We start from the raw sequence: 46,844 nt of genomic DNA on the forward strand, positions 1-46,844 counted from the left end.
CACCGGGCCAGCAAGGAGCGCAAGACGCTCAAGGAGCTCGGTGTCAAGGACGGCCTCATCTTCGGTTTCTGCCAGGCCATGGCCCTGATCCCGGGCGTCTCCCGCTCCGGTGCCACCATCAGCGGCGGTCTGCTGATGGGGTACACCCGCGAGGCGGCGGCCCGTTACTCCTTCCTGCTGGCGGTCCCGGCGGTGCTGGCCTCGGGTGTCTTCGAGCTGAAGGACGCGGGTGAGGGACATGTGTCGTGGGGGCCGACGATCTTCGCGACGTTCATCGCCTTCGGCGTGGGATACGTCGTCATCGCCTGGTTCATGAAGTTCATTTCCAGCAAGAGCTTCATGCCGTTCGTCATCTACCGGGTACTGCTCGGCGTGCTGCTGTTCGCCCTGGTCACAGCCGGTGTGCTGAGCCCGCACGCGGGTGAGTCTGCGGGTTGATCGAGGTTCTCCGAGCGGCAGATACCCACCTCCGAACTAGAGATTTCTAGAGGCGATTCGAGCTCTTCCGACATGATCAACTCCCATCTGCCTCCCATTTGATCTCCCAAATGACCGAGCAGGGCGAGGCCGCCACCTGGAGGGGTGGACCGCGGCCTCGCCCTGCTCGGTCCACGGAATGAGTGGCCAGGGCTCGCCCTGACCGCGCTGGCCACGCCTCACCGTTCTGCGGTCGAGCGATTCCACGCGGTGGCAGTCGTATTCGCAGCGCTGCCGTTCCGCGGTCGCCCTGTCAGCCGCGATGTCCTGGTTGCCATCGCACAGTTCGTGCTCCTCGAACTGGCATTCTGGCGCCGAGCAGATCCAGGTCGACTCGGTCATGATGCGGCGTCGAGCCTTATGGGCGCGAAGCCGTGCGCCCGTTCTTTTGCTGGTCTGTCATGCGTGCGAGGTATTCGCAACGTGATCACGGAGAGTTATCGCGTCGGGGACCTTCGGGTGCGCTGCGGCGAGGCGGGTCAGTTCGCGGACATGATGTGCCACGCGCCGGGAGTGGAGTGTCCAGTCCTTCGGCAGTATGTGACATTGATGACGGCTGAGCCTGTCCGAGCACGTCTTTCCATTTCCACCCTCCTAGCGGCGCACAAGGCCGCCTGGGCAGGCACTCCGAGGTCGCCAGCTCTGAGGCAATCACCTGGCTCTACTGCAGCTTCAGGCCCCTCAAGGCGTGGAAGCGTGCGCTTGGCTCGGGCTGGTCGCTCGGAAAGGGCGCAGGGTCAGTCCTCATCGAAGGGCAGCGTCGGCGCATCGTCGCCGGGGTCTCCGTTGTCGTAGACGGCTTCGGTGGCGACTCTGTCATATGCGTCGGCGAGGTCTGCGCCACTCGCCCCGAGGATGCGCTCCCAGTCTGTTCCCATGGCTGCGATTCTATCCGTGCTCCTGGAGGAGCTTGGCGATGTGGACGTTGATCTCGTCGTCCCGAGCCGAGATCGCAGCTTCGTCTTCAGGGACGATGCGCCGCGTGGGCGATGTCGGCAGGGCCCTCACTACGGGAGGCGTGGCGAGCATGCTCTCGACTATGGCCGTCATCGTCTGTACGAGGACCAACAGGAACAAAACCTGTGTCGAGGTGTACTGGTCGATGTAGCCCCGGGTGGTCCCGCCAGTCGAGCCAGTCCGGGCGGAGGCCTTCGCGTTCGTGCCGGTGGGCCGGCCCAGCAGGATCGTTGGGCCGGTGTCTCAGCGCCTCGACAGCACGGTGTGATCAGCCACTGCTCGTGCCGAGCACGTCAAGCTACGACCATGCGGCGCACGCCGAGTACGAGACTTCGTCGTCGGTACGGCGGATTCGCGGGCGGAGTTGCTGAAGCTCTTCCGGCGTGAGGCCGAGCGCCGGGCTCCGGGTAAGTCGCAGTCCACCGTAACCGGTTGCCGCGATGTTGACCGCGGCGAGATACCGCTGACCTGCGCGCCGTGCGTGGACTACAGGCGGGTCGCGCTGGCAGCGGCTTCGATGACGGCTGACGCCCGTGAGCGCCAGCGGTGATCATGTAGCGGCCGTATAGATACCAACTCGGAACGAACGGCGCTAGATCACGCGGGTCGGCCGACTGCAGGGGACTGAAACGGTGAACGTCTACGGATCAGGAGTCCAACCCTGCCGCCCGCAACAGCGTCATGTGTCTGAGTCTGTGACTTCGTCGGCCAACTTGTCGCGAACGGAGCGCACCCGGGCGTCAACGGCCGCTTTGGTCTCAGGGTCGAGCTCGTAGTCGCCGGCGTTGTCCGGGTCGACGTCCAGCGCGTGGGAGCGGAAGGCCTCCCGCTCGGCAGAGAGCTGCTGGATGGTCTGGGTGATCTGGAGGATCTTCTGCCGCTGCTTTTCCCATTCCTGCTCGGCCAGGGCGAGCTCGGCGAGCTGATTCTGGATCTCCGCTTCGTTCTCGCGGGCGTAGTTGTCGCTCACCAGCGTGATCAGAGGGACCCCGAGAGCCTCGGCCGCGGTGACCGCTTCGTCGAGTCTGACCGCTCGGGTCTGCTGCTCGATGCGCGTAATGGCGGTGGAGTCGACATTCGAACCGAGCAGCGCGGCCATACGGCGCGCGAGCTCTGCCTGGCTGATGCCGAGGCGTTCGCGTTCTTGACGAAGTCGGCGGGCGAAAAGGTCTCCGGGCAGTGGGTTCATGACGGTTCGGCACTTCCTGGTCAAGATCGCGATCGACGGGGTGCGCGGGGGTGGCCTGCCTCGAAATCGAGCAGGCCGGCGTCGTAAGTAGTGCTGGAGCAGCACATTACACATCTCGCACTGCGGATTCCACAGGCCGCCATCGCATTCCTGCGGCCGTACGCCGCGGCGTCGATTCGCCTCGTTTTCGAGTCTCTTTCAACCCCTTACCGATAGACCTTTCACATGACTCTTTGATTGACTAGTCGAATGGGGTAGATTACCCATTGCAGATGTGCACGTATACGAGCCAGCGGGGGAGTCGACAGCGTGCCACCGATCACTCCAGCTTCCATCACTGCCTGCACGGGTGGGCGGGCTGCGCTTGTTGCCTTGTGACTCACTGTCATGTCATCGAATGATTCGAAAGGCGAGAGGAAAGAACCATGACGAAGATCTACGAGGCAGCCGCCCTCGGGCAGGCATCGCTGCCGAGCGCGGCCTGGGACCTGACGAGCTTCCTGACGAATGCCAAGTCCCAGATCCAGCTCTGGGGCGGTCTCATCCTGATGCTGCTCGGCGCTGTCGGCCTGGTCTGGGGCGGCGTGCTCCTGATCAAGAAGCTGATGGCCAACCCGCAGTCCGCCGGCCATCAGTCGGGCTGGGGAACGATCGCCCTCCTCATCCTCGTCGGCGGTGCCCTGGGCACCGGCGGATGGCAGCTGATCTCGACGATCGGCTCCGGCGGCCAGCAGACCATCACGGACCTCGGCGGCGGCACGGTGATCGTCCAGACCGTCGATCAGGCCGGCGGGTTCCTGACCGGCCCCTCCAAGTAAGAGGCCGTCACAAACCGCGCACACGACCGGGGACAGAGGCGTCGAGCGAACCGGGTCGGTTGGGGTGCAAGGCCTCCACCGGCCCGGTTCGCCGTATCCGGGCCCGCGCAGCACAGCCCAGGGACGAAAGAGAGCAGACATGGGGATCAAGGACAAGGCACTGGCCATCAGCAGGCGCTTCAAGCTCGACTCACACCACGCGATCGAGCGCTTCGGGGTGTTCTTCGGCATCTTCGCGGTCACGGGCGCGATCGTGATCAGCGCGTCGGGGGCCTCCGCGTACCAGGCGGGGCGCGACTCGCTGTCGCAGACGGCGCTGTACACCAAGGACTTCAAGACGTCGAAGACGAACCTCGACGGCACCGTCGACGGGGTCTTCACCAACAAGAGCGGCAACAGGGCGCTCGTGATGATGCACTTCGGACCGACCTCCCAGATCTCGTACAACGCCGCGGACTACAGGGCGTTCCTGCTCGGGTCGGACACTTCGCTGAACAGCGAGCCGGTCAGCACCAGCGGGATCAAGGGCTCCTTCCACGCGTTCGGCTCGACCGGCTACGTCGGGGTCCTCCTGACCGCCGACCGGCCCTTCGACCGCCAGGTGCTGAACCTGACGGTCCGGGCGAACGTCGAGCTCGCCGCGCCCGGAGCGGAGCAGGCGCAGGGCACCGGCAAGCTGGCCGGCGACGAGACGTTCACCAAGTACGACCAGTGGCGCGTCTTCTTCAACCCCGGGGCGTCCGGGGTCCAGAAGATCGCGGCGCTCGACGCCCTGACCTTCGACCCGGCTCAGGCCTACTACGAGGTCGCGCTCAAGGGGAAGGAGGCCGAGGCCCGGGCCGCCCTGGACCAGAAGCTCGTCGAGATGCGCGCGAACCTGACGCAGATTCAGTCGTACACCTCCGACCTGCAGACGACGAAGATCGACGGCCTGTTCCTGCGCCCGCCCACCGTCCCGGCCTCGATCGCCACCGACAAGATCACGGGCGTCACCGCGGCCGAGGCCAAGGACGGCGTCTCGACGCTGGCGCTGCAGACCAAGCACGTCGTCCCGGGCGGCTTCGACCTCAACTGGCGCGCAGGCAACGTCTACAGCGGCTACCTCGACGCGCTCGTGCCGGCCGGTCAGAGCTATGCCCAGTTCTTCACCAAGAAGCGCGCCGAGGGCTCGGACCCGACGACCCAGCAGATCTCGGACATGCAGTGGATCCTCTCGGACGGCACCAGCCTCACCAAGGACTACCAGTCCTCCGACGTGACGATGCGCCCGCTCATGAACATCATGAACAACCTTTCACAGGCGTATCAGAACTACTCCCGAAACAAGTCGCAGTACGAGTCGGACCTGTCGCTCGACCTACTCCGACTGGACGTGAGCCTGCGGGACGTGCAGTCCAACAGCACCATCCGCGACGACAAGGACTTCCTCACCGCTCTCCACTGAGTGCGGCGAGGAATGACGCATCCCGCTACCTGGCATTGGGCCGGAAAGGAAAACGACATGGCCACCGACAAGCCGAATCGGAGTCCCGGGAAGGGGAAGCCGGGTGACCAGCGGAGCACGTCGGTGAGCCAGGGGGTTCCCCGGCAGGGCCGCGGGACCAAGAGCCTCGGGCCCGAGGAGCAGGGCACCGAGAAGCCGGCCGAGGGCAGGACCGGCGTGCCCAAGCAGCTCCCGGGGACGGGAGCTGATCCTTCGGGCGCGGCCGATGCTGCGCCGAAGGGGCCGGACGCGGCGGGCGCTGCAGGGACCGCAGGCAAGGCAGCCGGTGCCGCGGACGCCGGATCGAAGCTCCAGCAGGGGATGAACGGCGTCGCTGGGAGCATGGCCGGAGGCGCGGCCCAGAAGGCGGTCGAGGGAGACGGCAGCAGCGCGGGCCGACGCGTCGCCGGGCGCTACGCGGGAGCCGCCGCCGCCGGTGCCGTCGCCGGAGCGCAGACCGGCGGTCTCCACGGAGCCGCGATCGGAGCAGCGAAGAACGTCGGCATCGAGGGGGCCAAGGACACGATCGAGGGCGCGTCCAAGGCCACCGGCGGCAGCCCCGTCGCCGAGCCCGCGGACAAGCGCCTGGGCGCTGGCGGCACGGGCTACGAGCGGGGCGCGGGCAAGGACGGCGAGGGCCTGGCCTCGAAGGCGGCCAAGGGCGTCGCCGTCGGAGGCGGCGCGGCTGCGGCTCCCCCGGCCATGGGCGTGATCATGGCCATGGCCTTTCTGAACTGGCTGAAGTCCATGTTCTTCGCGGCCATGGCGATGGCCCTCAACGCCGGGAAGCTGATGTGGACGCTCTTCGTCCAGGTCATCAAGGCGATCGGCCACGCGATCGCCGCGCCGTTCATGGCGGTCGGCAGCTTCATAGCCAATGCCGCCGGCGCGGCCCTGGGCATCACCGTCGCGGCCACGGTGGCCCCGGTCGCGGCTGCGATGTCGGGCGCGGTCGCGATGGTGAGCGCCGTGGCCCTGCTGGGCACGGTCTTCACCGGCGTCCTCAACTCGACGGCGCAGACCGAGGGCAACCTCAACAGGAACGGGGCGGCGTGCGTCGTCAACGCGGGCCTCACCGGCAACGGCTCGGGGGCCGCCGTCCCGGCGGACGTGGAGAAGAACGCCAAGGAGATCTACTCGGTGCTCAGCAGCTGGGGGATGCCGAAGGAGAACATCGCGGGCATCCTCGGCAACTGGTCCCAGGAATCCGGGATCGACCCGACGAGCGTGCAGAACTTCCCGACGGGGACCTATGCCATGACCCCCGAGAAGGCCAGCGCCGCGCAGAACACGGACAACGGCATCGGCCTCGGCCAGTGGACGTTCGGCCGCAATACGCAGCTGCGCCAGTACGCGAAGGGCAAGGGCGTCGACTGGTTCACGATCAAGGCCCAGCTGGCCTTCATGGCCGACGGCGACAACCCGGGCGACGTCTCGGTCTTCAAGGACATGCTCAAGACCTCGCAGGGCTCCCCGCGCGCGGCGGCGCTGCACTTCCACGAGAAGTGGGAGCGCTCCGCCGACGGCGCGGCCGGGCTCAGCACCCGCGGCGACAACGCCGAGATGTGGTTCGGCAAGATGAGCGGCTGGTCGGTCGACGGCTCGATCGTGGGCGACGTCGAGGACATCGTCGGCGGGATCATCGAGAACATCGGCAACGGGATCAAGACGATCCTGGGCAACTGCACCACCAAGGGCGGCACTTCCGTCTCGCTGAAGGACGGCGGGATGACCCAGGAGGAGGCCCAGGCCCTGGTCGACCTCTTCAACAAGGAGGGCGACAAGTTCCTCGACGACCGCTACGGCGACCAGGGCGGGCCTGGTTCGTGCGGAAGTAACCACGCCGAGAACTGCGTGTCGTTCTCGACCTACTTCGTGAACAAGTACACGACGTTCCAGACTTACCCGTCCGGCGACGGCAAGGAGACGGCGTACACGATCGCGAGGGAGACCGGCAAGCAGATGTCCTCGACACCGAGGGCGTACTCGGTGGGCTCCGGCCCGGGCTCCGGCGCGGTCGGTCACACGCTGGTCGTGCTCGGCGTCCAGGGCGACAAGGTCATCCTCGGCGAGGCGGGCTACTGCGCCTTCATGGGCCGGGTCCGCGTCGACAGCGCCGCGCGGATGGCGGCGGCGGGCTGGAAGTTCGTGGACATGTCGGACGCGATGCTCCCCTCCGACAAGGTCAAGACGGTCTGATGCGCGGCATCTGATCTGGGAGAGAAGCCGGTGCCCGGTGATCCGGGCACCGGCTTCCGCATGTCCGGCTCGGACCAGCACCTTATCGAATTGATTTCGACTCGGTCGCGAATGCCTTTGGGGATAGACTTGAGTCGTTTATGAGAGCAAAGCGGAGTGAGGAGTGAGTTCCGTGACGACAGCCCATGAGGAGTCCGAGAGCACGGGCCCGGAGCAGGAAACGGCGCAGACGCCCGAGGCACCGAAGACGCGCACGAAGCTCACCGGGGCCGAGCTCGAAGAGCGCTTCGAGGGCTGGACGATGCGCCAGCGCGAGAAGGTCCGGGCCCGCACCCCGGAGGACCGCGCGCGGCTGGTCCGACGCGGCGTCACCGCGGCGATGGGGGCCGGGATCCTCGCCCTGGTCGTGGCCACGGGCGTGGCCGGCGAGGGCTTCAAGGCGAGCACGGCGGACAACGAGGCCCGGATCCTCCAGCTCAAGGGGCAGCTGGACGACGCCCGGTCCACGCCGGTGAAGGCGGACGCCGGCGCGCAGCTGTCCAAGCTCACCGAGGCGGCAGCCGCCGACGCGAAGAAGGTCGTGGCCGGCGAGCAGGCCTTCGCCGCGCTGTACCACCAGGCGAGCGTCCAGCCCGGCCCGAACAACGGCTCTCCGAGCCAGGCCGAGCTGGAGATCATCAAGCGTCGGCGGGAGATGGCCTCTCTGTTCAGCAAGGACTCCTTCCTAGTCAGCGACGAGCAGGCGTACAGCACCTCGTCGCTGACGCCGTTCGACGCGACCACAGAGATAGACCCGCGCCACGCCTGGTACATCCGCTACGACGGCCTGGACGCAGCCGCGCCGAGCACGTACGCCTGGAAGGCCGAGACGGTGATGCCCGATCTGAGCGCGAAGGACGCCTCGGGCACGACGAACCAGGCGAAGGCCGTCTGGCTGTGCCGGGACACGAAGAGCGGCGAGGTCCTCGCCTGGGCGAGCGCGCGCTACGTGCGCAGCGGCACGACAGGGGGCTTTGATCACCTGGCTCTGGTGGTGACCGCCGCCGGGGCCCAGTACGAGAACCCCGCGATCAAGGCATCGGACGGATCCAAGGTTCCCGAGCTCAGCGGCTCGGGCGCGCAGAAGAAGGGCGGGAAGCGATGACGGAGCTGACGGCAGCACCTGCGCGGCAGGGGTTCTTCCGGCGCAACGCCCGGGTCCTGGCGACGGCGGCGGTCCTCGCGGTCGTCGCGACGGTCGCCGGGGCGACCTGGAGCGGCCAGCAGGCGGCCCTGGCCGAGCAGCAGGCCAAGATCCAGGACGCCGAGGGACGACTGACAGGCATCCAGAAGAAGAACGCCGAGCAGGTGAACGCGGACCTCATGGCGGCCCTGGGCGTCAGCCAGAACCGGCTCAGCACCGACGGCGAACGCATCAAGTCGCTGCTCTCGACGGCCTTCACGTGGGATTCGGGGCAGGGCTACGAGGCGGCGCGCGAGGGCTTGAAGAGCCGGTTCGGCCTCACCGAGGACGACGCGTTCCTGAAGTCGTTCATGCCCCCGTCGCGGTTCAACGAGGACTCCCAGGGGCGGCGCTACTACTACATCGACACGGTCGGCCTGAACTCGTCCCTCGGCGCGGATCCGGACATCGAGGCCGTCGACGCCAAGGCGGGCGTCTACACCTACGCCGTCCTGGCCGACGTCGAGGCCACTTCCGACGCGGTGTCCCAGAACAAGGCGAGCAAGGCCAGCGTCACGGCGCATCGCCGCGCGCTGCTCTTCATCACGGTTGACGCCCAGGGCAAGGTCTCGGATCTCTCCGGCGTCCCGGCGAGCGGCGAGACTCGCCATTCCGGATGACTCCAACTCCCTTTCGACTTGTCTTATTGATAGAGTTGTCCTGGTATTCGAGTGGAACAGCGAGTTGAGGGCGAATGACATCGACACAGACCGATGAGTCAGGGGCAGGCGCGGCGCGCAAGACGCGATTCGTCGCGACGCCCGCGTCCTCGCAGGAGGGCGCAGAGGCCCCAGAGCAGGCGGAGCCCACGGGCGGCTTGCGCAAGCGCACCCTCGTGGCCGGCGTGAGCATGGGTGCGGGCGCACTGCTGTGCTTCGTCCTCTCCGCGGGGTTCTCCGGCGGCCAGGGCGCGGTGAGCGACACGGCAGCGCCGGAGATCTCCGCCCTGCGGGAGCAGATCCGGACCGCCGAGGCGAAGACGGCGTCGCTGCCGAAGGCCGACGACGCCGAACGCGGCCTGACCGCGGCCCTGACGGCGGCCGGCCAGGTGGCGAAGCTGCAAAACAACTACCGCTTCCTGACGCCAGGCGTAGCGGCGGCCGGCGGCCGGCTCGACGCCGCGACGTCCCAGTCGACGCTGCGCAACCTCATCCCCTACTTCGCGCCGTCGGTGCCCCAGGCGGAGCTGGAGTCGTGGTACCTGCTCGCCAGCGACAAGGCCGTGCCGGCAGGCGTCGGGATCCCGATGGGCTTCGACTCCGGCTTCGAGTGGGTCGCCCAGGTGCCCTACCTGGTCAACGACGACAGCACCATCACGGTGACCTGGCTGGCCGTGGAGACCAGGACGGGCGCGGGTCAGAAGCCGGCGGTGCTGGCCTGGGCCCGTGCCGACTACGACCTGGTCCGCAAGGCGTTCATGAACATCCAGACCGGCACGACGGCCACGGGCGAGGCCCTGAAGCAGGAGGTGAAGGCACCGTGAACGAGGAGATCAAGGACAAGCTGCGCCACCACGCCGGGAAGATCCTGCTCGGCGGCACCGGGGCGCTGCTCGCGCTCTCGGCGGTCACGCTCGGAGCGAGCCTGCTCGGCGACGGCCCGGCCGCGTCGGACGCCCAGGCCGAAGCCGTCGTCCAGAAGCTCGAAGGCAGGCTCGGCGACGCTCAGGGCAAGCTGGCGACGCAGCACGCGGCGCTGCTGGCCCGGCTGCCGGGCATGGACATCGAGCGGGTGAACCGCGACAGGGCGACGGGCCGGTCCCTCCTGCTCAGCCTCACCGACAGCTCGGCGTCGACCCGGACGGTCAAGGAGCAGCAGGCGCTGCTCGACGCCCGCTACAGCTTCCTGGACCACGCGTCCCGGGCGCTCACCGAGTTCGTGCCGGAATGGATGACGGCGACCGGAGCCACGAAGGACGCGGGGACGACGTACACGCTCGGCGACCTGGACATCGACGTGAGCCGGGTGCAGGGCCTGAACTACTCCTACACGGGGGTGGCCCGGCTCGATCCGGTCCGCATCGGACCGGAGCAGAGCGGCACCACCAAGAGCGAGTTCGTGGTCTTCACCTACTCCACCTCCCAGGACGGTGCGGCGACGTCGCTGGACGCCTACCGGGCCTCCAGCAAGACCCGCGACGCCCTCGCCGCGGCCGACGAGGACCGCCCCTCCCCCGAGCCGACCGGATGAGCCGAGCGCCCGCCGCTCCAGCACGCACCCCAGCAGACACCGACGAGACGAAGGACAAGCCCATGTCGACCCAAACCCTGGAGAAGACCGAGACGACCGCCCCGACGAGCACGGCCGCGACGGCGAAGCCCGCGGCGGAGAAGAAGGACTCGAAGCTGCGCGCTATCTGGCGGGCCCTGGCCCCGAAGGAGGAGGCCGGCCGGCTCTCCGTCGTGGTGTGGGCGGGGTTCTTCCGGGCGATCGTCCTCCTCGCCGACTACCTGCTGGCGTTCATCACGGCCATGGTCGTCATCCCGCTGCTGGGCGCATGGCTGCACCAGCAGTCCGGCGCGGCCAAGGGCATGCTCAGCACGGACGGGACCATCGCCATGTGGCTGATGCCGCTCCTCTTCCTGGTCGCGCTGCTCGCCGCGGGCGAGATCGTCGTGATGCGCGCCATGTGGCGCTGGGCGACGCGGACGATCGCGAAGATCCGCCACGCCCGCGACGCCGCGCCGGAGCCCACCGCCAGGATCACCAACCAGAGCAGGAACAACCGCAAGAGGAGCAAGTGATGCGCACCGCAGGACTGACGATGAACGACGTATGGGCCCACCGTGTCCTGCGTGAACGAGGAGTGGAGACGCACCGGCTGGAGGGGGTGACCGCCGAGCTGGGCGTCCTGGTCGAATCGCTCGACCTCAATCACCGGGGCAAGGAGGAGAACTACCGCCCCTACCTGCACATGACGGGCGAGCTCCGCCGGGTCACCCCGGCCCAGGCGCTGCCGTTCGGCATCTCCCAGGTGACCTACTCCCCCGGCCAGGGCGAGAAGGTCGACGCCTTCTACGAGTTCGACGACCAGCAGCTGGTCGTGCTCGCCAGCAAGGGCTACTTCACGAGCGGCTTCTCCGTGCCCGAGCAGGTCACCGGGATCGAGTGGGAGCTGCCGGCCACGGCGGACATGCTGGTGCTGGCCCCGTCCGGGACGCAGGCCGAAGGCGACGCGCCCGTGGTCTTCACCCAGATCCACGACATCGGGAGCCTGGAGATCGACCTCGATTCCAGCGGCTACGACCTCTCCGCCTACTTCGCCGACCACTCCAAGAACGGCGTCCCGCGGGCCGAGGCCGTGGTCGACGCGCGCGGGCTGAGGGCTCGCTCGGACGCGATCAACTCGCTGTTCACCGAGGACGAGCTGGGCCTGGGCACCGAAGCCGAGACGGCCATCGGAGCGCCCGCGGCCGAGGCGGCACCGGCCGCCGACGGCATGAGCGCGCGCCTGCAGCAGGTCGAGGCGGAGATCGCCGCCGAGCGCGAGCAGTACCGCACCGAGCGCGCGAGCACCGAGGGCACCACGGAGAACCTCTACCGGGAGCGCGTGGCCGCGCCCCTGCACCGGGCCGAGGAGCATGAGGAGCCGTTCGCTCCCCTGGTCCCGGCCCGCGAGGCGCGGCGCGACCTGGACCACGGTCTCGACCTGGAGCTGGAGGAGCAGGAGGCCCGGCGGCGCGAGGCGGCCAGGCCCGCCCCCAGCCTGGATGAGCGCAAGCGCCAGGTGGCCCAGCGCGCGGCCGACCTGGACTTCGGCGAAGCCGGCGGGCAGAGCCTGGGGTCCTGAGGACGGAGCAGGCACGACGAGCGCGGCCCCGGTTGCTGGCGAACAGCAGCCGGGGCCGCAGCGCATCGGCCACCTAGGCAGGAAGGAGAGCGACGATGGGGCTCAAGCAGGACATCATCGTGGTCAACGAGTTCAGCGTGCCGCTGCCCGGCGGCAAGGGGTCGCGCGGCGCGACGCCGGGCGACTACGTCACCCGGTACATGGCCCGGGAGCAGGCAACCGAGTCTCTGGCCCCGATCCAGCGCCTGCGCACCGACGACTTCATCATGCGCTACATGGCGCGGGAGTCCGCCGTCGAGCGCGCGGGCATCACGCGGGGCGCGGCGAAGCACGAGATGCGCCAGGCCCAGGGCGACGGCGGCGTGGCCTTCGGCTACGGCTCCGTCTCGCTCTCGGACGAGCAGCTCAAGGCGGCGTCCAAGGACATCCAGCGCCACTTCGAGAACGGCAAGACGGTGCTGAAGACCGTGCTGTCGTTCGACCAGGAGTACCTGCGCGGGCACGGGATCATCCCTGAGGACTTCGTGTGCGAGAAGCGCGGGGACTACCGCGGCCACATCGACCAGATGAAGCTGCGCATGGCGGTCATGCACGGCCTGGAGCGGATGAGCTCGGGCAGCAGCGGCTTCGACGACCTCCGCTACGTCGGGGTCATCCAGGTCGACACCGAGCACGTGCACTGCCACCTGGCCATGGTCGACGGCGGGGTGGGCCAGGTGACGAGGAGCGGCACACAGCGCGGCAAGCTCCTGGACCGGCACAAGTCCAGGCTCCGCCGCGGCGTCGACGCCTGGCTCGACGAGAAGCAGGCCGTGGCCCACCTCTCCAGCGCCGTCGGCTACGAGCGGCGCAATGTCACCACGTTCATCAAGAGGTGGGCGCACGAGCGGATCAGGGCCGAGTCCCTGCCGCAGTTCCTGCTCGCCTGTCTGCCGGCGGACCGGACGCTGTGGCGCGCCGGCTCGAACGACGCGCGCATGCGCAAGGCGAACCAGCTGGTGGCCGAGCTCGTGAAGGAGCAGCTCGAACGCGCCGGCTCACCGATGCCGGAGGCCATGGAGCGCATCGTGGACTACGCCAACGAGCGCCGTGCGAAGGAGTCCTTGACCACGGAGGAATGGCAGAGGCTCGTCGAGCAGGGACGCGCGCAGATCCTGGAGCGCGCCGTCAACGGCGTCTACCAGATGCTGCGGGCGATGCCTGAGTCGGAGCTGCGCGTGCGCACGCCGATGCTCGAGGTCATGGGGATGGACTACCGGCAGATGGCGGTGCTGGCCGCGGACCGGCGGAGCGAGGACGAGAGCGCCGAGGCCGACCTGGTCTCCTTCGGCTTCCGGCTGCGCAGCTACGTCTCGCGCCTGCAGCACCACCGGGAGAAGGCCGGGGCCTACCGAGACCTCGCGCACCAGTGGGAGCGGGCCGAGAAGGCCGGCGTCGCCGCCGAGGACTCGCGCCCGCTCTACGACTTCTACCGCTTCGAGGGGGACTACCACCGCCGGCTCACGAGCAAGTACCGGCACTTCCTCCCCTTCCTCGGGGACGCCAGCCAGTGGTACGAGCAGCAGCAGGACGTGGCGGCCTACGGCCAGCGCCTGCTCTCCCTCATGGCCCTGCGCGCCGACGCCTCCCTTCAGCGGATGAAGGACCCCGAGGAGGCCGAGGACCTGGGCCGGACGATCTACCACCAGCCCGGCGGCCGGCTCCTGACCGACGGCAAGCGCGGCCGGGCGGTGCTGGACGCGCGCATCCGGACGATGAAGCAGGCCTACGGCCAGAAGCTGGAGGGCCTGCGGGCCGATCTCGCGTCCTCCGGCCTGGTGCTGCGCGCGGGACCGAGCGCCGAGGACCAGACGAGCGCAGAGCCGGACGCGGTCGGCACCGACTTCGAGATCGTCGCCGGTCCCTCGCACGACTTCGCCGAGGTCAAGGCCCTGGACCTGCACCACCTCGGCTACGACTTCGTCACCGACGTCGAGATCGGGCCGCACGCGTGCCAGACCTTCGTCGAGACGAGCCGGGAGCGCCGGCGGCTGCTGCTGGCGGCGATGGACTACCTCGACCAGTCGGGCCAGGCCGAGGCCATCCCCGATCTGCCTGTGGACGACGTCGCGGCGATGACGCGCGTCTCCCGGGAGCTGACGGCTCATCAGCGGGACGAGGGATCCGGCTCGCCCGTGCTGCGCTCCAGGATCGCGGAGCTGCGCGCCGAGCGGATGCGGCGGTCCAAGGCGTCGTCGCTGGACGCCGGCCTCGTCGTGCGGGTCCAGGCCCAGGTCGATAGGGCCGTGACCACGGCGGACGCCGGGATCGCATTCGACTCGCAGTCATCCCCTTTCTCGAATGACATGGAACGTGAGCAGAAAGACCAGTCGTGGGTCTTGTCGAATGCTCTATAACAGTATTAGCGTGAAGAGTGTTCGGCAGGCGCTCAACGCCTTGTCCGGACGATGTGACTGATCGCGGCCGACCTGTCAGAAGGCAGTCGGAATGAACGGAAGGAAGAGATCATGGCACTTCTCAAGGGCAAGGGCGCGATGACCGGAGTCAACCTCATCGCTCGGGTCTACGACAACGGCAAGACCAGGGACGGCAAGTCGCACTACGCCGACGTCCAGGTCGACGCACGAGATCCGCGCGGTCCGGAGCAGACCAACCTGCACCTGAAGTCCGAGCGCGTGAAGAGCGACGACGGCAAGACCCGCTACAACAACGGCGCTCCGTACTCCGTCGGCCAGATGGAGGAGATCGTCAAGGCCGCGGGCCCGAACAAGGAGCCGATCCTGGACAAGGACGGCAACTCGGTCGGCACCGTCTATGGCTTCAAGGGCAACGTGATGCCGGCGACCCGGGGCACCGGCCTGGTGGTCAACACCAAGTCGGTCGAGGCCTCCGAGTTCAAGGTCGACGACAAGACCCTGGACAACCAGTTCGCGTCCATGCGTGCCGCCCGCGAGGCGCAGGCCGCGGCCAAGGAGTCGCAGGCTCAGGCCCCGGCCCTCGATGCCGAACAGCAGCAGGTAGTCGAGGTCGACGAGCCGGCGGTCGGCTGAGGCCGAGGCTGAGTCAAGCCTCGTCTGAAAATGCTGGTGGCCGCACCTATTCGCGTAGGAACGGCCACCACTGACTCGCGCGAGTCACTACACCATCAGCACTGGAACCCAAACCAATCACTGGGGTGCTCCTGCAGGCGCGTGCTACCGCGCCGTGCTCAGAATAGTCATGTCCGGGATCAGCTGGAGTCCAGCTCCAGGGTTCGGCTGGCTGTCCGACAACGCCGGGGCCCCACTTCATCCAGGGGATCCCTCCATGAATCCTATGTTCCAAACAGTTCTGCCCCGTCGAAGGGCCCGCCGGCTGGGCGCCAGCCTGCTGACCGCTGTCGCGGTGGCCGGCTGCACGATGCTCTGGGCATCTCCGGCCAACGCGGCCTCCTACAAGTGCAAGACCTCCACCAAGTCGATCGACACGGCGAACTACAACGGCCCCTGGGCCGACCAGTGGGACGTCAAGACAACTCTGTGCGCCAAGCGTTCGGGGTCATACGTACACGCCTACGCCAAGGTCTCGTGGGATGGTCCCACCTTCGGGACGATCGACGACAGCCACATCTTCGACTCGGCACGCTTCCGGCTCCAGATCAAGAAGTCCCAGTCCGGAACGGATCCGGTCAAGACGTCGAAGGACTTCTACGGCATCGAGGCACAGCTGGAGAACTCGAACGGCTGGGGCAACTACAACGGTTCGTACACCACCGGCACCATCAAGTGGAAGGCCGGGAGCGCCAAGGGGCTCGCGGACGGTGTTCTGCAGCTCGACTGGCGTAAGTGCTGCGGTGGGTACCACAGCCACAACTTCACGGCCTCACCGGTCGTCTAGCGAGCCCAGCTGACCAGCCCTTCAATGGCCGCCGTGCCCTCAGGCTGGTTCCGCCCGCCCGTGCACACCGCATAGTGCGGCTGCGCAGAGGGCCACCGATTCAGAGGGCGCCGTCAATCCCCCGACGGCGCCCTCCGTCCCTCACCGAAACAACCGGATCTTGTGACCCGCAGACCGCGCAGCGCGGGGCCCAACAAGGCCCCGGTCCGCGAGCCCGAGTACGGAGGGTGAGCAACTTCTAACCAAAGCACGTCACGAGAGGCGCCAGAGACCATGCTGCGACCTCTCACATTTCCCAGTCATATCTTCAGTCAAGTCGAGAGGTCTTGCGCGGCATGTTTCAAGAGGCGCAGCTCAACGAGCGGTATCGGCTCCTGTCCAAGCTCTCGGAGCCACTGAAGAAGGCCGAGCGCGACATCGTCGGCCGCGAGCACGAGACGACACAGTTGCTGGCCTCGATGAGCCGTCCCGAGCTGTGCAACGCGCTCCTGCTGGCCGAAGCTGGCACGGGTAAGACGACCCTGGTCCAGGCCACGATGCTGGTGGACAAGAACCGTCTTTACCTCGGAGTGGATCCGGCGCGCATGATCTCCGAGGCGGGCACCGCTGAGAACATGGCTGCGATGCTCAAGGCCTTCTTCGACGAGGCCGAGGGCTTCGTCAAGGACGAGAAGCACGAACTGGTCCTCTTCATCGACGAGTTCCACCAGATCATTCAGCTCTCCGCCGCCGCCGTCGAGGCGATCAAGCCGGTCCTCGCCGACTCGGGAACCCGCGGCATCAGGATCATCGCGGCGACGACCTACGAGGAGTTCCACAAGCACATCTCGCCGAACCAGCCGCTCGTCGAGCGCCTGCAGCGCATCAACCTCAACCCGCCGGACCAGGCGACGACCATCAAGATCCTGCAGGGCATGGCCGAACGGTACGGCGTCGCCGGCGAGTTCTACGACGATCACGTCTTCCGGCAGATCTACGAGTACACCCAGCGCTACATGCCCGCCAGCGCCCAGCCCCGCAAGTCGATCCTCGTGCTCGACTCCATGGTCGGCTGGCACCGCCTGACGCACCGTCCGATGGACCGGGACCTGCTCTCGGACGTGCTCATGGAGACCCTGAACGTCAACGTGGCCTTCAAGGTCGACGGCGCGAAGATCAAGGAGCAGCTGGACGAGGAGGTGTTCAGCCAGGGCTGGGCGACCGGCGCGGTGGCACGTCGCCTGCAGCTGTCGGTGGCGGACCTCCACGACAAGGGAAAGCCGATGGCGAGCCTGCTGTTCACGGGCTCCACAGGAACGGGGAAGTTCTGCATCGACTCGACGCAGGTTCCTGTCTACTCGAGCGACGGCGAGACCACGTGGAAGTTGCACGGCGACCTGATCCCGGGCGACAGAGTGTTCGGTCGCCAAGGTCGCCCGGTCGAGGTGCTTGGACACTTCCCGCAGGGCATGCAGGACGTCTACCGGGTCACGCTCTGGGACGGCCGGACTCTCGACGTTGGGGGACCGCACTTGTGGACGGTCTACACGGCCACGCAGCGGTCGAAGAAGCATGCGGGCAAGGACGTCGCGCCGATGGTGCTGAGCACGCAGGAAATGGTCGAGCGTGGCGTCGTGTGGACCTACCCCGGCGACTCTCGGGAGCATCTGAAGTTCTTCATCCCGGCGAACGGACCAGTGCACTGGCCGGAGCAGGACTTCGACGTCGACCCGTACGTCTTGGGCGTCCTCATCGGCAACGGGTGCCTCACTGAGACGCAGCTGACGCTCTCGTCTGACGAGGACGACGCCGACCACACCGTGTGGATGGTGGGCGAATGGCTGGGATCGGCACCGAAGTCGTACGGGCACAGCTACAGCTGGGTCTTCCCTCTCGGCGTCGGCTCGGTGGAGGACCGCCGCGATTCGCTATACCAGACGAAGTACGTGCTTGCCTCGGTTCCCGATCTGATTGGTGCGCGCTCGGCGGAGCGCCGCATCCCGGAGAGGTACAAACACGGATCGGTACAGCAGCGGTGGGCACTGGTGCGGGGCCTTTTCGACACCGACGGATCGATCGGCGGCTCGAACGACCGCTTCAACGTCTCGTACTCAACGTTCTCCGAGGGGCTCGCGGAGGACCTCAGGGAGATGTTGTTCTCGCTCGGCGTCTCGAACACGGTCAAATCGTGGACACGCACGAGGGAGGGCGGGCGCGAACTAACCGAGTACGACGTGCACGTGAAGGTCGGCAACGAGCATAAGGCCCAGTTCTTCTCCCTCCCCCGCAAGCACGAAATCGCACGGCGGGCGGTCATCGAGACCTCGGGTCGTAAGCGCGTGAAGAGGTTCGACATGGTCGGCATCGCGTCAATCGAGAAGCTGCCGGAGCAGCAGAGCTCGTCGTGCATCTACGTCAACGACGAGGAACACCTATACCAGGCTGGCCAGTTCGTGGTCACGCACAACACGGAGCTCACGAAGCAGCTGGCGCGGCTGCTGTTCGGCGACGACCAGCGGCACCTGATCCGCTTCGACATGACGGAGTACGCCGAGGACTCCTCGTTCGCGGCCTTCCGCTCCGAGCTCACCAAGCGCGTGTGGGACCTCTCCCACGCGGTGCTGCTGTTCGACGAGGTCGAGAAGGCCTCAGCAATGGTCACGCGCGTGCTGCTGCAGGTGCTCGACGACGGCCGGCTCAACGACGACAACAACCGCGAGGTGAGCTTCCTCAACACGTACATCGTGCTGACGACGAACGCAGGCTCGGAGATCTACAAGACCATCGCGCAGTACGCCGCCGACGACACCGGCTCGGGCAAGCAGCTGATGGAGTACGAGAAGCTCATCCGCCGCTCAATCTCCTCGACGACGGGTGACAACCGGTTCCCGCCCGAACTGCTGGGCCGCATCGACGCGATCGTCCCGTTCCAGCCGCTGTCGTCGGCCACGCAGGAAAAGATCGTCCAGAAGAAGCTGCTCCAGATGGTGCAGGAAGTGTTCATCAAGCACAACGTGCGGGTCACGGTCGATGAACGGGTCATGCAGTACCTCATCGAGGACAAGGGCGACAACGACTCGGACGCCGGCGGCGCGCGCGCCGCCGTGGCGAAGCTGACCGACGAGGTCACCACCGAGGTGGCGACCTTCCTCAACGAGCACCCCTCGGAGCGACGGATCCGCATCGACGTCGTCGGCGAGATGGCCAGCGACGACAAGAAGCGACTGCGCTCCGACGCCCGCGTCGAGGTCAGCGCGGCGCGATGAACCGGGCACGGCATCAGGGACCAATCGACCAACGAGCCGATAGCCCTTTCATGCCCTATGGTCACCTACTCCAACAGGGCGACGATAAGATACTCATAAACCAGGCGAACTGCGTTTCATTAGCGAAGGGATCGGCATCAATGGGCATTCTGGGAACGGCGACCGTCAGCCAAAAAAAGGAACGAAAGAAGAAGCCCGACGAGGTCCTGGCCTCCGTGGTGAGAGAGACGGCGATCCCGGCGGCAGTCGAGCTGCTGCGGGCGAACACGCGGTTCGTCTTCCCCAGCGGCACGGCCTGGGTGATGCTCGTGCTCGCGTCCGACTCGATCGGCGGCCTGAGCAAGCGGCACGGCCGGGACGAGGCGAAGGGCTCGATCATCGAGCTCATCGGCTCCGACCAGATCCGCACGGTGGCCACGGCGGAGATGCTCGAAGAGGAGGTCTTCGGCATCATCCCCACCGAGGAGACCCTCGCGCGCATGGAGGAGTACTCGCTGCTCACCGGTGCCAAGTACGCCTGGGCCGTCGTGTGGCAGAAGCCCAGCGGCGACCTGCTCGTCGACCTGGTGAGCGACGCGACCTTCGCGCAGGCGCGCTCCGTCGCCGCGGGCACCACGAGCCTCGAAGGGGCCATGGGCGAGAAGGCATGGGAGGAGCACAGCGGACTGGTCGCCGAGGCCGGGGCAACCGGCCCCGCCCCCGCGGTCCTCGGAGAGGACGAGGGCGACGTGATCTTCGACGAGATCCCCGGAGGCGAGGGCGCTGACGACGGCCTGGACGACGAGCCGGTCTTCAGCGACGTGGTCGTCGACGACGAAGGGGCGGACGCCCCCGTGTTCGACGAGGACGAGGAGGGCACCGCTGGGGTCGAGCCGGCGCACAACGGCGACGAGGCGGGCGGCTTCGAGGGCTTCGACGAGACCGACGCCGGCTACGGCGTCGAGGACGACTACCAGGAGGACGGCGACGCGGTGCTGCTGGCCGATCAGACCCAGGCGCGTGACGTCATCGCCCGCCGGTTCCTCTCCGAGGAGCTGGACCTGGACGTCCGGCTCGACGAGTTCAACGCAACCTTCGCCATCGGCGCGCCGGTCGTGCAGATCGCCGTGCCCGAGGGCGCGACCGAGTGGCTCGGGGACCAGGTCGCCCAGCTCAACCGCCAGGCCAACGCGGACCTGACGCAGCTCCGCTCCGCGCACGAGGACGAGCTGCGAGCCCTCTACGTCAACCTCATGTCGGCGCACGCCGAGCAGGTCATCCGCGACGTGGCCACCGACCGCGACGGCTCCCGGTACAAGCGGCTCAAGGACGCCGCCGAGGCCGAGCACCAGCAGCGGCAGGCGGAGAAGGACGAGAAGATCAGGGCCCGCCGGGCAGAGATCGCCAAGGACTACGAGGCGCAGGCCTCCAAGGTGGCCCAGCAGGCGGCGCTCTCGGCGGAGCTGCAGTACAAGGAGCGCAATCGCACGAAGATGGAGCGCGAGCAGATCGACTCCGTCGCCGAGATCGAGCGGGGCATCGAGGACACCCACGCGCACAACCAGCAGGAGATCCTGAGGGTCCGGCGCTCGGACGCCACGCTGAAGATGCAGACCGGCCAGACGCGGATCTTCGAGGTGCTGGCCGAGCGGCAGACGGAGTACCTGGCTGCCGAGGAGGAGCGCCTGACCGGGTGGAAGGCCGAGATCCAGCGGATCGTCGACGACAATCGCAAGGCCGACATCGCTCAGTCCGAGGCGCTGGCCGAGCAGCTGCGGACCACGGACGAGATCGGCGTGCTGCGCCGTGAGCAGCAGGACCTCCTGGAGTCGACGCGCAGCGAGCACTCCGACCGGATCTGCCGGATGGAGGACGAGCTGGAGCGCAACCGCAGGGACGCCGTCACGCAGATGCAGGCCCGCGACGCCGAGTGGCAGCACAACCTCGACCTGGAGAAGGAGAAGACCAACTCCCAGACGGCGCGGGTCACCGACCTGCTCCAGCAGCTGGAGACGATCGAGGGCTCGGTCAAGCGCCGCTACGAGGGCCAGATCGACGAGCTGAAGCAGGCCCGCGACTCCTACGCGACGGAGATGGCGCGGGCCTCGGAGGTCCAGAGCCGCTCGAACAAGATCCTCGTCGTCATGATTGTCACGCTCTCGCTGCTGATGGGCGTGGCCGGCTTCATCGTCGGGGTGGTCATGACCCGTTGAGCGGTCCGGTCATGACCGATGAGGCGATCTGACGGCGCATGGGGCGCGTTCCCCATGCGCCGTCGCCGTCTGCGCAGGCAGGCGCACTGGACAGCAGGACAGCAGCCCGAGCAGGGCTCGAGAGTAAGGAATCACGATGGCCACGAACAGGCGAAAGGCAGCACGGCCGAAGGCGAGCAGCTGGGACAAGATCTCGGCGCGGACGCCCGGCGAGACGCTGACGAACCGAGACGTCCACGACAACCAGCAGCTGGACCGCAGCAAGTTCCTGACCCTGAGGTCGGCGAGGCCGGGCATCGTCGTCGCGGCGATCACCGGCGCGCTGGTGGCGATCGTCGCCTGGGTCCTCTACTCGCTCATCGCCACCGCGGCGCTCTCCGTGGGCGCGTCCGTGGGCCCGGGCGCGCTCGGCGGCGGCACCGGCAAGCCGAGCGCGTACTACGTCCAGGACACCACCACGGGCGCGGGCGGCGCGGTCGTGAAGTGCTACCGCCCCATGACCAAGGACGGCAACCCGGACGTGAAGGCGAAGTGCTACCCCAGCGCCGAGGCCGTCCCGGTCCCCGAGTGGTACGCCGCGGCGAAGGACGGCAAGCCCAGCGCCGAGAAGCCGGCCGAGGCCAAGAACAGCGCGACGACGGTCGGCGCGCAGCTCGCCGACGTCTCGGGGTTCAAGGTCTTCATCGCGCTCGGCTCGGGCCTGATGGTCGCCCTGATCATCGGCACGTGGTTCTCGCGGAAGGTCGCCGCGGCGAACCTGATGAACACCACGGCCGACATCAACCAGTACCAGAACGACCAGCACATCGCCCTGCCGGAGGAGATCCAGCAGAACTACGACTGGTTCCCCGACGCCGGCGCTCACTCCAGCGTGCAGGTCAGCTCGATGCTCAGCCACATGATGCTCAAGAAGAAGGGCCTGGGCACCGTCGAGGTCGCCCAGCGAGCCGAGACGGACGTCATCGACGAGGAGGGGAACGTCGTCTACTACGCCGGCGAGGTCATGGTCGACGACGAGGGCGATCCGCTGATGCAGACCCTGCCGATCATCGACGAGGCCTTCGGCGACGCGCTGTTCGAGGCCTCGGGGCTCCCCGAGGACAAGGCCCTGCGGCAGAAGTACGACACCACGCTGATCCCGTACAACCCCGGCGGCACGGACCGGGACAAGCTCGGCTTCAAGTCGGAGAAGTACAAGACCGTCGCCGACCTGATCAAGGAGGACTGGGAGTTCCCGGCGTACGAGGTCCAGCGCCCGGCCGGGGCGTACGTGGTCGACACCGCGCCGGTGAACACCATGGTGCTGGCCATCACCCGAGCCGGCAAGGGCCAGACGGTCATCGAGCCGACCATCGACATGTGGTCGCGCGAGAAGGAGCCCTCGAACATGGTCGTCAACGACCCCAAGGGCGAACTGCTGGTGAAGAACTACGTGCCCCTGGTCACGCGCGGCTTCGAGCCGGTGCAGTTCAACCTGATCAACTCCATGAAGACCGACATCTACAACCCCCTGGGCCTGGCGGCCGACGCGGCGCGCGAGGGCAACTTCACCAAGTGCGCGCTGTACGTGGAGAACATCGCCGGGATCTTCTTCCCGCTGGACGGCGGGGAGGACCCGGTCTGGCCCAACGCGGCCAACAACGCCTTCAAGCGAGCGGCCTACGGCCTGATCGACTTCTACCTGGAGGAGGAGCGGGAGCTGCGCAGCGCCGCCGCGGTGCTGAAGATGGACCCGGCGATCCTGGAGCAGAAGCTCGACGACCTCTGGGGCAAGGTCACACTCTACAACTGCTACCAGCTCTTCGTGCAGATGAGCTCGAAGAAGATCAAGAACCCCGAGGCCGAGCTGGAGAAGCGGGTCAAGGCCGGCGAGTTCGAGAACAACGAGGACGGCCTGACCGAGGAACAGGAGAAGGCGGCGGCCCAGGCCTTCATGTGGGAGGGCAAGGCCGATCAGGACATGCTCAGCCTGTACTTCAATGCGAGCGAGGAGCTGCCCCGCAACAACATGCGCACGCTGGTGGGCAATGCCCACAACGCGCTGCGCTCGATGGCCGGAGCGGAGAAGATGCTGGCCTCGGTGTACGGCATCGCGATCACGGCCATGTCGTTCTTCACCGACCCCACGATCTCGACGCTGACCTCGGGCAAGCCCTCGCAGAACACGGACCTCGCGGGCCTGTCGTTCCCGCGCCGGCTCGGCGTGCGCTTCGCGCCGAACTACCTCAAGCGCGACCACCTCGTCGGCCAGCAGGCCGTGTGGTCGGCCTACGCGGACCCGATGTTCGCCGAGAGCCTGGGCAAGGACTTCGAGCACGAGGAGATCGTCGGCCGCGAAGGCTGGGCCCGGTACAACTTCAAGGGCAAGTTCCCGACCGACGAGGCCTGGCTCAAGCTGGAACTGGTCAACCCGCAGACGAAGATGCTGGTGCGCACCTTCCACTTCCGCTTCACGAAGAACTACCAGGTCTCGCTCAACGGCCGGCACTACGTGGTCGAGCCGGTGACGGGCAAGAAGATCGTGAAGAACGGCGTGATGCGCGAGCTCAAGCCGGTGCGCGAGGGCGGCACTCGGGACGGGAAGATTCTGTCCTTCCAGCCCGCGGACACGCTCTACCCGGACACGAAGCTGGACTTCTCCGGCGGCGGCAACCCGGAGAAGGTCTCGTACGAGGCGCGGGCGATCACGCAGACCTTGGCGCGCTACTCGGAGTCCCCGAAGGCGCTGTACCTGGTCACGCCCCCGCACTTGATGAAGTACGCCAAGCTGATCCTGATCCTGGTCAAGCAGCTGTTCGACGTGAGCGCCGACCAGGCGTACATGACCAAGTCGAACCAGAAGCCGCTGTACCGGACGCGGTACATGCTCGACGAGCTGGGCAACCTGCAGTCGGAGGGCAAGGGCATCGACGGCTTCGAGACTATGCTCTCCATCGGCCTGGGGCAGGAGCAGCAGTTCACGCTCATCCTGCAGACCCTCCAGCAGCTGCGCGACGTCTACGGCGAGTCGGTCGACAAGATCGTGCAGGGCAACGCGCAGCCGCTCCATTCCCTGATCGGGACGCCCTTCGGCTGGCAGCGCATGGGCGACACGAAGGTCGGCGACGCGGTGCTCACGCCGTTCGGCATCGTGAGCGAGGTGACCGGCGTGTTCCCGAAGGGCACTCGTCCGGTGTACCGGGTGACGCTGCGCGACGGATCCAGCTCCGAGGTGTGTAATCAGCACCTGTGGCAGATCGAACGCTGGAAGTCGAGCTTCCGCACGGTCGACGGCGTGCGCGTGGGCACCTCGCCCACGGGCAAGACGGCCGCGCGCGTCTCGGAAGTCATCGATACCGACGAGCTGAAGCGTCTCGTCGACGCTGGCAAGCAGATCGACCTGTCCCGGATCGATCCGGTGGCGTATGCCGGTTCAGCCCTCCCGGTCGACCCGTACGTGCTGGGCGCGATCCTCGGCGACGGGCATGTGCAGGGCAACGGGGTCGTGAAGTTCACCTGCGCTGCCCCCGAGACCGTCGCCGAGATCCGGCGTCGCGGGTACACCGTGGTGGACGACACCGTGCGCGGCCAGCGCAAAGATGGCATCGGCTACCGGATCAACGGTGTGAACTCCGCCATGCGTGAGCTGGGCCTCGCGGGGAAGCGCTCGTGGGAGAAGTCGATCCCGGAGGCGTACCTCTACGGCTCGGTGGCGCAGCGGATCGACCTGCTGCGGGGCCTGATGGACACCGACGGCACGATCGGCGGGACGGGCGAGATGGAGTTCACTTCGTCGAGCCGCGAGCTGGCTGAGGGCGTGCAGCACGTGATCCGCTCGCTCGGCGGCCGGGTCGGGATCAACGTGAAGGCCGAGGTCCTCTATACGTCGCCGACCCAGGCCGAGCCGAAGGCGGGACGCGCGGCGCACCGTGTACAGAACATCCGGCTGCCGAAGATCAACCCGTTCGCCCTGCCGCGCAAGGCGGAGCGGTGGAGGGACCGCACCGACAATTCGGGCAACCGGGTGGTCTCCGTCGAGTACGTGCGCGATGAGCCCGTGCAGTGCATCAGCGTCTCGGACGAGCGCCACCTGTACATTACGGACGACTTCATGCCGACGCACAACACCTCGAACATCGTCTTCCTGAAGTCCACGGACGACAGCATGATCGAGACGCTGGAGAAGATGAGCGGCAAGACGCACCGCTCGTACCGGGACAGCAAGCAGATCAGCCAGGACCTCGACAAGGTCATCGGCGGCAAGACCGAGGGCCGGGTCTCCTACACGATGAGCACCAAGGAGGAGCCGCTGATCAGCTACAACGACATGGCCTTCCTCTCGCCGCGCAACTCGATCGTCTTCCGGGCCGGCGACGCGCCGATCTGGAACCGGAACCAGACCATCCTGCCGATGTCGTTCCGGCTGCTGGGGGACACGATCAAGCACCCGGGGCACACGTACTCGCTGCAGACGATCCCGACCCTCTCCAGCGCCATGGACTTCGACGTGCGGATGAACCAGCCCGACTTCGTGAAGATGCTGGAGAAGCGCATGGCCCAGGCGGTCCAGGCGTCGCGGGCCAAGGCCCAGTACGAGGAGATCTACGGGTACAAGGAGGTCGACATCGCGCGCCTGGACCCTGACGTCTACGCCGACGAGGTCATGGAGGTCATCACGACGATGACCGCGGTCGACGAGGGCCACGACCCCAACGCGCCGGTGGTCGTCGACCCCGACGAGTACGAGGGGTCGATGATGTTCGACGACGACCAGTTCATCGAGAACGTCGAGGTCGGGGTTGCGGTCGCCGAGAGCCAGGCGGTCAACGCGGCGCGGGAGCGCATGGTGTACGCCGAGGGCACGATCAACAAGGCGATGCTGGTCAACCCCGACGGCTCGGCGAAGGTCAAGAGCCTGGACTTCGAGATCGGCGAGGCCTACAAGTCGGCGCAGACCGAGCTGGAGCAGGACCGCGAGAACTTCTCGGTCGGCGGCGACGGCGAGCTGCGCAGCGCCGACGGGTCCCAGACGTACATCAGCCAGATCCGCTCGGACGCGTACGCCACTGCGGCCCGCCGGATCAACGGCCACGTGAACGACGAGAACTCGCGGGTGTTCGCGGAGGAGGACATCACCGAGGAGGACCTGAAGTCGCTGGCGACGGTGAGGGTCCACGCCGCGTTCTACCAGTACCTGGCCTCCCTGCCGAGCTGGGAGGTGCTGGCCGACGGCGCGTTCGACCGGGCCATGGCCATCGAGATGAACTCGAAGTAGCCGGCGGCCACTCGGGGCCGGCGAAGGACCGCGACCAGTGTCGGGGCCGTCTCTCGAATGAGGTGGACTGCCCCGGCACTCGCCTTTCCGAATGACTTATCACCGGCCTGTCGATAAGCGATGTAGTCTATGGATGCTCAAGTAGATCAGAGCCCCCACAGGAGGCTGATTGCCATGAAGAAGGCACATGGACTGCGCAGGTACTTCTACGAGTACGTCTACTACAAAGCAGTCGAACAGGCCCGGGACCAGACCGGACAGGTCATTCCGATCTCACAGGCCAAGGCTATCCGGGCCCGAGTCGACGAGATCCTCGGCCAGCGGGGCACAGCAGTGGCCGACCCGCGGCTGGGCGTCACGGACTGCCTCACCGCCGTCGACCAGGCCTTCGGCGAGCGGGTGCCGGGATACGAGCCCCAGTTCGGAGACCACTCCCCGCAGAACGAGCAGTACCAGCGACTGCAGCGGGAATTCACCCGCGCCACCGGCGTCGGTGCTCGGGTCGACCCGAAGTCGGCCCGGCTGCCGATCAGCCCCTACGACCCGGACTGGTCGGAACGTGCCAGCGTGAAGCGGGCAGGGACCGCGCTGGTGTATCTGCCCGACGACACGATCGGGCGCGTGGCTGGCGGCGAAGTGGACGCCCTGGCCGATCCGCGGCTCGGGAACATGGTGCTCTGGCGCATCGGTGACGAGGGCAAGCCATTCAAGGCCGGCCGCGCGATGACGGATGACGACGCCGCCGGGCTCACCGTGCTCATGGACAAGATGAGCCAGCAGGAGTACGACCAGGTGCGCGAGTGGGTCATCGACGGCGGCCGGGACCCGCAGACGGGCCGCGTCGACCGCAACCGATTCATGTCCCGGCGCGCCGTGGCGCGTTCGGCGGCGCTGCTTGAGGAGCTGAAGGCCCAGGGCGTGCCGTACGAGGTGACGCGTGACCGCGAGCCCGGCCAGATCAAGGCAAAGATCGCCGGGACCGGCCTGGAGATCCGGCTCACCGACATGCGCCGGGAAGCGTATGCCGGGGCCCGGATCTACGACAACGGCACCGTACTGCGCTACTCGACGAACCACCGGATCCCCGGCGGCATGGCGGTCTACTCCCCCTCACCGGCCGAGGCCGTGCAGCTACTGCGCTTCGCGCAGGGCCAGCGCGTGGAGCGCACCGATCTTCCCGGCCACGCCGCCGGCGAGACCGGAACGACTCATCAGGAGTTCGACCGCGGACGCACGGCTCTGGACGTGCCCGACAGCTACCACGTCACCCGGGAGTCGATGTTCGTGGTGGGCGACTACGTGGCCCCGGGCGAGGCGGGCCCCCGGCCGGGGTCGAAGGTGATGCTGCGCCGGGACGCGAGGAACCGCTCGCTGCCGACCTTCTTCGTCGACGCTGAGCCCGCCGAGGCCTACGCGAAGGCCGCCGTCGAGAGTGCGCGGGAGAACCTGCAGGCAGCCCTCGACGTCGAGGATCTCATCTCCCGCGCCGCGGCCGAGCTGGAGCGAACGGCCGGACGGCTGGACGGGATCGAGCCGCCCGAGTACTCCGCCGATCCCGAGATCGCCGCGCTCCAGCGCTCCTACTGGGACGTGCTCACCGGCGCGCACAGCGAACTGCTGCGCCCGGGCGCAACCGAGGAGATATACCAGGCGCGACTGGATGAGATCGGTGAGCTGCAGGCCGGCGAGGTGCCCGAGATGGGCAACGTCGCCTACGGCGGCACCAGCGTCGAGAAGGTCCGGCAGCACGCCGAAGACGTCCCCTTCGAGCTCATCGGGACCTGGGAGGCGGGACCCCACATCATCGACGGCGAATGGGTCGATCAGCGCTTCAACCCGGACCGGGTGGCGAGGTACATGACCAGCCCCACGGGGCAGTGGTCGAACCTCGACAACCTCGCCTCGGCGCTGCGCCGCTGCGGGATTCCTCCCAACGAAATGATGGGCTCGACCTTCCAGACGACCCGGTTCAAGGACCGGCTCGTCCGCTTCGATGCCGACCGCGCCATACCGATCGCAGATCACCCGTCCGCATTCATGCGGCGCATCGGGGCCACCGTGCGCGAGAGTATCGAACGCAACGCGGCAACGGTCTCCGAGATTCTGGTCGACGAGCAGGGCGTCATCCGCTGGAGGGGCGAGAAGCTGCGCCGCGACGGCAAGGGGTCGCCGGTCTCCGGCGAGATCGGCCAGGTCTTCGACGTCGGCGAGCACGGCGAAATCGTCACGGCCTTCGCCAGCGGGGAGAACGCTCTGGTCATGCCGGGCTACGAGGCCACGATCACAGCCCAGACGCCGGGCGAGGCCCCGACCTCGGTCGAGGAACGCACGCGGCTGCGCGGCTACGAGCAGCTCATGCACGAGCGCATCCAGTATCAGCTCGCCGGTGATCTCATCGCCGGGCGCAGCGAGACCGGCGAACCCTCGTCGCTCAACGCGGTCTACTCGCAGCTGTACGGCACGAAGCACCCGGTCGACTTCATCGAGCGTGCCACTTACTACTACAGGGACGAGAACCTTGAGCTGCGCGGGCACCTGAACGAGTTGACGGCCGCGATCGTGCAGACTGAGGCACGCCGGGTGCGCTACTCCAACGAGATCAAGCAGGGCTCGACGATCTACGCCGAATACCGGGCCCAGCGCGACCGCACCGACCCCGCCGACGACAACCACTTCGACGCCTGGCGTCTCACCGGCGGGCGGAACATGGCGGTGCTCACCGGGACGGACCGCAACAACGTCGCCGCGCCCGGCGGCTATTTCGACCCGGTGATGACCGGCGGCGCGACCAACCAGGGCATCGTGCGGTATCTGACCACTCAGGCGCAGATCGACAGCGACGGCCGGATCGTACCGGGCGACGAGACGGCGGCCGGACAGCGTGCGCCGCTCATGACCCTCCCGGAGCTCGAGACGCTGCGGTATGACCCGTTCGACCGTCAGCAGATGACGGCCTCGACAATCATGCAGTCCTCGGAGGTCACCCGCCCCGTGTACACCGCGCTGATGACCTTCGGCGGCTGGACGGCCGACGATCCCATCGTCATCAGCTCGGATTTCGCCCAGAGCCATCAGATCCGTGGGGCCGGGGGGACGCTGCGTGACCTGGTCGTCGGCGACAAGATCAGTGACCTGCACGGCAACAAGGGTGTCGTCTCGCTCGTGGTCGACCGGAACATGCCCGAAGACGTGGCCCGCGAACAGGATATCGAGCAGGAGGTCGCGTGGTTCCGCGAGAACCTGCACATGGACGTCGTGATGAGCCCGTTCTCGCTCATCTCCCGCCGCAACGCCGGCTCCGCCCGCGAGCTCATGCCCAGCAACGGCAGCGAAGGTGCGGGCGCACTCAAATCTCCTGTCGGCAAGATTCTCTGGGGCAGCGTGAGCCGGATGCGCTTCGTGGTCACGCACATGGCGGTGGACGAGAAGACGAAGATCTACGACGACGAGCAGGTGCGCGCGGGCAAGGGCCGCAAGGCCTCCTCGCAGCTGGCCTGGGCGCTGCAGTCGCAGGACTGCCCGGCGATCATGCGCGAGTTCTACGGTCACAACAGCGGGGCCGAGTCGGACCTGCGTGAGTACCTGCTGGTGACGGGTATGGACATGGAAGCAGACGGCACGCTGCGGGTGGTCGGCCAGGCTGAGGGCGTCGACGAGCATCCCGAGCGCCGGTTCATCGCCATGCCCGAACTGCTGCGCACCCAGCCACACAAGCAGGGGCAGCTTCCAGGGCTCAACACCACGGCAATGCGCAGGTCCTTCGGCAATCTCATCGGCGACCGGGGCGGGGACATGGAGATCCCGTTTGCCCTGACGTACCCGACCGGCGAGCAGACCGAGGCGGTGAGCGCGGCCTCGTGGAAGCTGCCGGTGATGTCCTCGCATCTGCGCAGTGGCCAGGAGTTCGAGGACGGGTCCTCAGTCACCCACGACCACACCCGCAGATATCAGGATGTCTTCGTCGAGGCCTGCCGCTACCGATACATGGCCGAGCAGCTCGAGAACCGGGGGCTGTCCGCGGAGAAGCGCGTCGAGGTGCGCCGAGGTATGAGCGAATCGGTCTCGCGCGCACAGCGTGCTTTCGAGGCGATCACAACCGATGTGCAGAACCGGGTTCTGACGGGCAAGAACAATATCTTCAAGACCGGGCTGATGTCCTCGCGGCTCACGGACTCGGCAACCATGGTGTGGACTGCGGACCCGCGGCTGGACGTCGACCAGATCGCGCTCAGTTCGGTCAAGGCCGGGCAGCTTGGGCTGGCCGAGGGCGACCACGCACTGGTGTGGCGCGACCCGGTGCTCCGCGACGCCGGAGTGCGCTACATGCGGGTCGCGATTGACGACCGGCTCACGGGAGCCGCGATCAACCCGGTGATGGACAAGTGCTTCGACGGCGACTTCGACGGCGACGCGGTCGCTGTGGTGAAGCTGCACAGCGAGGCAGCCAAGGCTGAGGCCCTGGCGAACCTCTCGGTGCCCGCCAACCTGCTCGACACCGGCGTGGTCGGTCCGGATGGATCACACCCGCTGGCGATGCAGGTTTCCTTGGACACCAAGGTCGCGCTCTCGAAGAACGGGGAACTGGCCGAGGAACTGGAGAGTTCGCGGCAAGAGGCGAACCGGATCAGGCTGCAGTCGCTGACGGGAGCGGAATCGCCGGAGGACGTCGAAATCGCCCAGCAGGTCGTCATGGAGGAGCTGAGTGCGCTGTACCGTCAAGCACAACGCGGCGAGTTCGGCGCGGCGCTGGCGTTCTCGGACCGCGAGGCGCACCTGCAGAGCGTGCGCGAGGTCTGTGTGGAGACCGGTGCCAAGGGCAGCGAGAAGAAGCTTGCCGACTACGCCCGGAACCTGGGCGATGCGCAGGGCACGCCCGGGATCACGCAGGCCGACCAGGCGGCCTCGATGTTCGCCACGGCAATCAAGGCTCATGGGACGGGCCTGGGCGGCTCGTTCAGCCAGCGCGCGGTGCGGGCGCTGCGCAGCGTGGATCTCAAGGCGGTCCTGGAGGTCACCTACCCAGTGACCCAGTCAATCCTGCAGGCCAAGCACGACGCGGCCGAGGCCCGGCACAAGTACGAGATGCTCCAGGGCCCCGGCCGCGAACTCTGGCGTGGCCGCAGCATCGAGCACGTCGGCCCGGGCCAGTGGCGCACGGCCTTCGTCGACGGCGAGCCCGTCCAGGCCACGGCCGAGCAGTGGGAGAAGCAGTTCACGGAGTTCTACGAGGCCAAGGACGGGTTCAACGTCACGGTCAACCCGGACTACGTGGCCCGCGTGGCCAGCGCCCTGGAGGACCCGAAGACCGGTCTCGTCCGCAACCTGGAGGACGACCCGTCGCTGGCCGGCACCGTGATGGACCGCATGGCCTACGGCGGCGACTTCGAGGCGCTCGTGCAGGCGGCCAAGAACCGCGAGAGCGTCTACGACGGCGAAAAGAACGAGCAGTTCGCGTGCTCGGAGACCCGGAAGGCCCGGGCGGAGACGTCCCGGCAGCTCGACCAGCTGGGCTCGGCGGAGGCGCACGGCCTGGACAGCGCCGCGATCGTCGTCGACGACTCGGTGGTCAAGCGCGACGTGATCGCCCAGGACGCGGGAGCCTCCCGCACCCGCGGCTCGCACCGCCGCTCGCCTCAGGCCGTGGGCGTCGGCGCACCGCGCCCGGTCTACACGCCGAGCATCGAGATCGAGCAGCAGGGCAACGACGACGACTACGGGATGGGGTACTGAGATGGCACAGCACAAGGAACTGGGAACGGGACCCGCGGGCCGTCGGCGCGCGGCCAAGGAGCTCCCGGTGGACGAGGACCGGCAGCAGGCCGACGAGCCGCAGGGCAGCGCCTACGCTCGCTGGGACCCGCGCTCGGACGAGCCGATCGACGCCGAGGTGATCGAGGAGCCGGAAGACGACGGCTCCCGCGCCTGGCGTGATCGGCTCCGGGGCAGGACCCGAGGGTTCTTCGGCAAGAAGACCCGGGAGCGGATGGCCGACCGGGACGCGGAGCACTGGATCGACCTCGACCGGGCCGAGGAGGACGGCGAGGGCCTGGACCAGCGCGAGCAGCTGCTCAAGCTCCGGGCGGAGACGCGGCTGGCCGGAGAGAAGTACATGGCCTCACTGCGGGACTCGAAGCTGCTGGTGCCGGGCTTCAACGACGAGGAGCGGACGCAGGAGCTCGGCGTCATGCACCACGTCTACATGCAGATGATGATGCAGTCGTGCCTCAAGCCGCTCGCGCGCGGGGTGAACGCCAACTCGGTCGTCCAGGCCGTGGGCATGGTGATGGCGATGCGGATGCTCGCCCCGGACTTCAAGAAGGAGATGGACAGCTACCTCCAGCCCCTCAAGGACAAGATCCAGGAGCGCATCGACACCCGGGCACGCGGCATGGTCGCCTCCGCCGAGAGCGGCATCGCGACCCGGCAGCGGATCTTCAAGGACGTGCCGAGCGAGGCACGACGCGAGCGCCTCATCGGCAGCACCGATCCGCGCGACCACCTGACGAAGAAGTGGCAGAAGCGCTTCGACGCCATGCGGCGTCGTGAACGCGGCCACCGGGAGATGTACACCCCCGACTCGGCGGCCATGACCGAGGTCGCCCTCATGGAGAACGCCTTCTGGAAGATGCGCGAGCCGGGCACGGACGCCGGCCTGATCCGGGACAGCTACATGGCGATGCGCAAGCGGCTGCACGAGCAGATGAGCGAAGACGGCCTGGAGCGCCAGGAGGTCGTCCAGCGGGCACGGATGATCATCGGCGAGCGGATGGAGTACGAGCCCGAGCTGCGCACGATGTTCAACGGCGTGGCCCACGGACGGATCGTCAAGGCCCCCGCGCACGAGGAGCGGATCGCCGGCTCGGATCGGGTCCGGACGGTCTGGAGCGGGGAGTTCGACGACCAGCTGGGCCAGCGCCTGCCCGAGGACGGGATGTTCACGCTGCGCCGGCCCATGGACGCGGACGCCCATCAGGTCCAGCTCGGCGAGACGATGAAGACCTCGTTGCTCGACGCACTGGGCCGCGGCGACCAGGAGGGCTACGGGGGCAACATGCTCGGCTACCTGGTCGGCTTCGCGGCGCAGAAGCAGGGCCTGGACACCAGCGGGCTGCCCGGCACGCTCCAGCACCGCCTGGACCAGTCCGAGGTGATGATCGCGAGCATGGACGTCGACGGCCTCTCGCCCGAGGAGCAGCAGCGGGTCTACTCCAACGCCTTCGTCGACGCGATGGAGGCGGTGAACGAGAAGTACCCGGACGTGGAGGCCGAGCTGAAGCGAAGCCTCGGGGAGGACTGGCAGCAGACGCTGCAGAAGGCGGTCGACGACCCGGGTGCCTTCTTCGAGGAGCAGCGGCTCAAGCCGCGGGCGCGCCCCGCGGGCCCGTCGGCCGAGCATGAGGCCGGTCCGCATGGCGAGGGTCCGAGCGCCGAGGCCGACTCCGAGGACTACCAGCCCGCCTGAGGGCGATCCGAGAACACGAACGAGGAGCAGGAGGAAGGGCCATGAGCCAGGAGCAGAACGAGGGACAGCAGGTCAGGTTCGGATCGCGCTTCGCGCAGATGTTCGGCTACGTCACGCCGGAGGACCGGAGCCGATGGGAGCAGCAGCGGGCCCAGAACAAGTCGAACGTCAACGCGACCAAGCAGGGCGCGAAGTCGTCGCTGGGCTCGATGATGGAGTTCGGGGACCGCAACATCGGGGCGAAGCTCGACGCGGCCCACCGCGTGGCGGCGCAGCAGCGGTTTGATGAGTCGCACGACAAGGTCGTGAACAAGCACCGCGACCCGAAGACGCGCTCGATCATCGAGTCGGTCGGCTACGAGCCCAAGGACGACCGTGAGGAGATCGAGCCCGACCTGGAGCTCTAGTCGAATGGGTCACCACAAGAGCGGCGATCGGCAATCGATAGGACCCGCCCTTCTTTTCGACTCGCGACTGTCTTCGATAGACTGGTTTCTAAGCGGAACCGCGGCATGAAGGACGATAGGACAGGGTGTGGGCATGGAGACGACGACGAATCCGCGCGTGAGCAAGCGCGAGTTCATCTCCCGGATCGCGACTCGCAGCGGGCTGCCGGTCCGGACGGTGAGCAAGGTGTACGAGTCGCTGCTCGGCGAGCTCACGGGGGCGGTCAGCTGCGGGAAGACGGTCGTGCTCACGAGCTTCGGCCGCTTCTATCGGCAGGACCACAAGGGCCACAAGGTGCGCTTCGGCAAGAGCGACGTGGACGACTACACGGTGCTGAAGTTCTCCGCGTCGAGCAGCTTCAACCGCCGGCTCGGAGGCGACGAGGGCGAGCTCGGGCCGGAGACCTACGGGATGATCGAGGACGCCGACGAGTTCGAGAGCGCCAGCGGGGACCGTGCACTGCGGGCCACGTCGTAGGCGAGGAGAAGCGAGCAGAAGAAGAGAACCCCCGTGATGCGCAAGCATCACGGGGGTTCTGTCGTGGCGGGACGATCTCAGTCGTCGGCGATGACGAAGATCAGGACGAGGATGACGACCGGGACGAGTAGCACGCCGGCCCCGGCGAGGAGGTGCTCCCAGCTCAGCGGCGAGTTGATCCAGCCCACGAGGCTGCTCCACAGGCCGGCAACGGTGCCTGCGGCCGAGGCGAAGAAGCCGGTGGCCCATCCGACGACGGCCGCGAGGCCGACGCCGCCGACCAGGCTGAGGGCGATGACGGCACGGGCGCTCTTGAACACGGTCCTGAACATGATTTCTCGCCCTACTTCCGGTCCTCGAAGAGCAGGTAGTACAGCCCGATGTGCGGGATGACGAGGGCCGCCAGCGCGATCCAGGCCCGTCCTGGGTCCTCGACCACCCAGCCGATGAAGTCCTTGACCGGCCCGACGTAGGCCAGCACGGGAGCGAGCACGCCGCCGAGGAAGACGATGTGGAAGATCCCGTAGGCCATGCCGAGCGCGATGGCCAGTCCGATGCCGCGACGCACGAGGAGGGCGGCGCGAGGGCCGATCCCCCGGCGGCGACCCATGGCCGCGTCGGACTGGGGATCGGCATCAGGGGCAACTGCCTGGGCCACCGGCTCGTAGTCGCGCATCTTCATCAACTCGCTCTTATCGAATCGCCATTGCGTCCATTCTATGAGAAGTCCTCAATGATGAACACAATCGCTGATCACCGGTCACTCCAAGAGGAGGTCGGGCTCATCCGCGGATGGGGCGTCGAAGCCAGCGACGGAGCGCTGGCAGGACCGCGAGGGATCCGCAGCCGGCTCGCGCTGCGCGGCCAGCTCGGCGAGGGTGATGCCCACGGGCCGGCCCAAGCGCTGGCCTGCGACCCGGTACACCTTGCTGTCCTGCCGAGCGCCGATTGCGACGATCTCGCGGCGGGTGATCCCGTCTGGGCGGCTCGGCCGGATGTCCCGGGAGACGATCCGCAGCGGAGGCTTCTCGTATGGGTCGGCACCGACGTAGGTCGTGTCGCAGTCGGAGAGGTCGGCGAAGTGCGGGCTGTAGTCGAGGGGCTTCGTCGGATGGCGACGCCCGTTCAGCCGGTGCAGCATCACGATGGCCGCCTCCAGCAGCGCCTCCTCCTTTCCGTGCGGGTTCTTGAGGGCTCGTTCGTTGAGCCGCTGGAGGTCGGCGCTGGCCCCAGGGCTCAGGTGGACCTTGATCCGGAGGCTACTCGTCATCGTCGAGCACCCTGCGGATCACCGCCTGGGCGGGCCCTCCGAGCTCGGCACCGAGCTCTTCCAGGGTCATGCCCGGCTCGCCGGAGGCGTCGGACTCCTGCACACGGCGGGAGAGCTCGGCCTGGAAGGCGGTCTCCTGCTGAGCGTGGGCCGCATGGTCGTACTTCATGAGGCGCACGAAGGCGGCGAAGGGGATGACCGCGGCCTCGGGCTTGTTGTCGTCACCGAAGATCAGCGGCGTGATCTCGCCACGGCGATAGCGCTTGAGCATCGTGCCGAGGTCCTCGCGCCGGAGCTGGCCGGTCGGGACGACGTTGACCGAGAACTTCGGGAGCTCGGCGTCGGGAGTGCGATTGTCGTGAGTGTTGTCATTGTGAGTCATTGCTTCAGCCTAATCAGTCGGGAATGACTTGTCATCGACTCGCATACGAATGAGTTCGCCGAATCGACAAGGGAATCGAATAGTGGATCGTCCTGTCTTCGAGAGGCGGTGCGAGAGGAAGAAGAGACCCGTGCCCAGGTCCCGCACGATGCGGAGCCTGGGCACGGGCCTTGACGGACTGCCGGGAATCAGAAGTCCCCTTCGTCGACCTGCAGGCAGACGATGCCGAGAGAGCGCCACAAGGCCACCACTCGGTCTCGGTCGTCCAGGGCCAGGCGGACGTCGTAGACGTTGCGGATGTGCGCGTCGTACAGCTCGTGCTTGACGGCGTGGTCCGGACGGATGTCCCCCTGGCCGCGCATCAGCAGAGAAGCGGACTCGGCCCACTCCCCCAGGTGCTGGCCCAACCAGCCCCGGGTGGCAGCTCGGACGCTGTACCCCCGGTCGTCGCGCTCGGGCCGGCCCGAGCAGAAGATGATCTGGTGGCCGGCGTCCCGCAACGCGTGCACCGTGTCGATGACGGGCGGGTTGGGCAGGTCCCAGAGCACCATGCGGTAGTCGTGGTGGCCCCGCAGCAGCCTGCCGTCGGAGAGCACGTGCTTGGCGACCGTCCCGTCGATGTCGACGATGACGGCCCTGGGCCTGTGCGCAGTTCCGATGGTCGTGAGCGCGTCCATGGCTCGCGCGTCCCTCCTTGTCGAGGTCGGTGCTTCAGTCGGCCCGCGGAGCAGAGCCGGGGAACTCGCGCACGACGTCGACCTGGAGCGGCACGACGGCGTCGAACAGGCCCTTCGCGTGCTGCGCGCCGTGCGGGGAGAAGAGCGAATCGAAGGACAGGAAGAAGCTGCCGGATGCTCCGCACTTCGGGCACGTTCACGCCCAGCCGACGACGGGGGCATGGACGAGCTGGCCGTCCTGGATGATCCAGTCGTAGCGGTCTGCCGGGCTGTGCTCGTCGTCGGCGACGAAGTCCGCGTCGAACAGCTCGTCTGGCACGGCGAGTTCAGGCATCGGAGGGCTCCTCTCGGTCGGCGGCTGGCCCCGGCAGCGCCGGGGCATGGAATGACGAGGCTTCGACGGAGGGCGCGGCACCCGTCAGCCGGACGACCTCCAGGGCGTGGGCCTCGATGTCGGCGCGGGCCTGGGCGACGACCTGCTCGCCCGCTTCCACGAGCGAGTCGACGGTGAACTGGGCGTTGCTGCCCGCGCCGGCGACGGCTCGCTCCAGCGCGTTGAGAGCCTCCTTGGTGGCCCTCACGCCCTTCTTCTCGTGGATCGCCTGGTGCAGCGTCGCGGTGGCCTCCTTGACGCGGGCGTACATCCGGTCGGTGACCTCCCGGACCTCCCGCAGGTTCTCGGCGGCGCGAGGCTGATGTGGGATCTCGGGCACGAAGGTGTCTCGCTCAGTACTCCGGATGGTGACCGGCACGCCACTGCCGAGCCCCATGGAGGACACGAGCGAGCCCCACTGCGCGAGGCTCATCTCGATCTCCACGAGCTCCCGGCCCGGATGGACCCAGTCGTGGTTGAGGTCACGCCTACGCGTGGCCTCGCAGACGGAGAGCGCGACGGTCTCGTTGTGGAGCAGGTCGGACTGGAACAGCGAACGGCCTCCTCCGCTTCGTCGCGTGACAACCGCGACGCCGAAGGCGGGGTGGATCTCACCGCCGTGCTCCGCGACGATCACTGGCTTGAGGTCGATTCGCTCGGTCATGCTCACTCCTCGGTGGCGTATTCGATGACGATGGCGTCGTCGCGGACATGGAAGCGGAGGGCGTCCCCGGGGATCGGCTCCGTACTCGCGAGCTCGTACCTCTCCCGGTAAGCGTCGGCGGCCACCGCCCACGCCTTGCTGACCTCTTCCGCTGCGGCGCCCCAAGGTTCAAGGGCGGGAATGATCCAGCGGTGCACAGTGTGGGTGACCGTCTCGAACGTGAAGTCAGCCACGAGCCACCGCCGCGTCGGACGGGGCTTCCACGATCACGTCCACGTGGGTGAGGTGGATACCGCCCGCGTAGCCCTCGACGGACACCACGGGGGCGCCGTGGCCGAGCGTCCAGGCGGGAGTACGCGTGACGGTCGTCAGGGCGCGGCACAGGTCCGCGTCGGCCTTTTCCACGAAACGACCGTCCGCCTGTCGCTTCCGGACCGCGACCGCGAGCGGGTCCTCCGGGCGGACACCGGGGTACGCGACCACCGGGGTGCCGATCGGGTACAGAGCGTTCCACTGCTCGACGTTCACCGGTTGCCCTCCTCGTTGTCGGCCGGCGGCCGGTGCGGGATGTCGATCCCTTCGCCCAGGGCAGGCTTGTTGTAGGAGGCGAGGACTGCCTGCCACTTGCGCCGGAAACGGGCGGCCTGGACGAGCAACCACGAAATGATCACGATCTGCCCGCACACCACGCACATCATTAGCGACGGCGTGGAGCCTGTGGCCACGAGCCAGATGGCTGTCACGACCAGGGCTCCAGCCATGCCGCTCAGAAGGGCGTGGGCGAGCAGCCGGAGGACCGGGAAGCGCGTCACGACGACACCTCCCCAGATGCCGCGACATCGAGGTGCCCAGCCGAGAGGCGGGACTCCCGGTCGGCCTCGTCGGTCCCTTCGTTGACGTACTTGGCAAGGAAGCTGTCGTCGAGCGGATCGATGGCGCGCTCCTCGGTGAACTCCTCGCGGTACTCGCGGGGATCGCGATCGCCGGGGTGGTTGCGCACCATGCCGATGGTGTCGGCGATCCATTTGAGCGTGTCTGTACCGGGCCACTCCGGCGAGGTGCCCAGGCCGAGCGCGATCGCGTCGACGACGTCGGTGTCGGTGATCGGGGCGCGGTCGCCGCTGCCGTTCGCGCGGGAGAGCGGCTGCTCGTAGTCAGGCACCTCGAACGCGGAGGCGGGCGTCAGCAGCTCGGCGGCCGTCGGTGCGAGCCAGGCCGCGACCTTCCGGCGCGTCTCTGGGTCGAAGTACAGCGCCACGGGCCGCCCGTCCTCGGCGACCGCGCCGACCGTGAAGACCGGCTCTTCCTCCGAGGCGGGCTCCATGGCGACGTCGTACCGCGACACGGCCAGCGGTTCGGGCTCTGGGCGGCTTCCCTTCTCCTTGGCCATGGCCTGGACGATCGCCCGGCAACGGCGCCACGCGTCGGCATAGGAACCGGCGTTGAACGTGCCCTTCGACTCATCGGGCGGCTTCATCGCGGCGAACTGCTCGTCGACCTCGCGCAGGACCGAGACGCGATCGAGGCGGCGCAGCTCGGCAACGACGGTCTCGGTCGACGGCATGCAGGTGTCAACGAACTCAACGTCGGGGTCCATGTAGGCGGCAGCCCACACCGACCAGCCCTTTGCGGTGCCGACCTCGCGGATCTTCACGGACCACTCGCGCAGCAACTCTGCGTCGGAAGCCGCTACCAGCGCTTCGGGCGTCTGAGGGGCGGCGTCGTGCCGCTCGGTCCACTGTCGGAGGATCTCGATGAGTGTGTCGCGGGCGCTCACTGGGTCTCACCTCCCTCGGCTTCGTCGAGGATGAGCGCGGCGGCCTGCTTGGCGGACAGCAACCCGCTCCGCTCGGACACGGCGCGGCGGATCCGCTCGGCCTCGGCCGTGTGGCCGTGGGTGTCGAGCAGCTCGGCGGCGTGCTTGCCGTGCATGCCCCGCCGAGTCTTGGCAGCGTCAAGGATGAGGCGGACGGCCGGGTTGCCGTCGATCCGAGCCTGGTTCCATGCGGCGGTACGTCCTCGGTGCACCTGGGAGTTACGGGCGCGGGTGCCGCCGTGGCTCGTGCACAGTTCGCCGGCCGCCGAGCCGCAGTCCGGGCAGGCGCTGGCGAGCGGCGGCAGGTTGGCGCGCTGCCAATCGTTCGGGGTCAGGTCCATCAGGCGTCGCCGCCCTTCTGCCTGGGCTTCCAGCCGCTGGCCACCTTGACCCGCTCGTCGTAGTCGGTGAGCGGCATGCCACTCTCGTCAGTGCTGTGGTCGTCCAGCACTGTCGCAGTAGCGAGGATCTGGGCAACGTCGTCGCCGATCTGGCGGCCGTCCGTGACGGAGCGCACCAGCTCCTCAGCGAAGCGGTAGTTCTCGGGGCCTGTGGTCATCAGTCGTTCTCCTTCGCGGTGTTGCGCGGCTGGGGTGCGCCGTCGGGCTGATGTGGGCAGCTGGACGTGGCGTCTTCGAGTCCGAGAGCCTGGCGGGCGAGGGCGAGCAGGCTGTCCAGCTCCGGGCCCGCTGCCGGGCGAATGGGCCGCTTGCGCAGCACGGGCACGTCCAGATCGACGCCCAGCAGTTGGCCGGGGTGCTCCGAGTCGGTCTTCACGCGGTACGAGCCGGGTGCGATCCACCAGGCATCGAAGGCGTCGGCAGGACGTCCGGCACGCGGTCCGTGGCCCGCTTCGGCGGTCTCGGGCAGGCCCGACGATGCGGGCGAGGACCGGTAGCGGGCGGCCTCCCCCGATACACGAACTCCCGCGGGTTCCCTGGAGCGTCCTTGTCGCTGGTGGCCGCGCAGGCCAGGTCGCGAGGGGTTCGTGAGGTTGATGGGAGATTCTGACATTCGGTCGAGATTCCTGAAGGTTCGCTGATATCTTCGGCGCACTGTCGCTCCTGGTGAAGTGGGTGGGGTCTCTGTGGCGTTAGCGACGGTGCGCTCGCTGGGTTCGCCGCGAAGCCTGCGCACGGAGCAGGAGTACGAGGACTACGAGCAAGAGCTCGTGGACCAGTACCTGCTGGCGTCCGTCGGCGCCGGGGTCGAGGACGTCACGATCGCGGGCGACCGGGCGGTGCTCTTCGAGCTGATCCGGTTCGTGGGCCGGCCGGTCTGGACCGTGCAGCCAGACGACGCGGACCGGTTCCTTGTCCATCAGCGCCAGGTCCGGGACCTGGCGAAGGGCACCGTGCACAAGAAGGCAGGCTCGATAGCCCAGTTCTTCGACTTCCTCATCGCTCGCTACCAGGGTGATGTGCATGCGCTGACCGGACACGTGCTGGTCCAGCCGATCGATGAGTTCAACCGCCCAGCCAAGGCCGACTACGGTTCGCCGCGCATTCCGCCGTCTTCCTCGGAGGTCGGCGACCTGTTCTCGGCCTGGCGGACGTCGCTGCCGTCGGCGCGCAAGTACCTGCCAGCCGCGCGGGACTACTTCGCCGCGTCGCTGTGGCGGCGTGTCGGCCTGCGGATCGGCGAGACCAGGATGCTCGACATCCGCGACTGGCGGCCCGACCTGGGCGAGTACGGCAAGCTGCATGTCCGGCACGGCAAGGGCAGCCGCGGCCGCGGCCCCAAGGCCCGGCTTGTCCCGGCGATCAACTCGGTGGACGCGCTTGTGAACTGGTGGTTCACCGATGTACGCCACCAGTTCGGCGACGACTACATGGACCCCGACGCTCCGCTGCTGCCCAGTGAGCGCCGTGACCCGCACACCGGCTGGTGCCGCCGCGTGGGCGACGACGCTCTTCGCTCCGGGCTGGCCAAAGCCGTCGGGTTGTACCTGCCGTCCTGGTCCAGCCGCCTCACGCCGCACGGGCTGCGACACTTCTGCGCGTCCGAGTACTACGCCCAGGGGCTGGACCTGAAGGCGATCCAAGAGCTCCTCGGACACGAGTGGTTGTCCACTACGACACGTTATGTCCACGTCCATGACGATCACATCGAACACACCTGGGCTGCGGCGAATGAACGGGTCGCCGCCCGGCTCGGGGCGAGCGACGGGAAGTGACACGGTGCGCTGGAACCTGCGGATGACGGCCGCGGAGCAAGGCATCTGGAAGTCCACCGAGATGCGCCGCCGCCTGGCGGAGGCCGGGCTGGAGATCAGCGCGGGGAAGATGTCCGCGCTATGGACCGGCACCCCGACCACCGTGCGTCTGGACGATCTGGACATCATCTGCGCCGTCCTGGGCTGCACCACCGGCGACCTGCTGATCCACGAGCCCGAGGCCGCCGCGGCCCGCCGCCCGGCCAAGCCGACCGAGGCCGAGGCCGGCGGGGCCGGCACGGTCACGCCCAGGCTCGGACGCAACCGCACACTGCCACCGGCGTGACCGCTCCACGAACGTGCCCGACGTGCGGGCTGCGGCCGGTCGCTCACGCCAAGGCCAAGTACTGCTACAACTGCCGCACACGCGGCTCGCACACGCCACCGCCGTGCCGCCGCTGCGGCTCGCCGGACTACTACACAGCCGGGCTGTGCCGCCGCTGCCACAAGGGTGCACCGCCGCTGCCCGATTCCTGCCAAAGGTGCGATGCCTGGGGCCTGTTCAAGTCCACCAGCGGCATCTGTGCCGCCTGCCACGACTGGGCCCGACGCCACCCTGGCGAAGCCGAGTGCACCTCCCGCACGCGTATCACGTCGCTCAACGTGGAAGGCGAGTGTCGTCTGTGCTGGCGCCGGAGTCGGTCCTGGGCGCGTGACCCGTCCGATCCTGACCGTCTCGAAGCCGTCAGCGGCGGTCACCAGCTCTTCTTTAATGGCATGGAACAACGCTTGGCGCTGATGGTGTCGCCCCACCGCCGCCCGTCGCCCCGGCGCTTTCGCACCCGCCGTACCCGCTCGCGTCGGCGCCCCGTCCTGCGACCGATCATTGTTGTCGCGCACCGACAACTCGTCCTGTTCGACGCCCGCCGCGACTACGCGCGCATGCGCACCCGGACGGTTCCCGAACCCGTACTGCCCGAACTGCTGGAGTCCCTCGAAGCCAGCTGCCTGCAACTGGGCGAACAGCGTGGCTGGACCCGCGACACGACCGGCGCAGTCAACCGCGCACTCAAGCTCCTGCTCGCCACCCAGGACACCCCAGGAGCACCGATCGAAGCCAGCACCGTGGCCCTGCTCCGCGAGCTCGCCCTCCCGGTCCAACCGACCATCGACGTCCTGGACCACGCCGACTTCCTGACGGACAACCGCACCCCGGCCGTCATCACTTGGGTCGAGGGGAAGACAGCTCACCTGCCCGCGAATATACGCAGCGAGATCGGCACATGGGCCGAGATCATGCTGCACGGCAGCACCATCACGCCACGGCGCCACCCGCGTTCCCACCGCACGATCCGCAACCACCTCTACGCTGCACTGCCCGCCCTCAACTCCTGGGCGCGGACTCAGGACTCGCTTCGCGAAGTCACCCGCGACGACGTGCTTGCCGTACTTCCCCCCGGCGGGACCGACCGCAGCGAGATGCTCTCCGGCCTGCGATCGATCTTCCAAGTCCTTCATGGCCGCAGACTCGTGTTCACCAACCCGACAACGCGGATGAAGGTCGGCATGCCCGAAACCCGCATGCCAGTGTCGATGGACGTCCCAGTCCTGCGGAGCCTCATCGACGCCCCGGATCCCACCCGAGCCGCCTGCGGATACCTCCTGATCTTCCATGGACTGCGGCCCCACCAACTCCGAACCCTGCACGTCACCGACATCGTCGACGGCCGGCTCCACATCGGGGACAGGAAGATCCTCCTCGCCCAGGAAGCACGAGCCGCCCTCAACGCCTACCTCGCGCACCGGGAGCGGCGGTGGCCCAACAGCGGCAACCCGCACCTGTTCATCAACCTGGCAACGGCCGGGCGCCTGACGCCCGTGACCGGAAAGTGGATCAACACCGTACTCGGCGCCCAAGCTCAGGCCCTGCGCGAAGACCGCATCCTCGACGAAGCGCATGCCAGCGACGGCGACGCCCGTCGTCTTGCGGATCTCTTCGGCCTTACGATCAATGCTGCTCAGCGCTACACGGCCACAGTCGACCATGTCAGCTTTGCCGAACACCAGCGACGACACGGACAGTCCACCGACTCGTGAGTCCACCGTTTACCTCGCGATTTCGCATTCGTGCCTTGGGCCGACCGGCAGCCGGCCCAAGGCTGCGTCGTCAGCTGGTCTTCTTCGGCTTCGGGACGCGGCAGGGACCCGGGCCTTCACAGCAGGCGGCCTCGCCGGGGTTGTCCCACTGACAAGTCGGGCAGCGCCACAGAACGCCGGCCGCGAACGCCGCCTCGCGGATTGCCTGCTCCTGACGGTCATCGGCGGCATCGAGCAGCCTGGTCAGCACATCCCGCTTGCGAGTGCCCTCTGCACTGTTATCCAGCACCACGTCGTCTTCGACCTCGACGCGCAGCGGCACGGTGCCGTCGGGACGAACCAGCCGGTCTTCCGCGGAGTCGATGTGCACGGAGACCCGCACAGCGCCGGCCTCGTGGTCGAGGTAGGCAAACACCAGGACGCCATCGACCTCGACGCACGGGAGGTCGTTGTCGTCGGTCTGCGGATGAAAGGTGGCATCCCGATTCGCCTGCTCGCTCGCATCCTCATCGGGAAAGCGGTAGTCGAGCGGCACGATGCGGGTCCGGCCACGCCTGGCGATGTCCTCGGCGTAGAGGTTGTATCCCTCGTCCGGCTGGTTGTCGCGCTCGGGACCGTAGTAGAGCCGCACGGCCTCGCGGTCGCCGGTGGGCGGCTGGTCGGGGACGCCTTCCTCGCCAACGAGGTTGTCCCAGACCCCGCGCACGTACTTGGCGAGTTCGGCCAGCGCAGAGTCCTCATCAGCATGGAGCGTCACCACGTCCTCATGGCGGTCCCAGCGGCGCAGCACCCATGCCTGGCCTGCCGGGCGCGGGCTGATGAAGGTCACGACTTCAGGGAAGGAAGGCTGCTGGTCAGCATGCTCGGCGAGCATGGCATCGCGTGCGCAGTTGAGGGTGTCCTGCTGGCGCTCGGAAAGATCGCTGGGGTCGATGTCCTCCCACAGCTCCACGGCCGTCTTCACGAGGCATTCGATATCCAGCGGGTTGAAGAGTGCAGCAATCACAGGGCTCTCCTTGAACAGAGGTAGATAGGGGTTGTGGCTCAGCTCCAGCACTGACGATCGCCCCTGCTCATCGCGAGAAGAGCGGCGTGGTCGTCAGGGTTCTCGGATGGGCTGGGCCGGTGGGTGAAGGGGCTACAGGCGCCTGAGTGATCGGCGCCCGACTTGCAGTCGAACGGGATCGGCTGCCTACGGCTCTTGCGGCAGGCGCGGGGACCCATGCCGTGCTCCAGGGGGAACAACCGGGGATTCGTGAACCCGACGTTCTAGGCTGGCGGTTACGCGCCTCAGCACGCGGGTTCCGGTGAATCAGTGCTTCAGAAATCGCGAACTGACGGGGGATCAACATCGGACAGGCTCGCACGCTGTACGCGAGGCATTCCGGGTGCATGCCGGGCTCGCCGGTGTACCCGACGCGCACATCAGCAGGCCGCACCGCGAGACAGATCCGCTCATCGAAGCTCTGCCCGCACACCTGGCAGCGCCGTTCGGCCAGTGCCCGGTCACGCCGGTCTTTGTCGAGCGCCCCGAACAGGTACCGGCCGCCGGCGTGCAGCGTGATCCACGGGACGACCAGGCCGCCCAGGGTTGGTCGGCCCGCGCACCGTATCGGCACCGGCAGCTGGCGGACGTTCTCGGCTGCCTGGGAAAGGCTGTAGGCGGGTTTGGTCATGGTCGTTATTCCTTGGTGTCAGTGAGGTCCTCGAGGGTGCAGCGGTAGCCATCGGCGGCGAGGGACACCTCGTCGGGCACCGGGCCCTGGATGCTCCTCACCGTGCTCGTCGCCGTCGGCGTGGGCGTCGATCCACTCATCGGCGGCCAGCTCGGCATTGAGGGTGCGCAGCAGCTCGGCGAGCGTCTCGACCTCGGCGCAGTTGAGGGCGGCGGCCACGTCGGAGGTGAGCCGACCGCACCAGGTGTCGGTGAAGGCGTGCGTTGACGTCGGCCGGGATGGTGACGGTGTCGGCCATGGCGGGCTCCGGTGGATGGGTGAGGCGATGCGTGTCGGGGTGGTCAGTACTTCTTGCGCCAGCGCGCGAGACGCCAGCGGTAGAGGGGGCTCGGCACACGGTTGGACTTCCGCCGGTTGTGCCGGCGGAAGAGCAACTGGCCGTTCCACAGTTCAGTCGGCCCGCCACGGCTCCAGGGGTGTATGTGATCGGCCTCGGTCCCCGGTGCCGGGCACCGGAACCAGAGGGGCGGCTTGTGCTCGCACCGGCCGTTGGGCGTTTCCCCTTGATCGTGGACACCCTGATCATTGGATCGTGAAGATCCATAGGACGGGAGTTCCCGTTGGGGACATCGAAGTACTCGCCTGA

Annotated in this window: 43 protein-coding genes (1 of these 43 cut by a window edge); 24 read left to right on the forward strand and 19 right to left on the reverse strand. The window is 67.7% G+C overall.

What is annotated here, in order from left to right; all coding sequences use genetic code 11:
• Positions 1-438, forward strand: partial view of an undecaprenyl-diphosphate phosphatase gene (locus ACF08M_RS12805; protein ID WP_392185249.1) — the 3' portion only. It extends 435 nt beyond the left edge of the window; only the last 438 of its 873 coding nucleotides appear in the window; its start codon lies off the left edge, out of view; it ends in the stop codon at positions 436-438.
• Between the two features lie 776 nt (positions 439-1,214).
• On the opposite strand, the gene ACF08M_RS12810 is transcribed toward ACF08M_RS12805, so the two are convergent.
• The 3 genes from ACF08M_RS12810 to ACF08M_RS12820 form a co-directional block, all read right to left on the reverse strand.
• Positions 1,215-1,355, reverse strand: a complete 141-nt coding sequence (locus ACF08M_RS12810; protein WP_392185250.1) for a hypothetical protein — start codon at positions 1,353-1,355, stop codon at positions 1,215-1,217.
• A gap of 10 nt (positions 1,356-1,365) precedes the next feature.
• Positions 1,366-1,527: a hypothetical protein gene (locus ACF08M_RS12815; protein ID WP_392185251.1), complete on the reverse strand. Its 162-nt coding sequence runs from the start codon at positions 1,525-1,527 to the stop codon at positions 1,366-1,368.
• 586 nt (positions 1,528-2,113) lie between these two features.
• A complete protein-coding gene (locus ACF08M_RS12820; RefSeq protein WP_392185252.1) occupies positions 2,114-2,623 on the reverse strand; it encodes a helix-turn-helix domain-containing protein in 510 nt (169 codons plus the stop codon).
• Positions 2,624-3,048: 425 nt separating this feature from the next.
• Between ACF08M_RS12820 and ACF08M_RS12825 the strand changes: the two genes are divergently transcribed.
• From ACF08M_RS12825 to ACF08M_RS12915, 19 genes are all read left to right on the forward strand, one after another.
• The gene (locus ACF08M_RS12825) at positions 3,049-3,441 is read left to right on the forward strand and encodes a hypothetical protein (RefSeq protein ID WP_392185253.1); all 393 of its coding nucleotides are present in this window, start codon (positions 3,049-3,051) and stop codon (positions 3,439-3,441) included.
• 139 nt (positions 3,442-3,580) lie between these two features.
• Positions 3,581-4,885, forward strand: coding sequence for a hypothetical protein (locus tag ACF08M_RS12830; RefSeq protein ID WP_392185254.1), 1,305 nt, complete (start codon positions 3,581-3,583; stop codon positions 4,883-4,885).
• Between the two features lie 57 nt (positions 4,886-4,942).
• Entirely contained in the window at positions 4,943-7,123 is a 2,181-nt protein-coding gene (locus tag ACF08M_RS12835; protein WP_392185255.1) for a phage tail tip lysozyme, read from the forward strand.
• Between the two features lie 172 nt (positions 7,124-7,295).
• Positions 7,296-8,267 (forward strand): hypothetical protein, encoded by a 972-nt coding sequence (locus tag ACF08M_RS12840; protein ID WP_392185256.1) that lies wholly within the window; start codon positions 7,296-7,298, stop codon positions 8,265-8,267.
• A complete protein-coding gene (locus tag ACF08M_RS12845; protein ID WP_392185257.1) occupies positions 8,264-8,965 on the forward strand; it encodes a hypothetical protein in 702 nt (233 codons plus the stop codon). Before ACF08M_RS12840 ends, ACF08M_RS12845 begins: the two co-directional genes overlap by 4 nt.
• A gap of 74 nt (positions 8,966-9,039) precedes the next feature.
• Positions 9,040-9,828, forward strand: a complete 789-nt coding sequence (locus ACF08M_RS12850) for a hypothetical protein (RefSeq protein ID WP_392185258.1) — start codon at positions 9,040-9,042, stop codon at positions 9,826-9,828.
• Entirely contained in the window at positions 9,825-10,535 is a 711-nt protein-coding gene (locus tag ACF08M_RS12855; protein WP_392185259.1) for a hypothetical protein, read from the forward strand. Before ACF08M_RS12850 ends, ACF08M_RS12855 begins: the two co-directional genes overlap by 4 nt.
• Before the next feature lie 62 nt (positions 10,536-10,597).
• Positions 10,598-11,089, forward strand: a complete 492-nt coding sequence (locus ACF08M_RS12860) for a hypothetical protein (protein WP_392185260.1) — start codon at positions 10,598-10,600, stop codon at positions 11,087-11,089.
• The gene (locus ACF08M_RS12865) at positions 11,089-12,135 is read left to right on the forward strand and encodes a hypothetical protein (protein WP_392185261.1); all 1,047 of its coding nucleotides are present in this window, start codon (positions 11,089-11,091) and stop codon (positions 12,133-12,135) included. Before ACF08M_RS12860 ends, ACF08M_RS12865 begins: the two co-directional genes overlap by 1 nt.
• Positions 12,136-12,230: 95 nt before the next feature.
• Positions 12,231-14,531, forward strand: a complete 2,301-nt coding sequence (gene mobL, locus ACF08M_RS12870) for a relaxase MobL (RefSeq protein WP_392185262.1) — start codon at positions 12,231-12,233, stop codon at positions 14,529-14,531.
• A gap of 111 nt (positions 14,532-14,642) precedes the next feature.
• Positions 14,643-15,185 (forward strand): hypothetical protein, encoded by a 543-nt coding sequence (locus ACF08M_RS12875; protein WP_392185263.1) that lies wholly within the window; start codon positions 14,643-14,645, stop codon positions 15,183-15,185.
• 265 nt (positions 15,186-15,450) lie between these two features.
• The gene (locus ACF08M_RS12880) at positions 15,451-16,011 is read left to right on the forward strand and encodes a hypothetical protein (RefSeq protein ID WP_392185264.1); all 561 of its coding nucleotides are present in this window, start codon (positions 15,451-15,453) and stop codon (positions 16,009-16,011) included.
• Positions 16,012-16,346: 335 nt separating this feature from the next.
• Positions 16,347-19,256: an AAA family ATPase gene (locus ACF08M_RS12885; protein WP_392185265.1), complete on the forward strand. Its 2,910-nt coding sequence runs from the start codon at positions 16,347-16,349 to the stop codon at positions 19,254-19,256.
• A 140-nt stretch (positions 19,257-19,396) separates the two neighbouring features.
• The gene (locus ACF08M_RS12890; RefSeq protein ID WP_392185266.1) at positions 19,397-21,448 is read left to right on the forward strand and encodes a hypothetical protein; all 2,052 of its coding nucleotides are present in this window, start codon (positions 19,397-19,399) and stop codon (positions 21,446-21,448) included.
• Between the two features lie 136 nt (positions 21,449-21,584).
• Positions 21,585-26,702 (forward strand): type IV secretory system conjugative DNA transfer family protein, encoded by a 5,118-nt coding sequence (locus ACF08M_RS12895; RefSeq protein WP_392185267.1) that lies wholly within the window; start codon positions 21,585-21,587, stop codon positions 26,700-26,702.
• A 174-nt stretch (positions 26,703-26,876) separates the two neighbouring features.
• Positions 26,877-32,432, forward strand: coding sequence for a hypothetical protein (locus ACF08M_RS12900; RefSeq protein WP_392185268.1), 5,556 nt, complete (start codon positions 26,877-26,879; stop codon positions 32,430-32,432).
• 1 nt (position 32,433) lies between these two features.
• Complete coding sequence (locus ACF08M_RS12905; RefSeq protein ID WP_392185269.1) at positions 32,434-34,164, forward strand: hypothetical protein; 1,731 nt, start codon at positions 32,434-32,436, stop codon at positions 34,162-34,164.
• Between the two features lie 41 nt (positions 34,165-34,205).
• Positions 34,206-34,571 (forward strand): hypothetical protein, encoded by a 366-nt coding sequence (locus tag ACF08M_RS12910; protein ID WP_392185270.1) that lies wholly within the window; start codon positions 34,206-34,208, stop codon positions 34,569-34,571.
• A gap of 133 nt (positions 34,572-34,704) precedes the next feature.
• On the forward strand, positions 34,705-35,088 hold the full coding sequence (locus tag ACF08M_RS12915) for an HU family DNA-binding protein (RefSeq protein ID WP_392185271.1): 384 nt from the start codon (positions 34,705-34,707) through the stop codon (positions 35,086-35,088).
• Positions 35,089-35,165: 77 nt separating this feature from the next.
• On the opposite strand, the gene ACF08M_RS12920 is transcribed toward ACF08M_RS12915, so the two are convergent.
• The 14 genes from ACF08M_RS12920 to ACF08M_RS12985 all read right to left on the reverse strand — a co-directional run bounded on the left by ACF08M_RS12920 (position 35,166) and on the right by ACF08M_RS12985 (position 41,284).
• Complete coding sequence (locus ACF08M_RS12920; RefSeq protein ID WP_392185272.1) at positions 35,166-35,420, reverse strand: hypothetical protein; 255 nt, start codon at positions 35,418-35,420, stop codon at positions 35,166-35,168.
• An 11-nt stretch (positions 35,421-35,431) separates the two neighbouring features.
• Positions 35,432-35,770, reverse strand: coding sequence for a hypothetical protein (locus ACF08M_RS12925; RefSeq protein WP_392185273.1), 339 nt, complete (start codon positions 35,768-35,770; stop codon positions 35,432-35,434).
• Between the two features lie 78 nt (positions 35,771-35,848).
• Positions 35,849-36,358 carry a hypothetical protein gene (locus tag ACF08M_RS12930; protein WP_392185274.1) on the reverse strand — a complete coding sequence of 170 codons (510 nt, stop codon included), beginning with the start codon at positions 36,356-36,358 and terminating at the stop codon, positions 35,849-35,851.
• Positions 36,348-36,740, reverse strand: coding sequence for a hypothetical protein (locus tag ACF08M_RS12935; protein ID WP_392185275.1), 393 nt, complete (start codon positions 36,738-36,740; stop codon positions 36,348-36,350). Before ACF08M_RS12935 ends, ACF08M_RS12930 begins: the two co-directional genes overlap by 11 nt.
• Positions 36,741-36,928: 188 nt before the next feature.
• Complete coding sequence (locus ACF08M_RS12940; protein ID WP_392185276.1) at positions 36,929-37,417, reverse strand: hypothetical protein; 489 nt, start codon at positions 37,415-37,417, stop codon at positions 36,929-36,931.
• 196 nt (positions 37,418-37,613) lie between these two features.
• On the reverse strand, positions 37,614-37,751 hold the full coding sequence (locus ACF08M_RS12945; RefSeq protein ID WP_392185277.1) for a hypothetical protein: 138 nt from the start codon (positions 37,749-37,751) through the stop codon (positions 37,614-37,616).
• Positions 37,744-38,454, reverse strand: a complete 711-nt coding sequence (locus tag ACF08M_RS12950; protein WP_392185278.1) for a hypothetical protein — start codon at positions 38,452-38,454, stop codon at positions 37,744-37,746. Before ACF08M_RS12950 ends, ACF08M_RS12945 begins: the two co-directional genes overlap by 8 nt.
• Positions 38,455-38,456: 2 nt before the next feature.
• The gene (locus tag ACF08M_RS12955; RefSeq protein ID WP_392185279.1) at positions 38,457-38,687 is read right to left on the reverse strand and encodes a hypothetical protein; all 231 of its coding nucleotides are present in this window, start codon (positions 38,685-38,687) and stop codon (positions 38,457-38,459) included.
• A complete protein-coding gene (locus ACF08M_RS12960; protein WP_392185280.1) occupies positions 38,680-38,982 on the reverse strand; it encodes a hypothetical protein in 303 nt (100 codons plus the stop codon). Before ACF08M_RS12960 ends, ACF08M_RS12955 begins: the two co-directional genes overlap by 8 nt.
• Positions 38,979-39,266 (reverse strand): hypothetical protein, encoded by a 288-nt coding sequence (locus ACF08M_RS12965; protein WP_392185281.1) that lies wholly within the window; start codon positions 39,264-39,266, stop codon positions 38,979-38,981. Before ACF08M_RS12965 ends, ACF08M_RS12960 begins: the two co-directional genes overlap by 4 nt.
• Positions 39,263-40,231, reverse strand: coding sequence for a hypothetical protein (locus ACF08M_RS12970; RefSeq protein WP_392185282.1), 969 nt, complete (start codon positions 40,229-40,231; stop codon positions 39,263-39,265). Before ACF08M_RS12970 ends, ACF08M_RS12965 begins: the two co-directional genes overlap by 4 nt.
• Positions 40,228-40,611 carry a hypothetical protein gene (locus tag ACF08M_RS12975; RefSeq protein WP_392185283.1) on the reverse strand — a complete coding sequence of 128 codons (384 nt, stop codon included), beginning with the start codon at positions 40,609-40,611 and terminating at the stop codon, positions 40,228-40,230. The genes ACF08M_RS12970 and ACF08M_RS12975 overlap by 4 nt, the downstream gene beginning before the upstream one ends.
• Positions 40,611-40,829, reverse strand: a complete 219-nt coding sequence (locus ACF08M_RS12980; protein ID WP_392185284.1) for a hypothetical protein — start codon at positions 40,827-40,829, stop codon at positions 40,611-40,613. Before ACF08M_RS12980 ends, ACF08M_RS12975 begins: the two co-directional genes overlap by 1 nt.
• Complete coding sequence (locus tag ACF08M_RS12985; RefSeq protein WP_392185285.1) at positions 40,829-41,284, reverse strand: hypothetical protein; 456 nt, start codon at positions 41,282-41,284, stop codon at positions 40,829-40,831. Before ACF08M_RS12985 ends, ACF08M_RS12980 begins: the two co-directional genes overlap by 1 nt.
• 73 nt (positions 41,285-41,357) lie before the next feature.
• Here ACF08M_RS12985 and ACF08M_RS12990 point away from each other — a divergent pair, with 73 nt between their 5' ends.
• From ACF08M_RS12990 to ACF08M_RS13000, 3 genes are all read left to right on the forward strand, one after another.
• Entirely contained in the window at positions 41,358-42,446 is a 1,089-nt protein-coding gene (locus ACF08M_RS12990; RefSeq protein WP_392185286.1) for a tyrosine-type recombinase/integrase, read from the forward strand.
• A 4-nt stretch (positions 42,447-42,450) separates the two neighbouring features.
• A complete protein-coding gene (locus tag ACF08M_RS12995) occupies positions 42,451-42,771 on the forward strand; it encodes a helix-turn-helix domain-containing protein (RefSeq protein WP_392185287.1) in 321 nt (106 codons plus the stop codon).
• A 431-nt stretch (positions 42,772-43,202) separates the two neighbouring features.
• On the forward strand, positions 43,203-44,522 hold the full coding sequence (locus ACF08M_RS13000; RefSeq protein WP_392185288.1) for a hypothetical protein: 1,320 nt from the start codon (positions 43,203-43,205) through the stop codon (positions 44,520-44,522).
• A gap of 70 nt (positions 44,523-44,592) precedes the next feature.
• Here the strand turns inward: ACF08M_RS13000 and ACF08M_RS13005 are convergent, their stop codons facing one another.
• Complete coding sequence (locus ACF08M_RS13005; RefSeq protein WP_392185289.1) at positions 44,593-45,528, reverse strand: hypothetical protein; 936 nt, start codon at positions 45,526-45,528, stop codon at positions 44,593-44,595.
• Between the two features lie 772 nt (positions 45,529-46,300).
• Here ACF08M_RS13005 and ACF08M_RS13010 point away from each other — a divergent pair.
• Positions 46,301-46,465 (forward strand): hypothetical protein, encoded by a 165-nt coding sequence (locus ACF08M_RS13010; RefSeq protein WP_392185290.1) that lies wholly within the window; start codon positions 46,301-46,303, stop codon positions 46,463-46,465.
• 74 nt (positions 46,466-46,539) lie between these two features.
• On the opposite strand, the gene ACF08M_RS13015 is transcribed toward ACF08M_RS13010, so the two are convergent.
• Positions 46,540-46,844 (reverse strand): HNH endonuclease signature motif containing protein (locus ACF08M_RS13015; protein WP_392185291.1); only part of this gene is annotated, 305 nt, incomplete at its 5' end.

The sequence above is a fragment of the Streptomyces sp. NPDC015032 genome (genome assembly GCF_043080425.1).
Taxonomy (GTDB): domain Bacteria; phylum Actinomycetota; class Actinomycetes; order Streptomycetales; family Streptomycetaceae; genus Streptomyces.

What these genes read in the sequence shown, in the direction of transcription:
- ACF08M_RS12810 (WP_392185250.1), bottom strand. Translation starts at nt 1,355, where the DNA reads ATGGGAACAGACTGGGAGCGCATCCTCGGGGCGAGTGGCGCAGACCTC.
- ACF08M_RS12935 (WP_392185275.1), bottom strand. Translation starts at nt 36,740, where the DNA reads ATGACTCACAATGACAACACTCACGACAATCGCACTCCCGACGCCGAG.
- ACF08M_RS12985 (WP_392185285.1), bottom strand. Translation starts at nt 41,284, where the DNA reads ATGTCAGAATCTCCCATCAACCTCACGAACCCCTCGCGACCTGGCCTG.
- ACF08M_RS12930 (WP_392185274.1), bottom strand. Translation starts at nt 36,358, where the DNA reads ATGACGAGTAGCCTCCGGATCAAGGTCCACCTGAGCCCTGGGGCCAGC.
- ACF08M_RS12900 (WP_392185268.1), top strand. Translation starts at nt 26,877, where the DNA reads ATGAAGAAGGCACATGGACTGCGCAGGTACTTCTACGAGTACGTCTAC.
- ACF08M_RS12835 (WP_392185255.1), top strand. Translation starts at nt 4,943, where the DNA reads ATGGCCACCGACAAGCCGAATCGGAGTCCCGGGAAGGGGAAGCCGGGT.
- ACF08M_RS12905 (WP_392185269.1), top strand. Translation starts at nt 32,434, where the DNA reads ATGGCACAGCACAAGGAACTGGGAACGGGACCCGCGGGCCGTCGGCGC.
- ACF08M_RS12910 (WP_392185270.1), top strand. Translation starts at nt 34,206, where the DNA reads ATGAGCCAGGAGCAGAACGAGGGACAGCAGGTCAGGTTCGGATCGCGC.
- ACF08M_RS12880 (WP_392185264.1), top strand. Translation starts at nt 15,451, where the DNA reads ATGTTCCAAACAGTTCTGCCCCGTCGAAGGGCCCGCCGGCTGGGCGCC.
- ACF08M_RS12895 (WP_392185267.1), top strand. Translation starts at nt 21,585, where the DNA reads ATGGCCACGAACAGGCGAAAGGCAGCACGGCCGAAGGCGAGCAGCTGG.
- ACF08M_RS12865 (WP_392185261.1), top strand. Translation starts at nt 11,089, where the DNA reads ATGCGCACCGCAGGACTGACGATGAACGACGTATGGGCCCACCGTGTC.
- mobL (WP_392185262.1), top strand. Translation starts at nt 12,231, where the DNA reads ATGGGGCTCAAGCAGGACATCATCGTGGTCAACGAGTTCAGCGTGCCG.
- ACF08M_RS12885 (WP_392185265.1), top strand. Translation starts at nt 16,347, where the DNA reads ATGTTTCAAGAGGCGCAGCTCAACGAGCGGTATCGGCTCCTGTCCAAG.
- ACF08M_RS12860 (WP_392185260.1), top strand. Translation starts at nt 10,598, where the DNA reads ATGTCGACCCAAACCCTGGAGAAGACCGAGACGACCGCCCCGACGAGC.
- ACF08M_RS12925 (WP_392185273.1), bottom strand. Translation starts at nt 35,770, where the DNA reads ATGAAGATGCGCGACTACGAGCCGGTGGCCCAGGCAGTTGCCCCTGAT.
- ACF08M_RS12950 (WP_392185278.1), bottom strand. Translation starts at nt 38,454, where the DNA reads ATGACCGAGCGAATCGACCTCAAGCCAGTGATCGTCGCGGAGCACGGC.
- ACF08M_RS12820 (WP_392185252.1), bottom strand. Translation starts at nt 2,623, where the DNA reads ATGAACCCACTGCCCGGAGACCTTTTCGCCCGCCGACTTCGTCAAGAA.
- ACF08M_RS12945 (WP_392185277.1), bottom strand. Translation starts at nt 37,751, where the DNA reads ATGCCTGAACTCGCCGTGCCAGACGAGCTGTTCGACGCGGACTTCGTC.
- ACF08M_RS12890 (WP_392185266.1), top strand. Translation starts at nt 19,397, where the DNA reads ATGGGCATTCTGGGAACGGCGACCGTCAGCCAAAAAAAGGAACGAAAG.
- ACF08M_RS12830 (WP_392185254.1), top strand. Translation starts at nt 3,581, where the DNA reads ATGGGGATCAAGGACAAGGCACTGGCCATCAGCAGGCGCTTCAAGCTC.
- ACF08M_RS12875 (WP_392185263.1), top strand. Translation starts at nt 14,643, where the DNA reads ATGGCACTTCTCAAGGGCAAGGGCGCGATGACCGGAGTCAACCTCATC.
- ACF08M_RS13000 (WP_392185288.1), top strand. Translation starts at nt 43,203, where the DNA reads ATGGAACAACGCTTGGCGCTGATGGTGTCGCCCCACCGCCGCCCGTCG.
- ACF08M_RS12940 (WP_392185276.1), bottom strand. Translation starts at nt 37,417, where the DNA reads ATGGACGCGCTCACGACCATCGGAACTGCGCACAGGCCCAGGGCCGTC.
- ACF08M_RS12920 (WP_392185272.1), bottom strand. Translation starts at nt 35,420, where the DNA reads ATGTTCAGGACCGTGTTCAAGAGCGCCCGTGCCGTCATCGCCCTCAGC.
- ACF08M_RS12825 (WP_392185253.1), top strand. Translation starts at nt 3,049, where the DNA reads ATGACGAAGATCTACGAGGCAGCCGCCCTCGGGCAGGCATCGCTGCCG.
- ACF08M_RS12980 (WP_392185284.1), bottom strand. Translation starts at nt 40,829, where the DNA reads ATGACCACAGGCCCCGAGAACTACCGCTTCGCTGAGGAGCTGGTGCGC.
- ACF08M_RS12815 (WP_392185251.1), bottom strand. Translation starts at nt 1,527, where the DNA reads ATGACGGCCATAGTCGAGAGCATGCTCGCCACGCCTCCCGTAGTGAGG.
- ACF08M_RS12915 (WP_392185271.1), top strand. Translation starts at nt 34,705, where the DNA reads ATGGAGACGACGACGAATCCGCGCGTGAGCAAGCGCGAGTTCATCTCC.
- ACF08M_RS12845 (WP_392185257.1), top strand. Translation starts at nt 8,264, where the DNA reads ATGACGGAGCTGACGGCAGCACCTGCGCGGCAGGGGTTCTTCCGGCGC.
- ACF08M_RS12850 (WP_392185258.1), top strand. Translation starts at nt 9,040, where the DNA reads ATGACATCGACACAGACCGATGAGTCAGGGGCAGGCGCGGCGCGCAAG.
- ACF08M_RS12975 (WP_392185283.1), bottom strand. Translation starts at nt 40,611, where the DNA reads ATGGACCTGACCCCGAACGATTGGCAGCGCGCCAACCTGCCGCCGCTC.